The sequence below is a fragment of the Acinetobacter sp. YH12136 genome, assembly GCF_013418545.1.
GTDB classification, from domain to species: domain Bacteria; phylum Pseudomonadota; class Gammaproteobacteria; order Pseudomonadales; family Moraxellaceae; genus Acinetobacter; species Acinetobacter towneri.
Window position 1 is genome coordinate 1 of the sequence record NZ_VPBV01000015.1, and the last position, 57,671, is coordinate 57,671.

Annotated in this window: 51 protein-coding genes, 1 tRNA gene and 2 pseudogenes (1 of these 54 running past the window's edge); 21 read left to right on the forward strand and 33 right to left on the reverse strand. The window is 41.3% G+C overall.

Translation table 11 applies throughout. The features are described 5' to 3' along the window. Positions 1–102: pseudogene (locus FTU71_RS08255) on the forward strand (IS982 family transposase); the annotation flags it as partial. A gap of 25 nt (positions 103–127) precedes the next feature. On the opposite strand, the gene rhlB reads toward FTU71_RS08255, so the two are convergent. Both rhlB and FTU71_RS08265 read right to left on the reverse strand, forming a co-directional pair. Then, positions 128–1,279, reverse strand: coding sequence for an ATP-dependent RNA helicase RhlB (rhlB, locus tag FTU71_RS08260; RefSeq protein ID WP_004971493.1), 1,152 nt, complete (start codon positions 1,277–1,279; stop codon positions 128–130). A 110-nt stretch (positions 1,280–1,389) separates the two neighbouring features. Beyond that, positions 1,390–1,602 carry a cold-shock protein gene (locus tag FTU71_RS08265; RefSeq protein ID WP_004648643.1) on the reverse strand — a complete coding sequence of 71 codons (213 nt, stop codon included), beginning with the start codon at positions 1,600–1,602 and terminating at the stop codon, positions 1,390–1,392. A gap of 477 nt (positions 1,603–2,079) precedes the next feature. On the opposite strand from FTU71_RS08265, the gene FTU71_RS08270 reads away from it, so the two are divergent. From FTU71_RS08270 to FTU71_RS08290, 5 genes are all read left to right on the forward strand, one after another. After that, a complete protein-coding gene (locus tag FTU71_RS08270; protein ID WP_180111801.1) occupies positions 2,080–2,337 on the forward strand; it encodes a sulfurtransferase TusA family protein in 258 nt (85 codons plus the stop codon). A 162-nt stretch (positions 2,338–2,499) separates the two neighbouring features. Beyond that, entirely contained in the window at positions 2,500–3,369 is an 870-nt protein-coding gene (gene rpoH, locus FTU71_RS08275) for an RNA polymerase sigma factor RpoH (protein ID WP_004971496.1), read from the forward strand. A 170-nt stretch (positions 3,370–3,539) separates the two neighbouring features. Beyond that, complete coding sequence (locus tag FTU71_RS08280; RefSeq protein ID WP_131261341.1) at positions 3,540–3,905, forward strand: DUF423 domain-containing protein; 366 nt, start codon at positions 3,540–3,542, stop codon at positions 3,903–3,905. A 42-nt stretch (positions 3,906–3,947) separates the two neighbouring features. Then, entirely contained in the window at positions 3,948–4,145 is a 198-nt protein-coding gene (thiS, locus tag FTU71_RS08285) for a sulfur carrier protein ThiS (protein ID WP_004971499.1), read from the forward strand. Between the two features lie 13 nt (positions 4,146–4,158). Beyond that, complete coding sequence (locus FTU71_RS08290) at positions 4,159–4,941, forward strand: thiazole synthase (RefSeq protein WP_004971502.1); 783 nt, start codon at positions 4,159–4,161, stop codon at positions 4,939–4,941. 99 nt (positions 4,942–5,040) lie between these two features. Here FTU71_RS08290 and FTU71_RS08295 read toward each other — a convergent pair whose 3' ends face one another. After that, positions 5,041–5,652, reverse strand: a complete 612-nt coding sequence (locus tag FTU71_RS08295) for a glutathione binding-like protein (RefSeq protein ID WP_131261343.1) — start codon at positions 5,650–5,652, stop codon at positions 5,041–5,043. A gap of 218 nt (positions 5,653–5,870) precedes the next feature. Between FTU71_RS08295 and FTU71_RS08300 the strand changes: the two genes are divergently transcribed. Both FTU71_RS08300 and trmB read left to right on the forward strand, forming a co-directional pair. After that, positions 5,871–7,322 (forward strand): SulP family inorganic anion transporter, encoded by a 1,452-nt coding sequence (locus FTU71_RS08300; RefSeq protein ID WP_179989757.1) that lies wholly within the window; start codon positions 5,871–5,873, stop codon positions 7,320–7,322. A 185-nt stretch (positions 7,323–7,507) separates the two neighbouring features. Then, complete coding sequence (gene trmB / locus FTU71_RS08305) at positions 7,508–8,224, forward strand: tRNA (guanosine(46)-N7)-methyltransferase TrmB (protein ID WP_004971514.1); 717 nt, start codon at positions 7,508–7,510, stop codon at positions 8,222–8,224. 70 nt (positions 8,225–8,294) lie between these two features. On the opposite strand, the gene FTU71_RS08310 is transcribed toward trmB, so the two are convergent. The 6 genes from FTU71_RS08310 to FTU71_RS08335 form a co-directional block, all read right to left on the reverse strand. Beyond that, complete coding sequence (locus FTU71_RS08310) at positions 8,295–9,071, reverse strand: Rossmann-like and DUF2520 domain-containing protein (RefSeq protein WP_179994073.1); 777 nt, start codon at positions 9,069–9,071, stop codon at positions 8,295–8,297. A 104-nt stretch (positions 9,072–9,175) separates the two neighbouring features. Then, positions 9,176–9,973: a thioesterase family protein gene (locus FTU71_RS08315; protein WP_104851802.1), complete on the reverse strand. Its 798-nt coding sequence runs from the start codon at positions 9,971–9,973 to the stop codon at positions 9,176–9,178. Between the two features lie 82 nt (positions 9,974–10,055). After that, the gene (locus tag FTU71_RS08320; RefSeq protein WP_004971520.1) at positions 10,056–10,742 is read right to left on the reverse strand and encodes a class I SAM-dependent methyltransferase; all 687 of its coding nucleotides are present in this window, start codon (positions 10,740–10,742) and stop codon (positions 10,056–10,058) included. A gap of 60 nt (positions 10,743–10,802) precedes the next feature. Continuing rightward, a complete protein-coding gene (gene bioB, locus FTU71_RS08325) occupies positions 10,803–11,795 on the reverse strand; it encodes a biotin synthase BioB (protein WP_026438316.1) in 993 nt (330 codons plus the stop codon). Positions 11,796–11,966: 171 nt separating this feature from the next. Then, on the reverse strand, positions 11,967–13,655 hold the full coding sequence (locus tag FTU71_RS08330; protein ID WP_180111804.1) for an AMP-binding protein: 1,689 nt from the start codon (positions 13,653–13,655) through the stop codon (positions 11,967–11,969). A 96-nt stretch (positions 13,656–13,751) separates the two neighbouring features. After that, complete coding sequence (locus FTU71_RS08335; RefSeq protein ID WP_092818464.1) at positions 13,752–14,381, reverse strand: TetR/AcrR family transcriptional regulator; 630 nt, start codon at positions 14,379–14,381, stop codon at positions 13,752–13,754. A 148-nt stretch (positions 14,382–14,529) separates the two neighbouring features. Between FTU71_RS08335 and FTU71_RS08340 the strand changes: the two genes are divergently transcribed. The 7 genes from FTU71_RS08340 (at position 14,530) to FTU71_RS08370 (ending at position 22,489) form a co-directional block, all read left to right on the forward strand. Further along, the gene (locus tag FTU71_RS08340) at positions 14,530–15,702 is read left to right on the forward strand and encodes an isovaleryl-CoA dehydrogenase (protein WP_179994072.1); all 1,173 of its coding nucleotides are present in this window, start codon (positions 14,530–14,532) and stop codon (positions 15,700–15,702) included. A gap of 34 nt (positions 15,703–15,736) precedes the next feature. After that, on the forward strand, positions 15,737–17,338 hold the full coding sequence (locus FTU71_RS08345; protein WP_004971531.1) for a carboxyl transferase domain-containing protein: 1,602 nt from the start codon (positions 15,737–15,739) through the stop codon (positions 17,336–17,338). Between the two features lie 11 nt (positions 17,339–17,349). Beyond that, on the forward strand, positions 17,350–18,144 hold the full coding sequence (locus FTU71_RS08350) for an enoyl-CoA hydratase/isomerase family protein (RefSeq protein ID WP_168418976.1): 795 nt from the start codon (positions 17,350–17,352) through the stop codon (positions 18,142–18,144). Positions 18,145–18,162: 18 nt separating this feature from the next. Further along, a complete protein-coding gene (locus FTU71_RS08355) occupies positions 18,163–20,157 on the forward strand; it encodes an acetyl/propionyl/methylcrotonyl-CoA carboxylase subunit alpha (RefSeq protein WP_180006166.1) in 1,995 nt (664 codons plus the stop codon). Then, the gene (locus FTU71_RS08360) at positions 20,154–21,056 is read left to right on the forward strand and encodes a hydroxymethylglutaryl-CoA lyase (protein ID WP_180006165.1); all 903 of its coding nucleotides are present in this window, start codon (positions 20,154–20,156) and stop codon (positions 21,054–21,056) included. Before FTU71_RS08355 ends, FTU71_RS08360 begins: the two co-directional genes overlap by 4 nt. A gap of 85 nt (positions 21,057–21,141) precedes the next feature. Next, a complete protein-coding gene (locus tag FTU71_RS08365; protein WP_180006164.1) occupies positions 21,142–21,846 on the forward strand; it encodes a CoA transferase subunit A in 705 nt (234 codons plus the stop codon). 4 nt (positions 21,847–21,850) lie between these two features. Further along, entirely contained in the window at positions 21,851–22,489 is a 639-nt protein-coding gene (locus tag FTU71_RS08370; protein ID WP_180006163.1) for a CoA transferase subunit B, read from the forward strand. Positions 22,490–22,759: 270 nt separating this feature from the next. Here FTU71_RS08370 and FTU71_RS08375 read toward each other — a convergent pair whose 3' ends face one another. The 6 genes from FTU71_RS08375 to FTU71_RS08400 form a co-directional block, all read right to left on the reverse strand. Then, positions 22,760–24,244: an OmpA family protein gene (locus FTU71_RS08375; RefSeq protein ID WP_180037769.1), complete on the reverse strand. Its 1,485-nt coding sequence runs from the start codon at positions 24,242–24,244 to the stop codon at positions 22,760–22,762. Positions 24,245–24,457: 213 nt separating this feature from the next. Next, a complete protein-coding gene (locus FTU71_RS08380; RefSeq protein WP_228153771.1) occupies positions 24,458–25,360 on the reverse strand; it encodes a lysozyme inhibitor LprI family protein in 903 nt (300 codons plus the stop codon). Between the two features lie 43 nt (positions 25,361–25,403). Then, positions 25,404–26,120 (reverse strand): hypothetical protein, encoded by a 717-nt coding sequence (locus FTU71_RS08385; RefSeq protein ID WP_104851795.1) that lies wholly within the window; start codon positions 26,118–26,120, stop codon positions 25,404–25,406. A gap of 126 nt (positions 26,121–26,246) precedes the next feature. After that, the gene (locus tag FTU71_RS08390) at positions 26,247–27,482 is read right to left on the reverse strand and encodes a dihydroorotase (protein WP_180006066.1); all 1,236 of its coding nucleotides are present in this window, start codon (positions 27,480–27,482) and stop codon (positions 26,247–26,249) included. A gap of 10 nt (positions 27,483–27,492) precedes the next feature. After that, a complete protein-coding gene (locus tag FTU71_RS08395) occupies positions 27,493–28,509 on the reverse strand; it encodes an aspartate carbamoyltransferase catalytic subunit (RefSeq protein ID WP_004971550.1) in 1,017 nt (338 codons plus the stop codon). Between the two features lie 305 nt (positions 28,510–28,814). After that, positions 28,815–29,204, reverse strand: coding sequence for a hypothetical protein (locus tag FTU71_RS08400; protein WP_180111805.1), 390 nt, complete (start codon positions 29,202–29,204; stop codon positions 28,815–28,817). A gap of 327 nt (positions 29,205–29,531) precedes the next feature. On the opposite strand from FTU71_RS08400, the gene rlmKL reads away from it, so the two are divergent. Then, a complete protein-coding gene (gene rlmKL / locus FTU71_RS08405; protein WP_179994066.1) occupies positions 29,532–31,736 on the forward strand; it encodes a bifunctional 23S rRNA (guanine(2069)-N(7))-methyltransferase RlmK/23S rRNA (guanine(2445)-N(2))-methyltransferase RlmL in 2,205 nt (734 codons plus the stop codon). Between the two features lie 73 nt (positions 31,737–31,809). Here the strand turns inward: rlmKL and FTU71_RS08410 are convergent, their stop codons facing one another. From FTU71_RS08410 to FTU71_RS08420, 3 genes are all read right to left on the reverse strand, one after another. After that, on the reverse strand, positions 31,810–33,093 hold the full coding sequence (locus FTU71_RS08410; RefSeq protein WP_179994065.1) for a DUF945 family protein: 1,284 nt from the start codon (positions 33,091–33,093) through the stop codon (positions 31,810–31,812). A 228-nt stretch (positions 33,094–33,321) separates the two neighbouring features. After that, on the reverse strand, positions 33,322–35,901 hold the full coding sequence (gene clpB / locus FTU71_RS08415; protein ID WP_180111807.1) for an ATP-dependent chaperone ClpB: 2,580 nt from the start codon (positions 35,899–35,901) through the stop codon (positions 33,322–33,324). 310 nt (positions 35,902–36,211) lie between these two features. Further along, the gene (locus FTU71_RS08420; RefSeq protein WP_004971563.1) at positions 36,212–36,634 is read right to left on the reverse strand and encodes an OsmC family protein; all 423 of its coding nucleotides are present in this window, start codon (positions 36,632–36,634) and stop codon (positions 36,212–36,214) included. A 148-nt stretch (positions 36,635–36,782) separates the two neighbouring features. On the opposite strand from FTU71_RS08420, the gene crp reads away from it, so the two are divergent. Together crp and FTU71_RS08430 are read left to right on the forward strand one after the other, a co-directional pair. Then, positions 36,783–37,487, forward strand: a complete 705-nt coding sequence (gene crp / locus FTU71_RS08425) for a cAMP-activated global transcriptional regulator CRP (protein ID WP_004971566.1) — start codon at positions 36,783–36,785, stop codon at positions 37,485–37,487. 204 nt (positions 37,488–37,691) lie between these two features. Then, positions 37,692–38,741: an NADP(H)-dependent aldo-keto reductase gene (locus tag FTU71_RS08430; RefSeq protein ID WP_180111809.1), complete on the forward strand. Its 1,050-nt coding sequence runs from the start codon at positions 37,692–37,694 to the stop codon at positions 38,739–38,741. Positions 38,742–38,936: 195 nt separating this feature from the next. On the opposite strand, the gene FTU71_RS08435 is transcribed toward FTU71_RS08430, so the two are convergent. The 6 genes from FTU71_RS08435 to FTU71_RS08460 all read right to left on the reverse strand — a co-directional run bounded on the left by FTU71_RS08435 (position 38,937) and on the right by FTU71_RS08460 (position 44,622). Next, the gene (locus tag FTU71_RS08435) at positions 38,937–39,719 is read right to left on the reverse strand and encodes a M48 family metallopeptidase (protein ID WP_180037763.1); all 783 of its coding nucleotides are present in this window, start codon (positions 39,717–39,719) and stop codon (positions 38,937–38,939) included. A gap of 156 nt (positions 39,720–39,875) precedes the next feature. Continuing rightward, positions 39,876–40,184: a hypothetical protein gene (locus FTU71_RS08440; protein ID WP_168542510.1), complete on the reverse strand. Its 309-nt coding sequence runs from the start codon at positions 40,182–40,184 to the stop codon at positions 39,876–39,878. A gap of 231 nt (positions 40,185–40,415) precedes the next feature. Beyond that, on the reverse strand, positions 40,416–41,735 hold the full coding sequence (locus FTU71_RS08445; protein WP_004971574.1) for an adenylosuccinate synthase: 1,320 nt from the start codon (positions 41,733–41,735) through the stop codon (positions 40,416–40,418). A gap of 69 nt (positions 41,736–41,804) precedes the next feature. Further along, on the reverse strand, positions 41,805–42,971 hold the full coding sequence (locus FTU71_RS08450) for an ATP phosphoribosyltransferase regulatory subunit (protein WP_179994063.1): 1,167 nt from the start codon (positions 42,969–42,971) through the stop codon (positions 41,805–41,807). Between the two features lie 166 nt (positions 42,972–43,137). Beyond that, positions 43,138–43,452: a hypothetical protein gene (locus FTU71_RS08455; protein WP_168526148.1), complete on the reverse strand. Its 315-nt coding sequence runs from the start codon at positions 43,450–43,452 to the stop codon at positions 43,138–43,140. 135 nt (positions 43,453–43,587) lie between these two features. Then, complete coding sequence (locus FTU71_RS08460; protein ID WP_180006064.1) at positions 43,588–44,622, reverse strand: type I glyceraldehyde-3-phosphate dehydrogenase; 1,035 nt, start codon at positions 44,620–44,622, stop codon at positions 43,588–43,590. A gap of 450 nt (positions 44,623–45,072) precedes the next feature. On the opposite strand from FTU71_RS08460, the gene alaS reads away from it, so the two are divergent. The 3 genes from alaS to csrA all read left to right on the forward strand — a co-directional run bounded on the left by alaS (position 45,073) and on the right by csrA (position 49,623). Then, positions 45,073–47,766: an alanine--tRNA ligase gene (alaS, locus tag FTU71_RS08465; RefSeq protein WP_179994061.1), complete on the forward strand. Its 2,694-nt coding sequence runs from the start codon at positions 45,073–45,075 to the stop codon at positions 47,764–47,766. Positions 47,767–47,831: 65 nt separating this feature from the next. Continuing rightward, positions 47,832–49,112, forward strand: coding sequence for an aspartate kinase (locus FTU71_RS08470; protein ID WP_004971586.1), 1,281 nt, complete (start codon positions 47,832–47,834; stop codon positions 49,110–49,112). Between the two features lie 250 nt (positions 49,113–49,362). Then, positions 49,363–49,623 carry a carbon storage regulator CsrA gene (gene csrA / locus FTU71_RS08475; RefSeq protein ID WP_019837628.1) on the forward strand — a complete coding sequence of 87 codons (261 nt, stop codon included), beginning with the start codon at positions 49,363–49,365 and terminating at the stop codon, positions 49,621–49,623. A 155-nt stretch (positions 49,624–49,778) separates the two neighbouring features. On the opposite strand, the gene rnhB is transcribed toward csrA, so the two are convergent. The 9 genes and pseudogenes from rnhB to FTU71_RS08520 form a co-directional block, all read right to left on the reverse strand. Continuing rightward, positions 49,779–50,354 (reverse strand): ribonuclease HII, encoded by a 576-nt coding sequence (rnhB, locus tag FTU71_RS08480; protein ID WP_180111811.1) that lies wholly within the window; start codon positions 50,352–50,354, stop codon positions 49,779–49,781. Between the two features lie 92 nt (positions 50,355–50,446). After that, complete coding sequence (locus tag FTU71_RS08485) at positions 50,447–50,833, reverse strand: hypothetical protein (RefSeq protein WP_180111813.1); 387 nt, start codon at positions 50,831–50,833, stop codon at positions 50,447–50,449. Positions 50,834–51,370: 537 nt separating this feature from the next. After that, on the reverse strand, positions 51,371–52,384 hold the full coding sequence (locus FTU71_RS08490; protein ID WP_180111815.1) for an adenosine deaminase: 1,014 nt from the start codon (positions 52,382–52,384) through the stop codon (positions 51,371–51,373). Between the two features lie 99 nt (positions 52,385–52,483). Further along, positions 52,484–53,806: an NCS2 family permease gene (locus FTU71_RS08495; RefSeq protein ID WP_096901065.1), complete on the reverse strand. Its 1,323-nt coding sequence runs from the start codon at positions 53,804–53,806 to the stop codon at positions 52,484–52,486. Between the two features lie 418 nt (positions 53,807–54,224). Then, positions 54,225–54,404: a hypothetical protein gene (locus tag FTU71_RS08500; RefSeq protein WP_004971601.1), complete on the reverse strand. Its 180-nt coding sequence runs from the start codon at positions 54,402–54,404 to the stop codon at positions 54,225–54,227. A 116-nt stretch (positions 54,405–54,520) separates the two neighbouring features. Then, positions 54,521–55,057: pseudogene (locus tag FTU71_RS08505) on the reverse strand (ABC transporter permease); the annotation flags it as partial. A gap of 225 nt (positions 55,058–55,282) precedes the next feature. Further along, a tRNA-Val gene (locus tag FTU71_RS08510) sits at positions 55,283–55,359 on the reverse strand. Positions 55,360–55,391: 32 nt separating this feature from the next. Then, the gene (locus FTU71_RS08515) at positions 55,392–57,419 is read right to left on the reverse strand and encodes a DUF3488 and transglutaminase-like domain-containing protein (RefSeq protein WP_180072265.1); all 2,028 of its coding nucleotides are present in this window, start codon (positions 57,417–57,419) and stop codon (positions 55,392–55,394) included. A gap of 5 nt (positions 57,420–57,424) precedes the next feature. Beyond that, positions 57,425–57,671: the final stretch of a DUF58 domain-containing protein gene (locus tag FTU71_RS08520; protein WP_167845921.1), read on the reverse strand. The gene runs 662 nt beyond the window's last position; only the last 247 of its 909 coding nucleotides appear in the window; the start codon falls outside the window, past its right edge; it ends in the stop codon at positions 57,425–57,427.

A 57,671-nucleotide genomic window follows, 5' to 3' on the forward strand; every position in this document is an offset into this window, starting at 1 on the left:
CATCGTTCGGTAAATAACTTCATGGTGAATATCATGGCTGCTGTAGTGGCTTATTGTTTGAATCCCAATAAGCCAACTTTCCAAAATATGCTAAAAGGCTAAATGGATTTCATCGAACTCAGGTTAATTAGCAATAACCATCTAAACGTGTTAATGGCAATTTTTGACCAATGGCTTTTTCAATTTCTGGTAAATAGAACGCATCATCTTCCGACAAGAAGCTAATACTCACACCACGTGTACCTGCACGACCTGTACGACCAATACGGTGCACATAATCATCTGACTGTTCAGGCAAAGTGAAATTCACCACATGCGAAACACCATCGACATGAATACCACGCCCTGCAACGTCTGTTGCAATCATGATGTTATGTTTGCCATTTTTAAACTGATCCAGCATTTTTAAGCGTTTGTCTTGGGCAATTTCACCTGACAACATCACCACTTTATAGCCATCACGCTTTAAATGATCATAAAGCTTACGCACCTGATCACGCCGATTGGCAAAAATCATGACTTTTTCAATCGGCTCATCACGTAAAATTTCTTCAAGCAATTTGTATTTATCGGTTTTGGCAACCATATATACCCGTTGCTCAACATCGGCATTGGTTTTCTTTTCAGGTTCAATTTCGACTGTAACAGGTTCAAATAACCACTGTTGAGCCAAGTTCAACACATCATAACTAAAAGTTGCCGAGAACATTAACGTCTGACGCTGTTCCTTACGCGGTGAATAACGCACAATACGTTTTACCGATGGAATAAAGCCCATATCCAGCAAGCGGTCTGCTTCATCAATCACTAAAAACTCAATCTGATCTAGCCAAACTTCTTTTTGTTCTACAAAATCAATCAAGCGCCCTGGTGTCGCAACAATAATATCGACAAAGTTTTTATTGAGTTGTGACTTTTGCTTATCAAAATCTACACCACCCAACAAAGTCACCACATTTAAGTCGGTAAATTTGGTTAAGTCTTTTGCATCACTTTCGATTTGCAAAGCCAATTCACGCGTAGGCGCTAAAACCAATGCACGTGGTTCACCACGATAACGCTGCCCTTGAATTGGGTTATTCAATAAATCGTTGATGACACTAATTAAAAAGGCAGCAGTTTTTCCTGTACCTGTTTGCGCACGACCAATGGCATCATGTCCAGCCAAAGTAAATTTTAAAACCTTTTGCTGAATTGGCGTCATTTCCTTGAAACCCAAAGCATCAATAGCCTGTTTCAATTGCGGATGTAAATTTAAGGTTTCAAAACCAGATGACATAAATATGTGCTCGAACTTATACAGACAAAAAACTGACCTATTATAAACAGAAATACAAATAAAAAACGCCCCAATCAGGATTGGAGCGTTTTTTTAGAATAATCGAGTGATTAGTCTAGTGGCTGTACTTCTTCAGCTTGGAAGCCTTTTTGGCCTTTTACTACGCTGAATTCAACACGTTGGCCGTCACGAAGTGAACGGTGGCCGTCACCTTGGATCGCACGGAAGTGAACGAATACATCGTCGCCGCCATTGCGTTGGATAAAGCCAAAGCCTTTAGTGTCGTTGAACCATTTAACTACGCCTTGTTCACGAGCTGTCATAAGTTAATCCTCATTGATTAAAAAGAAGGACCACCCGGTGTTGCAAACAGCAGAGCAAACAAAGTTTAAAAATATTTTTATTTCTAAGCTTGTAATCATTCTGTATAACTATTAACAAAATCCCGGTTACATCCATTTGTAATAGGGCGACAAACAACGATTGTCTATCTAAAATCCTAAATACGCATCGAGCTTAACACGGCTTTATGACAATTAATAGATTTTTTTTGATTTATCTTGTTCAGTTTGAAACGAGTTGAACAAATAGAAAATTTTTATTTCTGTTAAGTGACTTAGCACAATTTTGATCTATAAATTTTATTGCAAATATCTCACAAAATAAGCCAATTCTCTTGCCCTTATGCGCAGTAAGCCGCGCAATGAATAGCCCCGATGCTTCAGATGAAATTTATTTGGGATTTGTGAGCGAATTTGCTAGTATGATCATTCTGTTTTTTAAGGCGAATTTTTACTTCAATGCTGTGTGATGCTGAACAACCTATCATAGTGATTGATGCCATGGGACAACCTTGTCCTATGCCTTTATTGATGCTAAAACGTGCCCTTAAACAATCAGATTCTGCACGGTTTTTATTGAAGTCATCTGATCCGCATAGCCAGCAAGATGTGGCGCGTTATTGTCAGTTACATCAACATAGCTGTGAAGCAAGTCAGATTTCGGCAACAGAGTTTCATTATGTGATTGATGTTGCCAAGCCAAAATCATCGCAATAAGTGCATCTATTTGATTGTTCATTTGTTTTAATGACTTAATATTCGCCGCTTATTGCTATAAAGATTTACATATCTACACCAATTTTACTTATTTAAGTAGAATATTGGCATTAAGATAAAGACATCGGTTATTTTACCTACCTAATCCTATAAGGAGATCTCATGAGTGACAGCAGCAATCAGTTGATGCCCCTGTCATTATCTGCACCAGGGGTAAACCTCGGGGCTTATATTAGTACTGTTAACCAAATTCCTATTTTAACGGCTGAACAAGAAAAAGAGTTAGCCGAGCGTTATTATTACGATCAAGATTTAGACGCGGCCAAAATGTTGGTCATGTCGCATTTACGTTTTGTGGTGCATATTGCACGAAGTTATGCGGGCTATGGTTTACCGCAGGGCGATTTAATTCAGGAAGGCAACTTGGGCTTAATGAAAGCCGTGAAACGCTTTGACCCGAATATGGGCGTGCGTTTGGTGTCATTTGCCGTGCACTGGATTAAAGCTGAAATTCACGAATATGTGATTCGTAACTGGCGTATTGTTAAAATTGCCACCACCAAGGCGCAGCGTAAATTGTTCTTTAATTTGCGTAGCCTCAAAAAATCTAGCAAAAAACTGACGCTTGAAGAAGCACAATCTATTGCCAATGACTTAAATGTAACTGCAGAACAAGTCTTGGAAATGGAAGGTCGTTTAACCGCTTATGACGCAGCTTTTGAAGCACAGGGCGATGATGACGATGAAGGTTCAACTTATGTTGCACCTGCATTGTATTTGGAAGATAACCGTTACGACCCTGCACGTTTAGTCGAAAACGAAGACTACGAAGAACAAAGCACTTCTGCTCTGCATGAAGCTATGGAGCAGTTGGATGATCGTTCACGTAATATTTTGCAGCGTCGCTGGTTAGATGATGATAAATCGACCCTGCATGAATTGGCAGCAGAATATAATGTTTCAGCAGAACGTATTCGTCAGCTCGAAAAAAATGCCATGGAAAAAATTAAAGTGGCAATGTCATCAAACTAAACTGACATTCTCCAAATTGATGCAGACACATCGAAAAATAAAATTGGGCAAACTGCCCTTTTTTATTGTCTTTAATTGGTACAGCTACATACAGGCAGGCAAATCTCAGATTTTCCCGCCCCTAAAAATGTGCTAAGGTTAAGCGCAAAATTAAATAGGTCAATTTGCGTATGTGGATTGCAATTTCTGCCCTGAATTTAGCTATAGCAGTCATGCTCGGTGCATTTGGTGCACATGGCTTAAAGGCCCGTGCAACTGAAGCGCAATTGCTTTGGTGGCAAACTGCAACAGATTATTTTTTCTATCATGCCCTTGGACTTTTAGCATTGGGCATATTGGCCAAAGTAATTCCACAACTTCCTATTAAAGCCAGTTTTATTCTGATTCAACTGGGTATTTTATTTTTCTGCGGTTCACTGTATATCATGGCATTGGATTTAGCCCGTGGCTTGGGCATGATTACCCCAATTGGTGGAGCACTCATGATTGCAGGCTGGCTAAGCTTAGCGTGGCAAGCCATGAAATATGCCAAATAAAGCTCAATTATATTTTGTAATTTTGAAGATGGATTCTCGGTCATGCAAATTTATCTGAATGGCGAAGCACAACAGACCACTCACACGACCCTGTTACAACTGATTCAGGCATTAGATTTAGAAGGCAAACGTTTTGCTGTGGAGCAAAACGAAAAAATTATTGCCAAAAGCAAACTTGCCGAAACCCCTATTTGCGATCAAGACCGCATTGAAATTATTCATGCCGTTGGTGGCGGCTAAACTCGGAGCACCCATGCAAGATACCTTTAAAATCGGTTCACGTACCTTTAATTCACGTTTATTGGTGGGTACGGGCAAATACAAAGATTTAACCGAAACAGATTTGGCGATTCAAGCCAGTGGCGCAGAAATTGTTACGGTTGCCATTCGTCGTGTAAACATTGGGCAACATCCAGATCAGCCAAACTTACTTTCCGTAATTCCACCAGAAAAATACACCATTTTGCCAAATACAGCAGGCTGTTTTGATGCCAACAGTGCCGTGCGCACCTGCATGTTGGCGCGTGAATTGCTAGATGGTCACAACCTCGTCAAACTAGAAGTTTTGGGCGATGAAAAAACCCTCTACCCAAATATCACCGAAACTTTAAAAGCTGCGCGCACGCTAATTGACGATGGTTTTGAGATCATGGTCTACACTTCCGATGACCCGATTGTGGCGCAAGAATTGGAAAGTATGGGCTGCGTGGCAATTATGCCATTAGGTAGTTTAATTGGTTCAGGCTTAGGTATTCTTAACCCGCATACCATTTCGATTATTAAAGAAAATGCCAAAGTACCTGTATTGGTAGATGCAGGTGTGGGTACTGCCAGTGATGCTGCGATTGCAATGGAATTAGGTTGCGATGGTGTGCTGATGAATACTGCAATTGCAGCAGCACAAAACCCAGTGCTAATGGCATCTGCGATGCGTAAAGCAGTAGAAGCAGGACGTGAAGCTTATTTGGCAGGACGTATGCCACGTAAGCGTATGGCGAATGCCAGCTCACCTGAAACGGGTTATTTCTTTAAATAATCATTAGGGTCTTTTCCAAGTCCGACAACTCAAATAAAAAGACGTTAAGTGTTAACTCAACGTCTTTTTTATTATCTGATTCTGGCAAGTAAAAGCCGATTAAGGAATCAAGCCTTCATCACGCATAGCAATTTGTACCGACTGACGCGCAGCAACTTTATTACGGATTTCAACCACATGGCTATACGGAGTTAAATCATGCTCAATATAGTTTGACCAATTAGTGATAACAAACAAATACGCATCGGCTGGACCAAAGTTATCATCCACCAAATATTCATGGTCTGATGATGCAATCGCTTGATCAATATAAGTCAACAAGCGATCAATTTCTGCATAGGCTTTTTCTTTGGCTTCTGCATCTAAAGGCGCGCCAAAAAATACTGAGTAAGCGTCATGTAATTCAGAGTTTAAATAACCCAACCATTCCAATACTTTAGCACGACCTAAACCAGATGGCGGAATTAAATCCTGTTTAGGGTCTTGCTGCGCTAAAAATGGCAATAGCGCTACGTTTTCCGTCAAAATTAAACCTGGGTTAATTTCTAAAGCAGGTACATAACCTTTAGGGTTAATTTCATAATAATCGGCACCCTTTTCTGTTTTATGGGTTTTTAAATCTACACGCTCAATATCAAAATCGACATTCACTTCATTTAAAATAATATGTGCTGCCAAAGAGCATGCGCCAGGTGAATAATAAAGCTTCATATTTGATCCTTGTTATATAACTATCTCTGTTGTAAATCGCTTGTCACAAACTTGCAAGTGATTGAACCTATAAATTGCAAAAAAGCGTAAATGTCTTAAAAAGCCCTTACGCTTTGACTATCCTGCAAAAGACAGGCTTTTTCAAGTCTGTTTTGCCTGCTTTTTTATCTCTAGATGTTTTAACATACAGCCCTTTAAAGTTTCATGAAATTGAGATTGTGATTAGCCTGAAAAAAGAAGAATGGTTTTCCAATATCCGCACCGATGTTTTGGCAGGTTTAGTGGTGGGTTTGGCATTAATTCCTGAATCAATTGCCTTTTCGGCTATAGCAGGCGTCGATCCGCAAGTCGGCTTATATGCATCGTTCTGTATTGCGGTCACGATTTCTTTTTTTGGTGGGCGTACTGCCATGATTTCTGCCGCGACAGGCGCTATGGCATTACTGATGATTACCCTCGTCAAAGAACATGGTTTGCAATATTTATTGGCTGCAACAGTACTCACAGGGCTGATTCAGGTTGTGGCAGGTTATTTTAAAGTTGCCAAACTGATGCGTTTTGTTTCGCAATCGGTGGTTTATGGCTTTGTAAATGCTTTGGCGATTTTAATTTTTGTGGCGCAACTGCCTGAATTATCGAAAATGGATGGCTTAGGCTATTTATTTGTAGGATTAGGTTTAGCGGTAGTCTATCTGTTTCCATACATTCCTAAAATTGGTAAAAGCATTCCCTCGCCTTTGGTCTGCATTATTGTGCTGAGTGTGGTTGCTTTATTACTTGGTGCAGATATGCGTACCGTAAGCGATTTGGGACAATTTCCCGACACGCTGCCTATTTTTCTAGTGCCTGACATTCCACTGAATTTTGAAACTTTATTTATTATTTTTCCTTATGCCATGACCTTAGCCACAGTCGGTTTACTCGAAACCATGATGACCACTACGATTGTCAATGAAGCCACAGGCACAGAAGCAGATCGGCATCAGGAATGTCGTGGTCAGGGTTATGCCAATATTGTTAGTGGCTTTATGGGCGGTATGGCAGGCTGTGCCATGATTGGGCAATCTATTATCAACGTCAGTTCTGGGGCGCGTACACGGCTATCTACACTTACAGCAGGCGTATTTTTGCTGTGCTTGGTGGTTTTTCTCAAAGATTGGTTGGCATATATTCCTATAGCAGCCTTGGTTGCGATTATGATTATGGTGTCATTCACGACTTTTAACTGGGATTCCATCCGTAATTTTAAAAAGCATCCGAAACAAAGCAATATAGTCATGTTAGCTGTGGTGATTGTGGTGTTAGCTACCCATAACCTTGCTTTGGGTGTTTTTGTTGGCGTACTGCTTTCTGCTTTATTTTTGGTGAATAAACTGGAAAGTGAAGTTAAAGTCAGTTCGTTTTTATTGGGCGAACATACCCGCCAATATGTGATTTCAGGGCAAATTTTCTTTAGCAGTTCAGAAAAGTTTTATCAGTTTTTTGATTTTTCAGAAGATATTAGCAATGTCACCATCGACTTAACGCATGCGCATATTTGGGATATTACCTCTGTAAATATGCTGAATAGCGTGGTGAACAAATTTAAAGCCCAACAAATTAAAGTGCATATTATTGGATTGAATGAGGCCAGTCATACCTTAATTGATCAATACAGTACCCATTCGTAATTATTGTATTAAAATACCGTTGATGATGTTAAATGCTGAATCTTAATGATTCGGCATTTTTTATGCTCAAAAGATGCAGATGTATCGCAATCTTGCACGGCGCTGCGAAAAAGAGCGAAAAAATTTGACTTCAATGGCTCAGGACTTAAAATACCGCATTCGAATTTATTAGATTTGCCAAAATTATGTCGAACGATCAATTAGACCAGCACGTTGTCGAGCTGGACAACCTCAACGAGCATCGTGAAATTGTAACGTTCATGCGCCGTTCTTCACCATTGAATACGTCACAACGTAGCGCCTTGGAACAATACGGCGACTTAATTTTGGAATATCCTGTTGGCGATTTACGTCAACATTTTGAACACCCTGAACGCCCGCTTACAGTAGAAATTGGTTTTGGGATGGGGCGTTCTTTGGTACTTATGGCGCAGGCCAATCCTGAACGTAACTTTGTCGGGATTGAAGTCCATATTCCAGGGATTGCACAGTGCGTTTATGAAGCAGGTACAGCAGGTTTAAGCAACTTACGTGTCTTAGATGCCGATGCAATTCAAGTACTGCGTGAAATGCCAGACAATAGCATTGATACGGTGCAGTTATATTTCCCAGACCCATGGCAGAAAAAACGTCACTTCAAACGCCGTTTTGTTGCTCATGAACGCATGGAATTGGTAGAGCAAAAATTAGTGTTAGGTGGTACGTTCCATGCAGCAACCGACTGGGAACCGTATGCAGAATGGATGCTGGATGTATTGGACAACCGTCCACGTTTAGAAAACTTGGCGGGTAAAGGCAATAGCTACCCTCGTCCTGAATGGCGTCCACAAACTAAGTTTGAACGTCGCGGAATTGAAGCAGGTCATAAGATTAATGATTTTATCTTCAAGAAAATTAACTAATTTCTGCTAGAAAAGAATGCTTCCACTGGGAAGCATTTTTTATGTGAACTCGTTTTATCTCATCAAATGGCTAAGATTGATGCCGCTTTAAAATCTGTTGACTCATCATCGCATAAACTTTGGCAAGTTCATGTTGCTGCCCTACTGCCAATAAGTCCTGATGCATTTTTAAAATATTGTGATCGCCCCGCATGGCAGGCCCTGTTTGCATTTGACGCGGATCATTTTGGGTTGCTTTATGCGCAGTTTCCAAAATAAGAGGATACAGCAGACTGAAATCTACTTTCTGAGCATCGACCACTTGCTTGGCCATGTCATAACAATAATTACTAAAATTACAGGCAAATACCGCAGCCAAATGCAAACTCAAACGCTGTGCTGAAGTATAGGCATAAACCCTTTTGCTTAGGCTATTTGCCAAAGTCATTAAAAGCTGCTGATCTTCAGCAAATGCAGCTTCTATAAATAAAGGCGTTTCTGACCAATCAATTTCACGCTCTAAACTAAAGGTTTGCAAGGGATAAAATACCCCTGAACGTACATGATGCTGTTGCAATACATCTAATTTAGTACTGCCTGAGGTATGCACAATCAACACATGATTTAAATCACGATGAACTTCCTGAATCACCTGTGCAATGCCCTGATCACTCACTGCAATAATCACTAAATCTAGATCTGAATGAAATTGTTCTACTTCTGCAATTGCTTCTGCGCCAACCTGTGCAGCCAACTGCTGTGCCTTGTCCAGACTGCGGCTATAAATTTGCACAATTTGATGCTGTGCGTTTAAAACATGAGCCAAATGATGTGCAACGCGCCCTGCACCAATCAAACTAATTCGCATAATATTTTCAGATAAAATAAGATGAAATAATCTGCACACAGCATGCCAATAAAAAAAGGACGAAGCAATTCGTCCTGATGTTTTTTGTTTGATATCGAATAGATTTAGAATTGACGCAAAGTTAAAATCTGCTCACTACGTCCAAATGGCCCTTGAGTATCATGCAAAACTGCACTCGTTAAGCCAATACCATCTTCACCATATTGTTGTGTTACTTCCAAGCCTAGCCATTCGCCTTGCGGTAAACGGTGTAAATGCATTTGCAAATCTAAATTTGGAAAACCCCAACCCGCATTCGGGTCTAAACGTGGCACTACGCCATTGGCGGTATCCACCATCCCCAATAAACGCACAAAACTAGATGTGCTTTGATTTTCAACCATATCCAATTGGTTTCTTAACCAAACGATGCCCTTACCTGCACGACGATCTAAATGCGCACGGGTTTCAATGCTTTGAATATAGCCGCCCGGCCAACAACGCATGCCATCCCAATCGGGCAAATATTCAGGGTTTTCTATCGGTAAATCTTCCAATCCTGCAATTGCGCGTGTATCTGAGGTTTTCATTTTCCATGCACGCGCCACAATACAGGTTTTTCCTTCAGCACACATTTCCGCTTCAATCAGCTCAATGGTTTTACCCGGTCGAATCATACGGGTGGTGATACTAAATTCACCAAAGGCAATTAAGCCAAAAATATCTAAACCGACCCGACCAATTCGCATATCATCACGCGGCATAAATTGCTCAAGTTCTGCACACAAAATACCCGTTGCAGGTGCCATGTGTTGTTCATGCGGATTCCACGCGCCTTGTGCATGAATGTTGCAACGATAGTGCGCAGTACAGCCACCATCGGCATGTTGTTCACGTTTGAGTAAAGTGTAATATGCTGACATTTTTTCTCTTTCCCTGATCTAACTTTTCTTGTGCGGATACTTTTACTACAAAGATTACTGACTAAATAATGTTATTGATCAACTATTTCTCTGCAAAAAAACCATAATAATTCATAAGTTGACAATATGTTTTACACTGACGAAAACCCACTTGAGTAAGCAATGCTGCCTGCGCATCTGCCATAATTAAATGAAAATCATCGGCCAGTCGTGCAAGCATTTTTTCCGCTTGAGTCGTAGTTAAACCACAATCCAAAGCCAAATTCTGCATCCAGCGCAATTCTATATTTTCAGTCTGCTGCATCAGATCATAGCTTAATAAAATCGCTGTAGGTTTTAATGTTTGGTAAATATCTTGAAAAAATAATGTTTTTTCTGCGACTGGCACAAAATGCGCCACCAAAATCGCCAATGCCGCATCAAACTGCAAATTTTCAACCTGCGCTTGTTGGGCAAATTGGTGGGTATCTGCCTGTATAAAACGTACTCGCTCATGCCCTGCCACAGACTGAATGTTTTTTTCTGCCTGCTGTAACATGCTTAAAGATGGGTCGATGGCCGTAAATTGCCACTGTGGATGTTGCTGCAGTAAATACTGCAACTCATAGCCTGTGCCACACCCCACCACTAAAACTTGTGCTGTTTCGGGCAAATGACTACTTAAAATTGCATTGATGTGTTGATGTACCAATTCATATCCGGGAATGAGTTTCCGAATATGACTGTCATAGCCTGCAACCACAGTTGCACTGTGAAAATCTTTTGCCATATCACATGATTCTTCTTTAATTTACGGACATTAAATATCTGAGTCTTTTTCAAGATCTGCTTAAGCCACAGCCATTGCATCTACCGACAATTCCGAAACGGTTGGCTTGGCACGTTCAGGCACTAAGCCTAATTTTTGGAACAATTGTTTGTCTTTGCCTTCGCCTGCGTTTGGTGTGGTCAAAAGCTTTTCACCTGAGAATAACGAGTTCGCACCTGCCATAAATGCCAACGCCTGATCTGAATCAGATAATGATTCACGCCCTGCAGATAAACGAATATAGCTGTTTGGCATGATAATACGTGCAACCGCAATGGTACGAATCCACTCAATCACATCTAGTTTTTCTACTTCAGCCAACGGTGTACCTTCAATCGGCACTAACATATTGATCGGCACAGATTCAGGGTGTAATGGCAATGTCGCCAATTCATGCAATAAACCAATACGGTCTTGGGTGTCTTCACCTAAACCAACAATACCGCCACTACACACTTTCATACCAGTTTGACGCACAATGTCTAAGGTATTTAAACGATCGTCAAAGCTGCGAGTGCTGATTACATTCGGGTAATATTCACGCGACGTGTCGAGGTTGTGATTGTAATAATCCAAGCCAGCATCTTTTAAGCGTTCTGCCTGAGATTGATTCAGCATGCCTAAAGTCATACAGGTTTCTAAACCCAATGCTTTTACTTCACGTACCATTTCCAACACATAAGGCATATCACGTTCATGTGGGTTACGCCATGCAGCGCCCATACAAAAACGTGAAGAACCTGATGCTAAAGCTTCTTTCGCTTCCTGAATGACTTTATCCACTGCAATACGTTTTTCAGCTTCAAGCTGTGAATCATAATGCGCAGACTGCGAGCAATATTTACAGTCTTCAGGGCATTTGCCTGTTTTAATAGACAATAAGGTACTGACTTGTACGGTATTGGCAGCAAAATGTTGGCGATGCACACGCTGTGCTTCAAAGACTAAATCCAGAAAAGGCTGTTCATATAACTGCTGAATTTCTTCTCGGGTCCAATCATTACGTACGGTCATCATTTTCATCCTTGATCATTACGCTTCGCTCTTATACTTTCGGTATCTTTTCACTATTGAGCAGACGCTATATTTTTGATTTTATTTACCCTTTATCTCCACACAAGAAATAAAGGGTGTGTACTGACAACATAACATGCGAATGCACCGCTTATTGTCTTAATAAAGACCTTAAGCAATTTCCTTTAAATTTAATTCTTCACGCATAAATTCACGTAATTTAAATTTCTGTGCCTTGCCTGAAGCGGTCATTGGAAATTCACTAAAGAAGCGTACATAGCGTGGGACTTTATTGTGCGAAATGTGTTCTGCACAGTATTTACGAATCGCCTCTTCGGTACATTCATGGTGTTCATGCAAAATAATACAGGCACACAGTTCTTCGCCATAACGATGATCTGGCACACCAATCACTTGTACATCACAAACTGCATCGTGGGTATATAAGAAATCTTCAATTTCTTTCGGGAATAAGTTTTCTCCACCACGAATCACCACATCTTTAATGCGACCTTTGATTTTCACAAAGCCTTCATCGTCCATTTCTGCAATGTCGCCCGTGTGCATCCAACGTGCAACATCAATCACTTCTTGGGTTTTGTCATGCTCATCCCAATAGCCCAGCATTACCGAGTAGCCGCGCACACATAATTCACCTAATTGCCCACGGGGTACAACTTTGCCATCTTCATCCACAATTTTAACTTCCAAGTGTGGATGCACACGGCCAACTGTACTGACACGGCGTTCCACCGAATCATCCGTCGAACTTTGTGCGCTCACAGGCGCTGTTTCGGTCATGCCATAACAAATGGTGATTTGTGACATGTGCATGCGGTCTATCACACGTTGCATAATTTCTTGCGGGCATGGACTGCCTGCCATAATGCCTGTACGCAAGCTAGACAAATCAAATTCATCAAACTGCTCATGCTCTAAAATGGCAATAAACATGGTTGGCACACCATAAGCAGCCGTACATTTTTCTTGCTGAATGGCTTTTAAGGTATCGAGTGGATTAAACACTGCGGATGGATAGACCATGGTTGAGCCATGTGTGATACAGGCCAAATTGCCCATCACCATCCCAAAACAGTGGAATAACGGCACTGAAATACATACACGATCTTGCGGACTTAAATGAATCGCCTCTCCCACAAAATAACCATTATTTAAAATGTTGTTGTGGGTCAGCATGGTACCTTTCGGATTGCCTGTCGTGCCTGAGGTAAATTGAATATTGATGGTTTCATCAAACTGCAATTCACTGGCAATTTGATCTAGCTTTTTCAGCATGTGCGTGGTTGGACTTGGTAGTAAATCCTGAAAACGATGAATACCTGTATGGCTCTGCTCATCAATTTTAATCACATGCTTTAAATGTGGTAATCGCTTAGCATTGAGGACTTTGTTGTCTGCCTGACACAGCTCTGGCGCAATTTTGGTGAGAATTTCCTGATAATTGGTGCTTTTAAATTGCGATGCAATAACCAAACCCTTACAGGAAACCTTGTTCAGCACAAATTCCAATTCATTGCTTTTATAAGCGGGGTTCAAGTTGACCAAAATCACCCCTGCCTTGAAGGCTGCGAATTGAGTGATTGTCCATTCCACACAATTCGGAGACCAAATGGCAAGGCGGTCACCTTTCTTAAAACCGAGTTTTAATAAGCTACAGGCAAAGGCATTGACCTGTTGCTGCAGTTGCTTATAGGTCAGACGCACATTTTGATGCACGCTTACCAAAGCATCCTGATCTGCATATTGCTGGCAAGCCTGATCAAACTTTTCACCAATAGTCATACCTAACAAAGGCAGATTACTGGTGCCATAGGCATAACTTAACCGTACTTGTGTCATTGAATCGATCTCCTTGATTCTTTGTAATTCTGTTTTCCAACACTATTAATTGTTCTATGACGACGATTACTTTTTTGCCTATTCTGTGCGTTGTTCTTATTTCCCTCCTTCTTGTTTCCGCACTGCATTCACACAAAAATCGGCAATTTGTTTGACAAAGTAATCTTTATAATTTTGATCAAACATTACATTGCGAGAAGGATTCAAAGGTTCAATCACCACAAAGGTCATGGATCCAACCACACCTAAAGCTGCAGTGTTTAAATCTTCAAAATCAAACTCACCATTGACTTTTCCTTCAGCCAAAATTTCCTTGATGCTTTGTTTGATCAGTTGTTTACTGCGAAAACGCTCATGTTCCATTTCTGGGTCTACAGGCTCGAACATTAACGAATACGCCAATTGGGGGCTGTTCATCGCACGCTTCACAAAAGTTGTAACTGATTTTTGCAATTTTTGTTTTGGCGTTAAATCTGACTTCGCAATGTGGTCCAAAATTTCAACTTCACGACGAATAGCAGCCGATAAAACTTCAATCAGAATCTGACTTTTATTTTCAAAGTAGCGATACACCAAACCTGTAGACACGCCTGCGCGTTCTGCAATGGCTTGTATAGACGCTTCTTTAAAGCCCCCATGAGCAATAAGTTCACGAGCAGAATCTAAAATCGCATTGCGATTTTGTTCCATACGTTCCTGCATCAATGATGATCTTTTATAACTCATATCTTATTCTCAACCAGGTAAAATGAATTGTAAATCATTTTGTGAATTTTAGTTCACTTTTTTAAATTTTCGATGTATGTTAGAACCTAAGCACAACAATAATGCTTGTTTTAGGAACAACAAATATAACCTCAGGATGGATGAATACATGAATTTACAAAGCTTAGACTTCGGTTTGGATGAAACCTTAATCACACTGCGTGATTCAATCTCTGCTTTTTGTGCAAAAGAAATTGCACCCATTGCACAACAGGTCGATCGTGATAACGAATTCCCTGCCCAGCTTTGGAAAAAATTTGGCGATATGGGCTTACTTGGCTTGACCGTGAGTGAAGAATACGGCGGCACCAACTTAGGCTATTTGGCTCACATCATTGCCATGCAAGAAATTTCTCGTGCATCAGCATCCATTGGTTTATCTTACGGTGCTCATTCTAACCTATGTGTGAACCAAATTAAGCGAAATGGGACAGAAGAACAGAAGCAGCGCTATTTACCAAAATTAGTTTCAGGTGATTATGTCGGTGCATTGGCTATGTCTGAACCCAATGCAGGCTCAGATGTCGTCAGCATGAAGCTAAAAGCAGAAGATAAAGGCGATCATTACTTACTTAACGGCTCGAAAATGTGGATCACCAATGGTGGTGATGCCGATGTTTTAGTGGTGTACGCTAAAACTGATTTACAAGCAGGTGCCAAAGGCATGACGGCATTCCTGATTGAGAAAAATATGTCTGGTTTTAGTCATGGCAGCCATTTAGACAAACTGGGTATGCGTGGCTCGAATACCTATCCACTATTCTTTGACAATGTAGAAGTACCCAAAGAAAACGTCTTGGGTGGTGTAGGCAATGGCGTAAAAGTATTAATGAGCGGCTTAGACTATGAACGTGCTGTTTTAAGTGCAGGTCCTTTAGGCATTATGGATGCCTGCATGGACACCGTGATTCCTTATATTCATGAGCGCAAACAGTTTGGTCAGGCACTAGGTGAGTTTCAGCTGATGCAAGGCAAAATTGCCGATATGTATTCAACCTGGCTGGCATGTAAAGCACTCGTTTATGCCGTAGGCGCAGAATGTGACAAAGCTGAACACAGCCGCAGTTTACGTAAAGATGCAGCCAGTGCAATTTTATATGCAGCAGAAAAAGCCACTTGGATGGCAGGTGAAACCATTCAAACTTTGGGTGGCAATGGCTATATCAACGAATTCTCTGCAGGACGTTTATGGCGTGATGCCAAACTCTATGAAATTGGCGCAGGTACTTCAGAGATTCGCCGCATGCTGATTGGCCGTGAACTGTTTAACGAAACTGCCTAAAGAATAAATCACAAAAATAGACAAGGATGTTGGCATGAATCAATTACAGAGCAAAATTAATATTCGCAGCGACGAGTTCAAAAACAATCAGGCTGCTATGCAAGCATTGGTCGATGACCTGAGAGAAAAAGTCCAAAAAATTGCTTTGGGTGGTGGTGAAACGGCACGCCAAAAACATTTAGACCGTGGCAAATTGCTACCCCGTGAACGAATTGACCACTTAATTGATCCTGGCACTGCATTTATTGAAATTGGTCAATTGGCTGCGTATCAGGTCTATCAGGATGATGTACCTGCTGCGGGTGTGGTTGCTGGCGTGGGGCAAGTCAATGGCGTGACCTGCATGATCATTGCCAACGATGCCACCGTAAAAGGTGGAACTTATTATCCGCTGACCGTGAAAAAGCATTTGCGAGCACAGGAAATTGCAGAACAGAATCACCTGACCTGTATTTATTTGGTCGATTCAGGCGGTGCCTATTTACCGCTACAAGATGAAGTCTTTCCAGACCGTGATCATTTCGGACGTATTTTCTATAATCAGGCCCGTATGTCAAGCATGGGTATTGCCCAAATTGCAGTAGTGATGGGAAGCTGTACTGCAGGTGGCGCTTATGTACCTGCAATGTCAGATGAAACCATTATTGTGCGTAATCAGGGGACAATTTTCTTAGGTGGCCCACCGCTGGTAAAAGCTGCAACTGGCGAAGTCGTTTCAAGTGAAGACTTGGGTGGTGGTGATGTGCACACTCGCCTTTCAGGTGTGGCAGACCATTTAGCAGAAAATGATGAACATGCCTTGGCGATTGCCCGTAACATTGTGGCGAACTTAAACAAAAAGCCAAACCCACAACCAGAGCATGTAGAAGCACCGTTATTTGACGCCTCTGAACTGTATGGCATTGTACCAACTGATGCACGTAAACCATTTGATGTCCGTGAAGTGATTGCCCGCATTGTCGATGGTTCACGTTTTGATGAATTTAAAGCACGCTTTGGTACCACGCTGATTACGGGTTTTGCCAAACTCTATGGTATGCCTGTCGGAATTATCGCCAACAATGGCATTTTATTTTCCGAGTCAGCACAAAAAGGCGCACACTTTATTGAACTGTGTACCCAACGCAACATTCCCCTGCTATTTATTCAAAATATCACAGGCTTTATGGTTGGTCGCCAATACGAAAATGAAGGCATTGCCAAAAATGGTGCCAAACTGGTGATGGCGGTGGCGACAGCCAATGTACCTAAACTGACTTTAGTGATTGGCGGTTCTTTTGGTGCAGGTAACTATGGCATGTGTGGTCGTGCCTACTCGCCACGCTTTATGTGGACATGGCCAAATTCTCGTATTTCGGTGATGGGGGGCGAACAGGCATCGAGCGTACTGTCTACCTTAAAACGCGACCAGATTGAAGCCAAAGGTGGTAGCTGGTCTGCCGAAGAAGAAGACCAATTTAAACAGCCAATTCGTGATCAATACGAGCGTCAGGGTCATCCATATTATGCTTCTGCACGTTTATGGGATGATGGTGTGATTGATCCTGCTCAGTCGCGTGAAGTGTTGGCTTTAAGTTTGGCTGCTGCCCTAAATGCACCAATCCAACCGACCAAGTTTGGCGTGTTCCGCATGTAAGAGGTGACAAAATGGATTATCAATTTTTACAACTCGAACAGCAAAACCAAGTGGCTACGGTTTGGATTAATCGTGCGGAACTGCACAATGCCTTCAATACCCAAGTGATTGAAGAATTACACGCCTGCTTTCAGTATCTGAATACGCGTGAGGATGTACGTGTCGTAATTTTAGCTGGACGCGGCAAAAGCTTCTCTGCAGGTGCAGACCTGAACTGGATGAAACAAGCAGGTCAAGCCTCTGAAGCAGAAAACCAAGCCGATGCCCTGAAACTAGCGAAAATGCTGCAAAGTTTAGCTACTTTAAAGCAGCCGACTATTGCCCGTGTACATGGCATTGCCTTTGGTGGTGGTATGGGCTTGGCCTCTGCCTGTGATATTTGTGTTGCCAGCACGGATGCCAAATTTGCTACATCCGAAGTACGTTTAGGACTGGCTCCATCCACGATTAGTCCGTATGTAATTCGTGCCATTGGTGCACGTCAGGCATCCCGCTACTTTTTAACGGCAGAACGTATTTCTGCAGAACAGGCTCAGCAGATTGGTTTGGCACATGAAGTGGCAGCACCAGAACAGCTAGACAGCAAAATTGATGACATTGTACAAGCCCTCTTACTGGGTGGCCCAGACGCACAGCATGCCTCTAAACAACTAATTCAGATGGTCAATCAGCAAGTCTTGACCGAAGACTTATTGCAACAAACTGCACAGCATATTGCGCATATTCGCCAAGGAGATGAGGCGAAAAATGGCTTAAATGCATTTTTGAATAAACAAAGCCCGGCTTGGATCAAGACCACGGCATAATAAAAGAAGGATCGCACGATGTTTGAAAAGATTTTAATTGCCAACCGTGGTGAAATTGCCTGCCGTGTAATTCGTACCGCAAAAAAACTTGGGATTGCGACTGTCGCGGTGTATTCAGATGCCGATGCGCAATCACAACACGTTAAACTGGCAGACGAAGCCATTTATATTGGTGAATCGCCTGCGGCACAAAGTTATTTGCAAGTTGAACGTATTATTCAGGCAGCCAAAAGCACAGGTGCACAAGCGATTCACCCGGGTTATGGTTTCTTGTCTGAAAATGACCAGTTTGCCCTTGCCTGTAAAGACAACAATATTGTCTTTATTGGCCCGCCTGTTGAAGCCATTCTAGCAATGGGGCTTAAGGCCACTTCTAAAGCTTTAATGGAAAAAGCAGGCGTGCCACTAACGCCGGGCTACCACGGCACCAATCAGGATGCAGCTTTCTTAAAGCAACAAGCCGACAGCATTGGCTATCCGGTATTGATTAAAGCCAGCGCAGGCGGTGGTGGTAAAGGTATGCGTCTGGTTGAACGCAGTGAAGACTTTCTGAGCTCACTTGCCTCATGTAAGAGTGAAGCACGCTCTAGTTTTGGCAATGAAGATGTACTAATTGAACGCTATGTGATTCAGCCACGCCATATTGAAGTTCAGGTTTTTGGCGATACTCACGGCAACTATGTGCACTTATTCGAGCGTGATTGCTCGGTGCAACGTCGTCATCAAAAAGTGCTTGAAGAAGCACCTGCGCCTAAAATGCCAGAAGACAAACTCGAAACCATGCGCCAAGCTGCGATTGATGCTGCACGTGCCGTGAATTATGTGGGTGCAGGTACAGTCGAGTTTATTGTCGAGCAAGATGGTACGGCGTATTTCATGGAAATGAATACCCGCCTACAGGTAGAACACCCAGTCACTGAAATGATTACAGGACAGGACTTGGTAGAGTGGCAATTGCGAGTGGCCTTTGGTGAACCCTTACCAAAACAGCAGCATGAATTGCAAATTCACGGTCATGCCCTCGAAGCACGTGTCTATGCCGAAGAACCAGAAAAAGGCTTTATCCCCGCCATTGGTCAAATCAGCTACTTGCATTATCCAGCGCAAAATGATGCTGTACGCGTAGACAGCGGCATTGTAGAAGGCGATGAAATCAGCACCTACTACGACCCAATGATTGCCAAACTGATTGTCTGGGGCAAAAACCGTGAAGCAGCATTGACGCAAATGCACCATGCTTTGGGTCAGTTCCATGTCGATGGTTTGGGCAACAACATTGCCTTTTTAGATCGCTTAGTACTGTGTGATTCTTTTAAAAATGCCAATTTAGATACTGGCCTGATTCAACGTGAAGAAGCATTTTTACTCAATGCAAAACCTGATGTGGCTACCGAAACGATTGTTGCTGCTGCGTTAATTGAAGTATTGTCTCGTATTCAAAGCAACAAAGCGGCAAACAATACAATTTGGCAAAAAGACCACTTCTGGCGCTTAAACCTGCAAAACGCCTACACAGTGCAATTACAGTGCAATGACCAAACACTCAAAATTCAATTAAAAATACAATCATCAGGTTTTAAAGTACACTTCAATGGGCAAACGCTGAACGTTCAGGGTGAACTTTTAGATGCGCATCGTCTACAACTTTGTGTGAATGGTCAGCAACAAAAATTGGCTTTCAATCAAAATGCCCAAGGCATCACCCTCTTCCAAAACGGTCAGCGTCATGTGTTTGGTTATGTACAAGCTAATTTTAAAGGTGATGATCAACAAGACAATGACAACAACTTGACCGCACCAATGCCGGGTGTGATTACCCAAGTCTTGGTTGCGGCCAATGCTCGTGTGAAAAAAGATGATGTGTTAATGACCCTTGAAGCCATGAAAATTGAATATTCAATTCGTGCGCCTTTTGATGGCATTGTAGCAAGCTCATATTTCCAAGCGGGTGATCAGGTCAAAGCCGGTGATGAACTGGTTGAATTTGAAGCCTTGACGGAGGAAGTTGCATGACTGAATTTGTCAAAATTGTAGAAGTCGGGCCACGTGATGGTCTGCAAAATGAGAAAACACCACTCACTTTGACAGACCGCAAAAACCTGATTCTGGATTTAATGCAAACGGGTTTAAAAAACATTGAAGTTGGCTCATGTGTTTCAGCCAAATGGGTTCCGCAAATGGCAGATAGCGATGTGCTGTTTGCCGAGTTACCCAAAGACCCGAACATTCAATTCAGTTTACTCACGCCCAATTTAAAAGGTTTTGAGTCGGCTTTGGCAGTCGGTTGCAAAGAAGTTGCGGTGTTTACCGCAGCTTCTGAAAGCTTTACCCAAAAAAACATTAACTGTTCAATTGCTGAAAGTCTGGAAAAGTTTAGTGATGTGATGCACCTCGCCAAAGCACATGATATTCAAGTACGTGGTTATGTGTCATGTATGGTGGACTGCCCTTATGAAGGTGCAATTGAGCCGAAACAGGTCGCTAAAGTCACACAGCAATTATTGGACATGGGCTGTTATGAAGTGTCTTTGGGCGAAACCATAGGCACAGCAACCCCAGACCGTGTGCAAAAAGTTTGGGATGCTTGCTTGGCACAAGTCGATAGCAAAGTTCTGGCAGGTCATTTCCATAATACCTATGGTATGGCGATTGCCAATATTTATCAGTCACTCTTACAAGGTATTCGGGTATTTGATTCATCCATTGCTGGGCTGGGTGGTTGCCCATACGCCAAAGGTGCTTCGGGCAATGTCTCGACTGAGGATTTGTATTATCTACTCTCCAACATGGGCTTTGAAACGGGTATTCAGGTGGATGCTTTAATGCAGGCTAGCCGTAATATCAGCGATGTATTGCAGCGCAACAATCCCTCCAACTATGCCAATGCTTATTGGCAAAAGGCCTGTGCTTAAAGCCCAAATCTGTATGAACAATGCTTTATAAGCAACAAATGCAACGGCAAGTGAATGCCGTATAGAAAATAAATAGAGGTGACAAATGTCCAATAAAGTATATGACAGCGCACAAGCTGCATTAAATGGTGTGGTGCAGGATGGACAGACCTTAGCGGTTGGCGGTTTTGGTTTATGTGGCATTCCAGAAGCCCTGATTGCCGCGCTCAAAGCTACAGGCGCAAAACAACTAACTTGCATTTCTAATAATGCAGGGGTCGATGGTTTTGGTTTAGGTCTATTACTTGAAACCAAACAAATCAAAAAAATGATTTCGTCTTATGTCGGTGAAAATAAAGAATTTGAACACCAATTTTTAAATGGCGAATTGGAAGTCGAACTCACCCCACAAGGTACACTGGCTGAAAAATTACGTGCAGGCGGTGCAGGTATTCCTGCATTTTTCACTCCTACAGGTGTTGGTACGGTCATTGCAGAAGGCAAAGAAGTCCGTGAATTTAATGGCAAAGACTATATTTTAGAAGAATCCTTAACGGCAGATGTCGCTTTAGTTAAAGCCTATAAAGCAGATAAGGCTGGCAATTTGATTTTCCGTAAAACTGCCCAAAACTTTAATCCAGTCTGTGCCATGGCGGGCAAAATCACCATTGCAGAGGTTGAGGAAATTGTAGAGATTGGCGATTTAGAACCCGATGAAATTCACCTCCCGGGGATTTATGTGAATCGCATTGTCCTGAATGCAACTCCAGAAAAACGTATTGAACAAATGACTTTAAAGGCGGAGGCTTAATCACATGGCTTGGACGCGTAATCAAATGGCGCAACGCGCCGCACAAGAATTAGAAGATGGTTTTTATGTCAATTTAGGTATTGGTTTGCCAACACTGGTAGCCAACTATATTCCTGACCATATTAATGTCTGGTTGCAGTCTGAAAATGGCTTGCTGGGTATTGGTGAATTTCCGACTGAGGCTACGGTAGATGCCGACCTGATCAATGCTGGAAAACAGACAGTCACCGCGCGTAAAGGTGCCGCCTTTTTCTCTAGTGCAGACTCATTTGCCATGATTCGTGGCGGGCACGTCAATATCGCCATTTTGGGTGCAATGGAAGTTTCAGAAACTGGCGATCTGGCCAACTGGATGATTCCAGGCAAGAAAGTTAAAGGTATGGGCGGTGCAATGGATTTGGTTGCAGGCGTGCAAAAAGTCGTGGTACTGATGGAACACTGTGCCAAAGATGGCACCCCTAAAATTGTATCGCAGTGCAGTTTACCGCTTACGGGTAAAGCGGTGGTGCATCGTATCATTACCGATTTAGGCGTGCTTGATATTACTCCACAAGGCGTAAAGTTGATTGAACTTGCACCCGATGTCAGTTTTGATGAAATTCAAAAAGTCACAGGTGTTGCCTTACAAAAAGTCGCAGCTTGATGAATTTATCTCGAGTGAATAACCCTCTCCTTTGCAAGTTTTGATGCACTGCTTTAAAACTTAATACAAGGGAGAGAGTTTATTTTGACTCCTATACTTTTCCACTCAACAAAACCAATAAATCACTGATTTATAAAACGATTCCACTAAACCAAAAATCATTTAAAAAATCACTTTCAATTTCGATATTTGCACAATACTTCGGGATTGATCCACAATAAAAAAGCCTTCACTTTGCAAAGTGAAGGCTTACAAGAAAATAGACCTATTTTAAGATTGAGGCGCCTTTTGCTCTACCACGCCAGCATCTTCCACACTACGCACCGTGCCTGTATCTACATTCAAGACTTCAAACTCAATACGGCGGTTTTTAAATTGACCTTCTGGCGTTGCATTTGCCGCAATCGGCTGCTCTGAACCAAAACCAATGGCTTGCAATTGACCCGGATTTACACCACGTGATACTAAATAATCGACCACTGCTTGCGCACGTTGTTGTGACAAAGTTTTGTTGGCATTGGCATCACCTACGGCATCGGTATGCCCTTTCACGGTTAATTGCACTTGTGGCGCGCGCTGCATCAATACCGCAGCCTGATCTAAAATAGACTTATTGGCTGCTGGAATTTCAGTCGATGCAGAATCAAAATTAATGATTTGCATATTGAGTGCCGTCGCAACATCTAACGCGCGGATATTGTCAGGATTAATTGCAGCCAAAGCCTGCTCGGCATTACTAATACTGCTGGTTACAGCCTGATTGACATCGGTTACTATGTTTTCTGCAGGTTGCTGAGTCACTACAGTCATGTTTTTAGCCAATGGACGAATTTGACTGGCTAAACGCTCTGCATCGGCAGGGTTCGCTGCTTGAATAGACAGTTGATTACCCACCCAGATTAAATTGACATTCGGTACAGCTTTGAGCATTTTCAACACGCTTGGAATTACATCCTGATCAATAAATTCTGAATGATAGTTGGCATAATTTTCTGCACCACAACCTGTTGGATGATTAAAAATTTGCTTCACTTCATTTTGCAAAATTTCCATATAGCTTGGATTATTCAACAAAATTTGACAGGTCACCAAATTACCATCACTACCCGTACTGACTTGCAGCATTGCAACCTGATTTGCTGCCACTTGGGTCTGTGTGGTTGCAGGCGCTTGGTTGCGGTCACTACATGTGCGGAACAAAAATGCCAATAAACCAATTAAAATAATTAAAGCTAAAATTGGCAATAACCACGAACGGCGCTCTTCTACTGGCTCAGTTACAATAACTTCAGGTGCTTGATGTACGGTTTGTCCTGCAGCATTATTTACCCCCAATGCAGCCAATAAAGCTGTTGCCCACTGCGGCAAAGCTGCCTGAATTGAATCTAAATTATTTTGCAATAAATGTTGAATCGCAACTGGGTCTGATGACCCTGCCTGATTTTCAAGAAAGTTTAGACTAGGTGCAATAGAACGATTCAGTGTATTTTCAATTTCGGCTTGTGGTGCTGTGCCACTCACCATATCCATAAACTGCTGTTTTAAAGACAAGTTTGAACCAAAGACATCGCCCACACGAGGGTTAAGCTGTCGATGCAAATTATCAATTAATTCAGGACGTGAATTTAAAATAGACAATAAAATTGGATAAAAACCACTCAATGCCTGATTTTTTTCAAGTAAATGCTGAGTTTCCCCTTCCAATACAATGGATGACACGCTTTGTTTGAGCAAGTCTATCAAATCTGTTTGCATATATATGTCCTCTTTTTTTGTCTTTGTTTTCATGTTGTTTTTTAATATATATGCTTAAAATTTAAACAAATGTAATAAATTGTGGTGTTTTGATTTTGTTGTGAAATTTAAATCAACGGAATGTAGAGTTTTCTATTGTTCGGTTTTCTATTTTTGATTTTTAAGAATTCAATAAAAAAGCCAGCCGAAGCTGACTTTTATTTAAACTTGAAATCAAGGTTCTAAATAATAAATTTTTTGGCGTAATTCATTGGTACGTTCGTTGGTCATACTTGTTTCACAGTTTAAACGAAAAACTTCTGGATTTTCTGTATTTGAACTTTCCAATTTGCACTCTAAATCACGCTTCTTTAACCAAATTTTTTGTTCAGCAAGCAGCTGATCACGTACGTCTTTGGTGGTAGCATTCCATACTAAATTCAAATTCGCATTAGCTTTATCTAAATTTGATTGAGCTTCTGACAATAAAACTGATTGATACTCTTCAGCGACAGCTGACTCTTCAGCTATCCTTTTTATTTCTTCTTGTTTAGCAACCTCTGCCGCATTTTGTCGTGCAGTTTTGACTAAAGAATCAACAGCAATATCTCTGACAAAATATGCAAGAGCATCTGGATTTTCTAAAGTCACATAAACTTTTTTACCGTCATCTGTTGGTTGCACTAAGTATTCAATTTCTTTTTTCAATTGATTTGATTCAAAGGATAAATCAGACAAAATCGCAGACTGAGCAATATTATTTTCATCATAAATAGCTCTGGCTGCATCTGCATCTTTAATCATTTGATCTGGGATTTTAACCACAAATTCCGTTACACAATACTGCTTATTACTATTCGGATCAGAGTTATTTGTACGAACGTCATTCACATTAAATGTAATTTGCTGAAGGGTGCTTCTTAATTTACCCATATCAATTGTGATATTTTCACTATCAACTAGCTCTTTAACACGTAATGCTGCAACATCACCTACTGTTTTACTAAAACTTTCAACAACCAACTGTTTGGCAGTTTCATTATCACATTTAACTGAGCTACCTGTAATTGATTGTACTTTATCACAGCCAGATATAAAGAACATACTACCGATTAGTGCTAATAATTTAAATTTCATAATTACCCTATTATCAATTTATCTTTATTACAGAAACAGATTATTAATATTCTTCATAACTTTCTGCGAGCACTTCATCCGCTGCTGCATTAGCGGCTTCTGCAGCTTCTAAAGCAGCTTCGTTTGCTAAATAATCAGTATTATTTCTTCGCATATTAGCTTTGGTAGTTTCCAAATTTTGGACCTGATTCTTTTCAATTTGTGGTTTTAAGAAAGCATAAGTCAAAGTATCTGAAACTAAAGTTTGCATGTCAGATGAATTTTTTATTTGTGCTAAAACCTTGTCACCTTTATCAGTTGGTTGTAAAACATATTCTAAAGTTAAATTAATTTTATTATTTTCATAATTCACACCTAAATTATTTGCTTGTGCTTCAACACTTAGAGCATCAACTTTAGATCTTGCTTCATCAGATTTTTTTATTAAATCCGATGGAACTGTAACTGTTAAATCAATTGAGCATGAAGTTTTAGGACTATTCGGATCAATAAAATCCGTTCTGCTATCTGCCAAACTAAATTGGATATTTTTTGCAGATAATTTAAGTTTTGCAGGATCTAAATCTTTAATCGAACCATCTTTGATTAACAATTTCAGTTCGCGTTCTAAAGATTTTTCCAAATTATCATTTAACACCTGTGTTACCAATGATGTAGCAGACTCATCATCACATTGAACATGATTTGAAAATAGTTTATCACAACCTGTTAATGCCAAACTGGATGTAAAAGCAATAAGTATTTTATTGTTAAGTTTCATTAATAACCCCTCTTTTGTTTAAATAATTATAAACTAAATTAACAATTAATAACAATTGAGTCACAAAAAAGCCAGCCGAAGCTGACTTTTATTTAAAGTTGAAAATCAAATATCAATCAAAGCATATTAAGCAGTAAAGACGCGTACTGATTTGCCTTTGACCACTTGATTGATTAAAGGCGTATTTTTGCCCTGTGACACAATCGTTTCTTTGTTCAGTGTCCATTCTACTTCTGGGTCAACCAAGACCCAACCCGCTTCCTGTTCCCAACGACTTTGCATTTTTGCTACACGTGCAGGTGCAAGGGTCACTTTTTCTACCCATTCCAATGGACTGAGTAGACCTTCCTGAATCAGTTGAATCCCAAAGGGAATATAAGTATCAAACGCAGTAAAACCTGACAAAGTATCCGCAAATGGTGCCATTTTTGCAGAACTGTTTAAAGGCTCGTGATGAGTACAAATCGCATCAATCACACCATCTTTTACACCTTGACGCAGTAATGCTTTGTCTTGCTCTGAGCGCAGTGGCGGACGTACATGCGCTAACGAGTTAAAACCATCAATAATTTGATCGGTTAAATGCAGTTGATGCATCGCAACATCACAAGTGACAGGTAAACCTTTGGCTTTAGCTTGTTGAATCAATTCAACTGATGCACCACAAGACAATAAGCCAAAATGCGCACGTACACCTGTGGCTTCAATCATCAGCAAATATTTGGCAATCGCTACGGTTTCTGCCAAAGTTGGAATCATAGGCAAGCCCTGACGCGATGCAATAAAACCTTCATGCACACAGCCATCTTTAGCAATTTGCGGTTCTTCGGCATAGAACACCACGGTCATGTCCAAACCTGCAGCATATTCCAGTGTGCGAATCACGACATCATCATCTTCAAAAGGTGCATTGGCATTGGACACTGCACTACAGCCGCCTTTTTTCAGTCCCGCCATATTGGCAGGCTGCTTGCCGTTTAAACCTTGAGTTTGTGCACCAATCACTTCTAAATAAATGCCACCATCCAACATGGCTTTTTCGACCAAACCATGAATGAGTGCACCGTTGTCTTGCACGATTGGTTTAGAATCGGGTGGCGTAAATAAGTGCAGAATTCCGTTTTCACGTGCGGCCTTGCCTTCAGATTTGAGCGTGCCATGTTGTTGCTGACCAGGTTCACGTAAACGTGCGCATAAATCGACCATAGTTGGCATGAGCCATTGACCTTGGGCATCTATGCTTTCGCTAATATCTGCACTTTCTGCAACCAACTTGCCATTTTCAAGATATACCGTTTGTACGCGGTCAATTTGCTGGATTGGGTCAAGCACACGTACATTTTCAATTTTTACAATCGCCATGACTTTTTCCTTATACCGCAATCGCGTCAATCAAACCTTGTTCTTGCAATTGACCTTGCATCGCCAAGGCCAATACCGCCATACGTACCGCAATACCGTTGGTTACTTGATTTAAAATCACCGATTGAGGCCCATCGGCAATGCTTGAATCAATTTCGACACCACGGTTCATTGGACCAGGATGCATCACAATACAGTTTGGTTTTGCAAGCGCCAAACGCTCTTTGTTTAAACCGTACATTTTGTAGAATTCGGCTTGTGAGGCAAGTGCTGGCGAATCAATACGTTCATTTTGAATACGCAGGGTAATAATCACGTCGCAATCTTTAATGCCTTCTTCCATTTTGTTAAATAAACGCACGCCTGCGCCATATTCATCAAAACCGTAGGGCAACAAGGTGTTCGGTGCAATCACGCGAATGTCTTTACAGCCCAGTGTTTGCAAGGCAGCCACATCGGAACGCGCCACGCGTGAATGTTTGATATCACCAATAATCGCAACACTTAATTCTTCATAAGGTCGTTGGGTTTCACGGCGAATGGTCAGCATATCCAACATCGCTTGCGTTGGATGTGCATGACGGCCATCACCCGCATTAATAATGGCAACCTTTGGGCAAACCGTTTTAGCAATAAAATGTGCTGCACCTGAAGATGAATGACGCACCACAAAAATGTCAGCAGCCATCGCCTCTAAGTTCCACAAAGTGTCACGCAAAGTTTCACCTTTAGAGGTACTTGAACGGGCAATATCAATATTGAGTACATTGGCAGAAAGACGCTTGGCTGCGGCTTCAAATGTGGTGCGGGTACGAGTAGAGTTTTCGAAGAACAAATTCATCACCGTGCGCCCTTCGAGCAAATTATTGGTGATCAGTTGGTTTTGTTCATTGAAAAAGGACTGTGCTGTGTCCAGAATTTGGGTGAGGGTTTCTTTGGAAAGACCTTCGATGGTTAAAAAGTGTTTTAAATGCCCATCTTTATTCAATTGAATCTGGCTCGGAGTATGCAATGCCGCCAAATGCATGAGAGATTCCTTATACGTTAAGTTAACGCATTATACAGAAATTGATTTGGCAAAGCAGTGTAACTTGGCATGATTTAGTCAAAAGAAACTTATGATTTTAAAAATTAAGTCATGCAGACTCATCTACACTTTCTTTCATGCTTAATACTCTACAAAGCGATGTGAAAGGATGGCATTTATATTTAACTGCTCTGCTAGCCAATCATCTTGATATGAGCTTGATGAACATCTGGTGGGTCAATCTTCGCCTACAACTGCCTACGCAACCTTCAGGCTATGTAGGCATAGTCTGTACAATTCACCGTTTAACGCAATGCCCCTATATAATGATGGGACACCTGCGCCCGATAAATTTCTTCAGCTGTAGCTTCAGTCAAGTCATCTGTATTTTCTATATTTTCTACTGCATCTAATTGCTGCGCTTCAGTCTGTGGCGACGTTATTTCTGCATCAGCATCCATTAAGTTAGCCAATATACTGTTTAAGCGCAGCGCATAACGGCACAATTCCTCATCGTGTGTAGCGAGCGCCAATTGCAGCACAGCACGTGCATAGTCTGAATTTTCAACCAGATACATGACATCAATCACACGTCCACTGACCCGTCTTAATCGCGTATAAATTAAAGTGGCAACTGAAAAAATCTCGTTATTTGCTGTTAAAGCCTGTGCCGTGTTTAAAGTAGCCGTGGTCATTTAAATATTCCCCTTATCGCTTCATTGTTGTTTTGCAGTGTTTGATGCTCATCTGCAAAATGTTCACCATCACAACAATGTATGAGCAAAATACATACCAATCATGTGAATATTCAGGTTTTTATTTTTCCGCAATACAATCACTCAAAATTTTTTAGAGATGTCATTACATCCTCATTGCCTTTTTAGAAAAAAACAGTAAAAAATGCCCTGAAGCTCTTCAAACCTAGACCTTTAAAATTCTGCACGATTCACGCTAAATCACTAAGTTTTCTAGCACAAAATACGGTAAAATAGCCGATTGCTGAATTGCTTTTGGAAATTTTCATGAATTCGAAACCCCGTCTTTCTACATATTGGGTCACCTGTGCAGATGGACTTGAAACCTTATTGCAAGAAGAAATGCAAGGTTTAGGTATTCAAAATATCGAACGTTTACCGGGTCGTTTAATTTTCAAAGGCACACTCGAAAATGCCTATCGTGTCTGCATGTGGTCACGTTTAGCCTCACGTGTCCTTACACCAATTCACACACACGAAATTGAATTTAGTCACGACGCGCGCGATGTAGCCGAAGAGCTTTATGAAGGTGCGCTGAGCTTTGACTGGTCACTGATTTTTGCGCCACAAAGTACTTTTGCAGTGCGTTTGCATATAGAGCGTGACATTAAAGTGAACAGCCAATTTGCGACCTTGCGCGTTAAAGATGGTGTGGTCGATTCATTTATGGATGCAGTGGGCAAACGTCCAAGCATTGACATCAAACAGCCTGAAATTACCTTATACGTGTTGGCAGGTAAAAAAGAACATACATACTGCCTAGATTTATCTGGCGATTCACTGCATAAACGCGGCTATCGTCGTTTTATGACCGATGCCCCAATTAAAGAAAACCTTGCCGCAGCGATTCTGCAAAAAGGTCAATTACAACAAATTCAACCCGACATTATTTTAGACCCAATGTGTGGTTCGGGTACGTTTATTATTGAAGCATTGATGATGCTGACTGACCGTGCACCGGGTTTGGTACGTCGTTTCGGTTTTAACGGTTGGCAAGGTCACGACCATGAATTATGGATGAGTATTAAAGCAGAAGCGGCTGAACGCCATCAAACTGCATTACAACAACCATTGCCAAAATTTTATGCTTTCGATGCCGACTGGGAAGCAGTCAAAGCCACCAAGCAAAATATTATTGCAGCAGGTTTTGAAAGTCTGCTCGATCAGATTCAAATTGAAGAACGTACTTTGGCTGACTGGCCCGACTTTCAAGCCGAAGGTAAAAAGGCCTTTATTGTAACCAACCCACCTTATGGTGAGCGTTTGGGCGATAAAGCCTCGAACCGTGCCTTATATTTGGGTCTGTCTGCCCTCTTGCAAAAGCATTTCCCAAATCAAAAAGCAGCCGTCATTGCAGCCCAAGTTGAACAAGCCGATGTGTTGGCTTTCAATGACCCGCAAATTTTACGTTTGATGAACGGTAAACTGCCAATTTATGTCCGTTTTGGTACGATCAAACCTGCAACAGTCGCGCGTCCATTCTTAGCAGATTGGCAACCGCAACAGTTTGAACCCATTGAAGGCGCAGAAGATTTCACCAACCGTTTGCAAAAAAACATGCAGAGCCTGAAAAAATGGGCGGTGAAAGAAAATGTGCATTGCCTGCGTTTATACGATGCAGACTTACCTGACTTTAATGTCGCAGTCGATTTATACGGCGACCGTTTGCACGTGCAGGAATATGCGCCGCCGAAAAAAATTGATCCTGAAAAAGCCAAAAAGCGTTTTAACCTTGCCTTACAAGCCATTCGCGCTGTCACAGGTTTAGGGCGCGATGCGGTATTTATTAAAACCCGTGCCCGTCAGGAAGGTAAAAACCAGTACACCAAACAAAGTACCGCCTCGAAGCGTTTTATTGTGCAAGAAGGTCAGGCTAAAATTTTGGTTAACCTCACCGACTACCTAGATACAGGCTTGTTCCTTGACCATCGTCAAATGCGTTTACGTATTGCCAAAGAAGCACGTGGCAAGCACTTCCTGAATTTATACAGTTATACCTCAACTGCAAGTTTACATGCCGCGCTTGGCGGTGCAGCAAGTACCACCAGCGTCGATTTATCCAATACTTATTTGAATTGGTCTAAAGAAAACTTTGTATTGAATGGTTTAACGGTAGACCATGCCGATGAACAACATCAATTCTTTGCCAGTGATTGTTTTGAATGGCTCAAAGAAGGTCATGAACAATATGATCTGATCTTTATTGACCCACCAACTTTCTCAAACTCTAAAAAGTTCTACGGAACATTTGACGTACAACGCGACCACGTTTCTTTAATTAAGCGTGCCATGAACCGCTTAACCACAGGCGGAACGCTGTACTTCTCCAACAACTACCGTGGTTTTGAAATGGATGAAGAAATTGAAGCCATGTTGGATGTGCAAGAAATTAGCCATGAAACTATTGGGCTAGATTTCAAACGCAATACCAAAATCCACCGTGCTTGGAAAATTCAGCACCCGCCTGTTTAAATAAACGATATGGCAATACAACAAAGCCTGTTCATTTGAACAGGCTTTGTTGTATCGTAGATCAGTATCTAGATTATTGACCAGTTAAAAACTTCTTTTCACCATATTGATAATGCATCGACAGTTTAAATTCATCACCATCACGTTGAATTTGCTGATTGCTTTGCATCGCACTGAGCATCTGTTCTAATTCTTGATCAGACATGCTTTTACCCGCAGCATTCATATAATTATTCATAATAGTTTTGACTACTTGTTTGTTAAAACTCACATCGGTTTGCACTTCTAGCAAACTTGGGAACATTTTTGCCAAGCCTTCTATAGTGGTCTGATGCCCTGGCATCACTTTACCAACCAAATCTGCTCGAATACTGCCCGTACCTAACTTCAACTGATTATTCTTGGATTCAAACTGAAAACCCTCATTAATCACAGCCAATAAGGCTTGTTGAACTTCTTTCCCAAAGTTTTCTGCTTCTAAGCAGGAATTACTTTGTTTTTGAATAATATCAAAGAAGGTCTGCATTTTTGTGCGTTGCAAATCTTTAACATCCCAATTGAACTGCAAATCTTGCATTGCGGGCACATTGTCTAAACCTAATTCAGCAATTTTGAATTTTGATTGAATATCAACCGTACGCTCATGCAGTTGAGTATCCATACGCCAACTGAAGTCTTTCATTTTACCTGAACCCACTGCTTTTGAGTCCTGACGCTGCATTTCTGCGATACTGAATTGGAAATAGCCAGGCTCTAAAGACTGCCCATACAAAGACTGATTGGTTTTAAGCTGCATACCTTTTACTTGAAGATGTCCAAATTGATCTCGTACCGTCAATTGAGGCACATCAAAAATCATATTTACAATTTTCTGCTGCCCTTGACTTTGTTTCGCCTGAAACTCAATCTGTATAGGAGAAAATTTAGCTTCAAGTCCTGCATCTTTTTTCTCTATAGCAGGTATGCTCAATTTCGTGGTCGATACACCCAACCAATTCACTTGCGTTGTCACATTTAGAGGCTGCTGAAAGAACTCGGAAAATTGTCCCTGCCCTTGTTCCAGATTCATTTTAGAATCAATTTGGTAACCTTTCCATGTCCGCTGAATTTGATCTTGTCCGTGAAACACCAGTTTTTCTTTAGCATTACATGGGTCTGCAATAATGGTCATTTTCCATTTGGCAGTACCTGTTAGAGTCCCCATGTCGTAGTCCGTATATTGGACGCTCACATTGGGTACAGGATTTAAATTTTGTTGATAATGCTCACGCAGGCTCTTATCTGCATATAAATTTCCTGCAGTGACAGCTCCTGCCAACACTGCAACCCCCATTCCACCCCATACTATTTTTGACATAGATTCTGCTCAGAATTTATCTATTCTTATTGAACAATAAATTATAATTAATCTTCTTTAAAAAAGATAATTGTTTTGCAAATAAATCACTTAAATATAATATTCATCACAAAATATTAAAAATAGCTGTCATTTTTTACCAAAAATTTTACTTATGTGACCTAAATTGTCAGTCATAAAAAACCCAGCCGAAGCTGGGTTTCTTAAAAGTTGCTTACACATAGCCAATTAGCTGAGTTTCATTTTTTCAAACAGCAAATGACCATTTTCAGCTTTAATTAAAATCGTATCACCTGCAACAAAGTCACCTGCGAGGATTTTTTGCGCCAACGTGTTTTCCACATGTTGCTGAATTGCACGTTTCAATGGACGCGCACCGTAGACTGGGTCAAAACCTGCTTCAATCAATTGATCAAATGCAGTATCGTCTATCGACAAGCTCAAGTCACGTTCGCTTAAACGCGCACGTAAACGATCCAATTGAATATCGGCAATGCCACGAATTTGTGCTTTTTCCAGTGAATGGAACACCACCAACTCATCAATACGGTTAATAAACTCAGGGCGGAAATGTTGTGAAACTGCGGCCATGACCACGGTACGCACTTCTTCACGTGTTGGATTGTCACCCAATTCACGTACTTCGTGTGAACCCAAGTTAGAAGTCATCACAATTACAGTGTTCTTAAAGTCCACCACGCGACCTTGCGAGTCGGTTAGGCGTCCATCATCCAACACCTGCAACAAGATGTTAAATACGTCTGGATGGGCTTTTTCCACCTCATCAAACAGCACCACACTGTACGGTTTACGACGTACTGCTTCGGTTAATACACCACCTTCTTCATAACCGACATAGCCTGGAGGCGCACCGACCAAACGGCTGACCGAGTGTTTTTCCATAAATTCAGACATATCAATCCGAATCATGGCGTCATCGCTGTCAAACAAGAAGTTCGCTAACGCTTTGGTCAATTCTGTTTTACCTACCCCTGTTGGGCCAAGGAACAGGAACGAACCACTTGGACGGTTAGGATCAGACAAACCTGCGCGTGAACGACGTACCGCATTCGACACCGCCACCACAGCTTCATCTTGCCCCACCACACGGTTATGCAAGAAATCTTCCATGTGTAGCAATTTTTCACGTTCACCCTGCAGCATTTTCGATACAGGAATGCCCGTTGCAGCACTCACGACTTCAGCAATTTCATTGTCCGTAACTTTGTTACGCAATAATTTTGGTTCTTCTTTCTCTTCAACCAACTCATCTTGTGCCAGTTGTTTTTCCAACTCAGGAATCACACCGTATTGTAAACGTGACATTTCCGCCAAGTCATTTTCACGCTGCGCTTTTTGCAATGCCATACGTGCCTGATCAAGCTGAGTCTGAATTTGCTTAGTGCCTTCAACCAAGGTTTTTTCCGCTTTCCAAACTTCTTCCAAATCATTGTATTCATTTTGAACTTCAATAATTTGTTTTTCCAGATGTGCAACTTCAGCACGGCTGCCTGCATCTTCATCTTTCTTCACGGCTTCAAGTTGCAGTTTTAATTGAATTAAACGGCGCTCTAATTTATCTAAGGCTTCAGGCTTAGAATCTAGCTCCATTTTAATCCGTGACGCTGCCTCATCCACCAAATCAATTGCCTTGTCGGGAAGTTGACGGTCAGTGATATAACGGTGCGACATTTTAGCGGCGGCAATAATCGCCGAATCTAAAATTTTAACCCCGTGGTGCACTTCGTAGCGTTCTTTCAGACCTCGTAAAATTGCAATGGTGTCTTCTACACTTGGCTCATCGACCAATACTTTTTGGAAACGACGTTCCAAAGCAGCATCTTTTTCAATATATTGACGATACTCATCTAAAGTCGTTGCACCTACACAGCGCAACTCACCGCGTGCCAATGCAGGTTTCAACATGTTGCCTGCATCCATTGCACCATCACCTTTACCCGCACCCACAAGCGTGTGTAATTCATCAATAAATAAGATGACTTCGCCTTCTTGTTTGGCCAAGTCTTTCAGTACCGCTTTCAGGCGTTCTTCAAACTCACCACGATATTTCGCACCTGCCAATAACGAGCCTAAATCTAAAGATAAAACACGTTTGCCTTTTAAGCTTTCAGGCACTTCACCATTCACAATACGCTGTGCCAAACCTTCAACAATTGCCGTTTTACCCACACCAGGTTCACCAATGAGTACTGGGTTGTTTTTGGTACGGCGTGACAACACCTGAACGGTACGGCGAATTTCATCATCACGACCAATTACAGGGTCTAGCTTGCCCGCCAACGCACGTTCGGTTAAATCGATGGTATATTTATTGAGTGAGTCACGTTGATCTTCGTGATTATTGCTCATGACTTTTTCATCCCCTCTAATTTTGTCAATCACGCTACGCAAACTGCCTGAGGTCACGCCTACACTGTTCAGTAGTGTTTTGGTCGCGCCCACTTCGGCCAAACCAAGCATTACCCAATCAGTCGATAAAAACTCATCACCTGCTTTTTGGGCAAAACTGTCAGCCAAATTCAGGGCTTTAACTGCATCTGGACTTAAGTTGATATCGCCTGTTGGATTGGCCAAAGTCGGTGCATCGGCAATCGCTTGCTGTAATTTGCTTTGCAAATCACGTAGGTTGGCGCCTGCTTGTTGTAATAAACTGACATTGGAGGCTTCTTCGAGCAAAGTCGCCAATAAGTGAATGCCTTCAATGGCAGTATGATCTTTCCCTATCGCAAGAGATTGGGCATCGGATAATGCTTGCTGTAGTCGGTTGGTAAACTTTTCAAAACGCATTCTTGTTATTCCTCACAACAAATTGTGTACTTGATGGATATATGGGAACGCAGGCGTAAATTTCAATTAATTTTTTATATATTTTTCAAAATCTTAATTAAAATTAACAGTTAGATTTCAATTATAATATTGGACTGATTGAAGTAAATTTCAAGTTTATTCTGGTAATTTTTTATGGAGAGTTAAATCATTGACATACACTTGTAAATCAATAAATTAAAGGCTTTTGATTATTATTCATGCAAATAGAAATATTTAGTTACAATGATTGGCAAATATACCAACCATTGTATGACCTATCAGTCAACGCTTAATCTTGTTCAATAATTTCAAAATCATGGCTAATTTCAACACCACCATCAGATAGCATTTTACTGGCAGAACAGTACTTTTCTGCTGAAAGTTCAACCGCCTTCGCAACCTGCTTTTCCTTGACAGCCTTGCCTTTGACCACAAAATGCAAATGAATTTTGGTGAACACGGCAGGGATGCTATCGGCACGTTCTGCTTTTAACTGACATTCAACATGCGTCACTTCTTGGCGTGATTTCTTTAAAATAGTCACAATATCGAATGAAGCACAACCACCAAGTCCCATTAAGATTAACTCCATAGGACGTGGACCACGGTTTTCACCGCCATATTCTGCAGATCCATCCATCACTACAGAATGACCACTTTCTGATTTGGCTTCAAAAGCAACGTTCTCTAACCACTGAACACTTGTTTGCATTGCAACTACCTAAAAAAAACTATAGATTGACACGGGTATTTGTACACTAACATAACTTGAGTTGATAAGGAATTTCATCTCTACTGTGTGACAAGTTCAGACTAGGTCTTGTGCGATCTATTATTTATCCATTTTCGGAACCGTTAGCATGACTTCAAACTTTTCACAGCTGAGCACTGATGCATTGTCCCCTGGACAACTGCCTGACTCAGTCAAAGCATTATTAAAACGTGCATACATCAACCGTTATCCAAAACGGACAACTATTGTTGATGCAGGGACTGAATCTAAATCGTTATATTTGATTTTAAAAGGTTCAGTATCAATTATTCTTCGCGAAGATGATGATCGCGAAATTGTTGTGGCATATTTGAATCCAGGCGACTTTTTTGGGGAAATGGGTCTGTTTGAATCGAATCCACAACGTACTGCAGAAGTTCGTACTCGTGATGTCTGTGAAATTGCAGAAATTACTTATGAAAACTTCCACGAACTCAGCAAACAATATCCTGACTTAAGCTATGCCGTTTTTGCACAGCTGGTACGTCGTTTAAAAAATACTACACGTAAGGTAACTGACCTTGCCTTTATAGATGTGTCTGGTCGTATTGCACGTTGCTTGATTGATCTTTCTGCGCAACCAGAAGCCATGATTTTGCCAAACGGTCGTCAAATTCGTATTACACGCCAAGAAATTGGTCGTATTGTCGGCTGTTCACGTGAAATGGTCGGGCGTGTTCTAAAAACACTTGAAGAACAAGGCATGATTGAAACTGATGGTAAAGCCATTCTGATTTTTGATGCTTCTTTGGAGCAAAATGAATCCACTGATGGCAACTTTGATGACGAGTAAACCATCTATATGCTCATTAAAAAAGCAAATCTTCGGATTTGCTTTTTTATTACCAGCTGTTAACTTTTTACCATTTTCAATTATCAAAATACCATTATTGCTGTCACTACAATGAAGTAGCAATTTTCGCAGCCACAAGTGGCGCAAAATGGTTTCAGCTCTTGTAACATCAATATATACATATAATCTTGAGCGAGAGACAATATGCAATTTAAACCATTGGCAAAAACAGGCATTCTAGTTCCAGAAATCTGTTTAGGCACCATGACATTTGGTGAACAAAATACCCAGCAAGAAGCCTTTCAACAACTCGATTATGCGCTAGAACGAGACTTATATTTTTGGGATACCGCAGAAATGTATCCCGTACCACCAAAAGTAGAAACTCAAGGTGCAACCGAAACCATCATTGGCAATTGGTTACAGCAACGTGGCGGACGTGACAAATTATTTTTAGCCTCTAAAATTGCAGGCCCTTCGCAAGGCGGCAGTCATATTCGAGATGGCAAAACCCGCTTTAACGCACAGGATATTCATTCTGCGCTAGATGGTAATTTAAAACGTCTGCAAACCGACTATATCGACTTATACCAACTGCACTGGCCGCAGCGTCCAACCAACTTTTTTGGCAAACTCGGTTATGGCAACCAAGAAGCACAAAATACGCAAGAAATAACCGATCTTGCTGAAACCTTAACCGCATTGCAACAAGAAATTCAAAAAGGACGGATTCGCTATATTGGGCTGTCGAATGAAACCCCGTGGGGCACCATGAAGTTTTTACACTTGGCAGAACAGTTAGGATTAAGCAAATTTGTTAGCGTACAAAATCCGTATAACCTGCTGAATCGTACTTATGAAATTGGCATGTCTGAAATTGCCCATTATGAAGGTGTAGGACTACTTGCCTACTCTCCTTTGGCTTTTGGCTATTTAACTGGTAAATTCCGCAACGGCGCACGTCCTGCCAGTGCACGCGTCACTTTATATTCACGTTTTAGCCGCTACAGCAACCCTGAAAGTGAATGGGCCACAGAGCAATATGCCCTACTTGCAGAGCAGCATGGCTTGGGCTTAACGCAAATGGCATTAGCCTTTATTAAGCAACAATTTTTTGTGACCAGTACTATTATTGGAGCAACTACTATGGCACAACTTAAAGAAAATATTGATGCATTTGATGTCAATTTATCTGAAGAAGTGCTACAGGGCATTGAAGCTATTCATCGTCAGCAACCGAATCCAGCACCCTAATTTCATTTTAAGCACTGCTTTAAAATAAAATTAGAAATTGAAATAAATAAGTGAGCTGGCGTTTAAATTGAAAACATAAGTTCAGCTATAACGCACCATTTTTATGTTGTTTAAAGTCAAAAATTTTAAAAAAAGGATGCGCATTTCCATGCACATCCTTTCTTTTATTCATCTGTCTTACTGACCGATATTATCTTAGCGACGGTTTTGGTTATAAATTGCCTGAGCTGCAGGTAAGTTTTTGCGCATTGCTTCAATACGCTGACTGTTCGATGGGTGTGTTGACAAGAACGATGCACCACCGCCACCTTCAAGTTTGTTCATTTTTTCCCAAAGGGTAATAGCAGCTTGTGGGTTATAACCTGCACGCGCCATCAGCATTAAACCACCCTGATCGGCACGACCTTCCAAATTACGTGAATAAGGCAAGCCTATGCCAATTTGAGTACCTAATTGTGCTGCAGCAGCACCCAACTGACCTACGTTGTTACCCGCTGCACTTAAACCAACATTCAGCGCCAAGTTTGTTAAAGCTTGCGCACCAATTTTACTTTTCGCGTGCTCTTCTAGTGCGTGCACCATTTCATGACCCATAATTGCGGCAATTTCAGCATCGGTCAAATTCAGTTTATTCACAATACCTGTATAGAACACAACCTTACCACCAGGTGCAACAAAAGCGTTTACCTGATCAGACTTAAGCACCGCCAATTGCCATTGGAAAGGCTGCCCTGTTTGGTTCATTTGATTAGCATGTGGAATTAAACGCTGAAAAACAGTGTTAATACGCTTATACGTAGTCGAGCTAGTATCTAACTGATTCTTTGTACGTGCATCTTGCACCATCGCATTATAGCTTTTAGTTGCCGTCGCATTTAAGGTTGCAGTATCTGCACCAGCCATGTCTGCAACAGTAGTACACCCAGAAATTGTGATTGCGCCTGCGGCACATAAACTCAACATCAGTTTTTTGTTCATTATAATAATCTCCGCCTTACGAGCTATCTTCATATCAATCAATTATATGAAATCAATTCAAGGCTTTAAATCTATAATCGCTTCATAATCATATTATTTATGTAAACGACAGCTAAGCTCTGTACAGATTATATGTCTGCATAAGTGTTGCAAGAATTAATACAAGAACTGATAACAGAGCCAAAACACCAAACAAAAAATATTTAAGCCCAAGTAGATTTTAGACACCACTTCTACTTTTTCTTCCATTTCTGGATTTTTACGTTTGTAAAGCAAATAGGCATTTTGAATCAAAATCAGCGGAACTAAAATACAGGCAAAAATGACACTCAAACCAATGAAGGCTTGGTACATAATATTCGGATCATGCTTTTGCGATAAAATCAGCATCATGGCAATGGTCGGTGCACCGCCCATTGCAAATAACAGCGAATAAAAAATCGTACTGGTAATATTTTTATGCATCCTGCATAACCTTAATTAAATTTAATTTTCTAAAAGGCATTGTAACAAGCCACCCAGCGCTACACAGTGCTTGTCACATGCAACTTTAGTCTTGAAAAAATAGCATATTCTGCATCATCTTCAATATTGAGATGAATGGCTTGCTCAAGCTTGATAATAAAAAGCCCTATCATCTAGACAGGGCTAAGTACATCAAAAGATTACTTATGTTTTATGCCGCAGCACAGATACTTAAGCATCAAATGGATGACGTAATACGATAGTTTCTGCGCGGTCTGGACCTGTAGAAATAATGTCGATTGGACATTCAATTAACTGCTCAAGACGTTTGATGTAGTTCACTGCATTTTCAGGCAATTGTTCTACACTGGTCGCGCCCACAGTTGATTCAGACCAACCTGGCATTGTTTCATAAATTGGCTTTAAGTTTTCGTATGCAAGCGCATCAGAAGAACCTACGCAACCTGAATCGGTATTTTCATAACCTACGCAGATTTTGATTTCTTCTAAACCGTCCAATACGTCTAACTTGGTCAAGCAGATACCAGAAAGTGAGTTTACATCGACTGAACGACGTAAAATTTCGGCATCAAACCAACCACAACGACGCTGACGACCTGTAGAAGCACCAAACTCGTGACCCACGGTACCTAAGTGTTTACCAATCGCATCACCTACGTCATTTGCTGCGTCATACACCAACTCAGTTGGGAATGGGCCTGCACCAACACGTGTGGTATAAGCTTTGGTAATCCCTAAAACGTAGTCTAAATGTAATGGACCTAAGCCTGAACCTGAGCTTACACCGCCCGCAGTTGTATTCGATGAAGTCACATACGGGTATGTACCGTGGTCAACATCAAGCAATGAGCCTTGCGCACCTTCAAACATAATGTTGTCACCGTTTTTACGGTAATTATGAATTTCAGTCGTTACATCAACCACTAATGGTGCAATCACTTCACGCCATTGGTCACATAGCGCTAAAACTTCATCTAACTGAACTGCTTCAACACCGTAGTATTGTGTCAATTGGAAGTTGTGATAGTCCAATAATTCAGTCAATTGAGCGCGTAATGCTTCACCGCCACGAACCAAGTCAGCAACACGAATCGCACGACGTGCAACCTTGTCTTCATAAGCTGGGCCAATACCACGACCTGTTGTACCAATTTTGGCATTACCACGTTTTTTCTCACGTGCTTGGTCAAGTGCAATGTGGTTCGGCAAAATAAGCGGACAGTTTGGTGAAATACGTAAACGCTCTTTCACTGGCACGCCTTCTTGCTCCAAAATACCCATTTCTTTAATGAGTGCTTCAGGAGAAAGTACAACACCATTACCAATTAAGCACAGTACGTTTTCACGTAAAATACCTGATGGAATGAGGTGTAATACAGTTTTCTTACCACCAACCACGAGAGTATGGCCTGCGTTGTGTCCGCCTTGATAACGAACGACTGCCGCCGCCTGATCTGTGAGCAGGTCGACGATCTTACCTTTACCTTCGTCGCCCCATTGGGTACCAAGTACCACAACATTCTTGCCCATAATAGCCTCATTACATCATGCTGTTAAAATTGAAAACCAAGACCTGTAACATGAAACATGCCTTGGCGATTAAATTTTTTCGACTGTCCACTCACCATTTGCAAGAACCAATTGGTGCGTTGCGTATGGAACCGAGTTTAAATCATCATTGCCCAACAATTGAATTACACTAAAGCCTTGCGCACGTGTGTTTTGAATAGCAGCAATTAAATCAGGTTGTGAGCCTTTAGGCGCAACAACAACAGACGATGATTCAAAACGACCTGCACTTAATACAAACAAGTCACAAGAGAAACCTGTTGCAGGGCGCGCACGTCCGAAATGCTGACCAATGCCATCATAACGACCACCTTGAGCCAATGGCGCAGCACGATTTGGTGCATATACCGCGTACATTAAGCCAGTGTGATAGTGATAAGAACGCAGCTCAACCACATCAATACCAATATGCAGATTTGGCCAACGTGCCTGAATTTCAGCTTGTGTTGCTTTCACGGCTTCAAACGCTTGCTTAAATTCGCTATTTGCCAACACTTCAGCACTTAAATGAGCCTGCAAAGCAGTTAAATCACTGGCATAGCGACCTAAAGCATAAAAATCTGAACCGAAATTTAAATCTTGGGTAAATTCTGCCAACTCTGGCAAGGCTTTACGCTGATATAAATCTGACAATTGACGTTCAGTGGCTTTGCTTAATTCTGCTTGTTTAACCAAGCTACGGAACAAGCCGACATGACCCAAGTCTAAATGCACACCTTCTGCCAGACCTGCTTCTTTTAGCAAGCTGAGCATCAGATCAACCATTTCTACATCGGCATCAATGCTGTCTGAACCAAATAATTCTGCACCCAATTGCAACGGCGCACGTGTGGTATTAAAACCTTGTGGTTTAGTATGTAAAACTGTACCTGCATAGCAGTAACGTGCAACGCCATCCACAGGATGTACATGCGCATCAATACGTGCCACTTGTGGCGTCATATCGGCACGCACACCCAGTAAACGACCTGAAAGTTGGTCGATGACTTTAAATGTGGCAAGGTCTAAATCTTGATTCGATTCTGAAAGAGAAGATAGAGATTCGATGTATTCAATGAATGGCGTGTACACCAACTGATAACCTCGAGATGCGAGGAAATCCAGTGACTTACGACGCAAGTTTTCAATCACTTGCGCTTGTTCTGGTAATACATCAGCTACACCATCAGGTAATAACCATGTCTCTGAAATGGGCATGTTGTAAACCTAAATTCTTGTTTGCGCGGAACGAATCCGCATAAAAAAATCGGGAGCACACCCGATTTTTCCTAGTTTAGCATGATACTTTTGCTCATGCACCTGACTTTTTCTGAAATATGCGGTAAAAAAAGCTTGATTCAACACGATATTAAAATGCAATTCTTTAAAAGTCCTGATTCGCTTTAACTGCTTTGGCTAACAAATTGACCAACTCTGCATTCTGCATTTCTAACTGCGTGGTTTTTTGTACAGTTTTATCCAAAGCATCTTGCTGAACTTGCATTTTTTTGGCCAAGTCCTGCATAATTTCTAGTGTCTTTTTCAGGTTTTCTTCCAAATGTAACACTTTCTGTTCCAATTGCTGTTGGTGTTGCACATCGGAGTTGCTGTCTGCCTGATTTCTGAATTGCAACCAAATCAAAAAAATCACGGCTAGCGCCAACAAAAGAATAAATCCCCACAATAAAATAATCATCATCCCACTACTCTATTTTCAATCTTATAGGCTAAATTTGTTATATTCATCAATGAATTAACTTCGGATTTTCATCTAAACACCCATCACTATTACATGCTTTAGCGGCTTTGTATAGCAAACCGTACAAGCTAAAAATCACGCCGCTCGCTGACTAAAAGATTCACACAAGTCGAGTAAACGGTTGGCATAGCCCCATTCATTATCATACCACGCAAAAACTTTGGCCTGATGCCCTACCACCATAGTCTGGCTTAAATCGACAATTAATGAATAAGGCGAATGATTAAAATCACTCGACACTAAGGGCTCATCGGTCACTTGCATAATTTCTGCATAATCATGTGTAGCCGAAGTAACCAGCACCTGATTTAATTTGTGCACCGTAATGGGTGACTGAGAAATAAAAGTCAGGTCAATTGCAGCGACGTTAATAGTCGGCACACGAATAGAATAACCATCAATTCGATCTGCCATTTTAGGCATCACCTGTTTTAATGCACCCAAAGCAGATGAAGTGGTTGGAATAATATTTTGCCCTGATGCTCGGGCACGACGTAAATCACGATGTGCCTGATCCAGCACAGTTTGATCTGCTGTGACTGCGTGAATTTCGGTCATTAAAGCCGTGTCAATACCAAAAGCATCATCAATAATTTTAACCAATGGCACTAAAGCCTGCGTGGTACACGACACACTGGAAATAATTTGATCAGTGGGTTTGACTTCATGATGATTCACACCATAAACAATCGCAGCATCTACAGTATCGAATGGTGCAGCACCAATAATTACACGTTTGGCGCCCGCAGTAATATGCTGCGTTGCCGCCTCGCGGGAACGGAACAACCCTGTACATTCCAATACCACATCAACATTTAAGGCTTGCCACGGTAATTGCGCAGGTTGAGCCTGATTCAACACCTGAACTTTTAATTGCGCCAAACCTGCAGAAATATTCAAAAAAATCTGTTCATTTTCAAGGCTAATTTCCACCTGCCCTTTAAAACGACCATGGGTACTGTCGTATTTAAATAAATGAACCAAGGTTTCTACATCGGCAATGTCATTTATGGCGACGATTTCAAAATGAAAGTCTTTGGGATTTTCAAACCAAGCCCGCAGCACATTGCGCCCGATTCTACCAAAGCCATTGATTGCCACTCGTTGCATGACTGATCCTTTCATAATGAAATCAAAATTTAAGCACAGACTATGTTAATAGATTTTGAGGCTTTACTGAAAAAAATCAGATCAATTCTGGGATTTTTCACTTAATTTGCTGATTAATTCGGCAAACTCAAAATACCCATCTAACAATTTCAGCTTGTGGTTGATTAGTTTGACACTCTCGCCTACGCACAAACATTCAACAACAGCTCATCATGCCCCACTTTCGTCAGCAATTTTCCATCATCCTCTATTCAAAAGATTTATTCTGCGCACAGCAACAGAGATTGATTCAGAATTGTCATCAATTCACGCTAAAATGATTGGTGATAGTGGCTTTTTCCGTTATAATTTGGCGTTTTTAAAATTTTAAGCCTGCATGACAGCAAAGAATTATTTTTTGTCAGACTGTCTTGCGTTTAGCCAAATCGGAATTTATGGAGTGACTTGGTTGTGAGTACTCGTTTTATGACATCAGCTGAAATTCGTGAAGCATTTTTGCGTTACTTTGAATCGCAAGGGCATACACGTGTCGCATCGAGTTCTCTAGTACCCGCCAATGACCCAACCCTGTTATTTACCAATGCAGGTATGAACCAGTTTAAAGACTGTTTTCTTGGGCTGGAAAAACGTGATTATGTACGTGCTGTATCGTCACAAAAATGTGTGCGTGCAGGCGGTAAACATAACGATTTAGACAATGTGGGTTATACCGCACGTCACCATACTTTCTTTGAAATGTTGGGTAACTTCTCGTTTGGTGATTATTTCAAACGTGATGCAATTAAATTTGCTTGGGAATTTTTAACCAGCGAACAATGGTTAGCTCTACCAAAAGACCGTTTATATGCCACGGTTTACCACACCGATGATGAAGCATTTGACATCTGGAACAAAGAAATTGGTTTAGATGCTTCTCGTATTATCCGTATTGGCGATAACAAAGGTGGCCAATATGCTTCAGACAACTTCTGGGCAATGGGTGATACAGGTCCTTGCGGCCCTTGTTCTGAAATTTTCTATGATCATGGCGATCATATTTGGGGCGGTTTACCAGGCACACTAGAAGAAGATGGCGACCGTTTCATTGAAATCTGGAACAACGTATTCATGCAGTTTAACCGTACTGCAGATGGCGTATTGCACCCACTTCCAGCACCGTCTGTAGATACAGGCATGGGCTTGGAGCGTATTTCTGCAGTATTGCAACACGTCAACTCTAACTACGAAATTGATCTGTTCCAGCACTTACTCAAAAATGCAGCACAGATTATTGGTTTAGACACGACTGCTCTTGAAGTAACTGCACAGCAAACTGGCAAGCCTGTAGACTACCCTGCTTCACTCAAAGTAGTTGCTGACCACGCTCGTTCTTGCTGCTTCCTAATTGCCGATGGCGTGAATCCATCGAATGAAGGTCGTGGTTATGTATTGCGTCGTATTATTCGTCGTGCAGTACGTCACGGCAACAAGCTTGGCGCAACAGGTTCATTCTTCCACAAAATGCTTCAGCCTTTAATTGAAGTAATGGGTCAAGCTTATCCTGAACTTGCAGCAAATCAAGCGCGTATTGAAGCGCAACTTCTAAAAGAAGAAGAACAATTTGCCAAAACGCTTGAGCAAGGTTTGAAATTGCTTGAGGGTGAATTGGCACAGCTTAAAGGCTCGGTCATTCCTGGTGAAGTGGTATTTAAACTATATGACACTTACGGCTTCCCAACAGATTTAACGGCAGATATTGCACGTGAACGCGACTTGACCATTGACGAAGCAGGCTTTGAAGTTGAAATGGCAGCGCAACGTCAACGTGCACGCGATGCAGGTAAATTTGCAGTTGACTACAACTCAATTGTAAAAGTTGAAGGTGAAACTCAATTTGATGGCTATGACGCAACGACTGGTCAGGGTCAAATTGTGGCTATTTATAAAGATGGCGAACAAGTCGATGAAGTAGTTGAAGGCGATGAAGCTTTAATCGTACTCAATCAAACCCCGTTCTATGCAGAAAGCGGTGGTCAGATTGGTGATACAGGTCTATTCAAAAACGAAACAGGTATTTTTGAAGTTCAAGACACCAAAAAATCTGGCGGTGCTTTTGTTCATCAAGGTATTGTTACCATGGGCAGTTTAAAAGCTGCGCAAGCGGTGGAAGCGATTGTAAAAGCAGACATCCGCGAAGCTACTGCACGCAACCACTCTGCAACACACTTATTGCACGCTGCCCTACGTCAAGTTTTAGGTGCACACGTACAGCAAAAAGGTTCGTTGGTTGCTTCTGATATTTTACGTTTTGACTTTGCCAATGACCAACCTGTGTCATTTGAACAATTGCAAGAAATTGAGCGCTTGGTCAATGCAGAAGTCATTGCCAATACCTCAGTTTCTACTGAATTACTGGATATTGAAGCAGCCAAAGCCAAAGGCGCAATGATGCTATTTGGTGAAAAGTATGGTGATGAAGTTCGCGTACTTTCTATGGGTTCAATCATTGAAGATAAAAACTTCTCCATTGAACTTTGTGGCGGTATTCACGTGAAACGTACAGGTGATATTGGTCTGTTCAAAATCATCTCTGAAGGTGGTGTTGCAGCTGGTGTACGTCGTATTGAAGCAATTACAGGCAGCAAAGCCGTTGAAGCCGTTCAAAAAACTGAACGCGATATCAACAGCATCAATGCTTTGTTGAAAGCACAAAAAGACCAAACTTTAGAAAAAGTGAATACATTGGTCGATACAGCATCTAGCCTTCAAAAGCAGATTGAACAGCTCAATCAAAAATTAGCGCACTTCCAAGCAGCTGAACTTTTAAGTCAAGTACAAGAACTTGCTGGACGTACCACGCTCATTACCACTGTACAAAATATGGATGCAAAATCACTGCGTAATTTGCACGACGGTGTAAAATCCAAACTCGACCAAGCAGTGATTGTACTTGCAGGTGTAGAAGGCGATAAAGTCAGCTTAATCGCTTCTGTTGCACCAGACTTTACTGCTACGATTAAAGCAGGAGACATCATCAAACACTTGGCTACAGAACTAGGTGGTAAAGGTGGTGGTAAACCTGATTTGGCACAAGGTGGCGCGCCACTTAACGAGAACTTTGCAACGGTGATGGCAGGTTTAACTGCTTGGCTTGCGGCAAAATAATCTCACTTTTTGTGTAACTGACCCTGAGCAGGTAAATTCGGGGTCATGGCTTATATGGAACAACTATGGCACTAATCGTTCAAAAATATGGCGGTACCTCAATGGGTACTCCCGAGCGCATTTTAAATGTTGCTCGTCGTGTGAAGCGCTGGCATGATCATGGCCACAAAGTAGTGGTTGTCGTTTCTGCCATGAGTGGCGAAACCAATCGCCTACTCGCTCTCGCGAAAGCCATTACCGAAACCCCTGATCCGCGTGAATTAGACCAAATGGTGTCTACAGGCGAACAGGTGACGATTTCGATGTTAGCGATGGCGCTGAATTCTATTGGCGTTGCAGCAAAATCACTAACTGGTCGCCAAGTTGGTATTCAAACTGACAGCGCATTTACCAAAGCACGTATTGAAGCGATTAATACTGACGTGTTAACTGAAAACCTAGACGCAGGCCGTGTGATTGTGGTTGCTGGTTTCCAAGGTTTTGATGCTGAAGGTAACACCACTACTTTAGGTCGTGGTGGTTCTGATACTTCTGGCGTTGCGCTTGCTGCTGCATTGAAAGCCGATGAATGCCAAATTTATACTGACGTAGATGGCGTTTACACCACAGACCCACGCGTTGCACCAAAAGCCAAAAAAGTAGATCGTATTTCTTTTGAAGAAATGCTAGAAATGGCTTCTTTAGGTTCTAAAGTATTGCAAATTCGTGCGGTTGAATTTGCAGGTAAATACCAAGTACCTTTACGTGTATTATCAAGTTTTGATAATGACAATGATGGCGCATTCGACGAAGATTTTAAACAAAATGTCGGCACACTCATTACTACTGAATTGGAAGACAACATGGAACAACCTATCATCTCAGGTATCGCGTTTAACCGTGACGAAGCAAAATTAACTATTTTAGGTGTGCCTGATGAGCCAGGTATTGCATCTAAAATCTTGTCACCTATTGGCGCTGCCAATGTTGAAGTTGACATGATCATCCAAAACGTAGAAGAAGATGGTACTACCGACTTTACTTTTACTGTAAACCGTGGCGAACTTGCCAAAGCAAAATCAATTCTTGAAGCAACTGCCAAAGAAATTGGTGCACGTGAAGTCGCTACACGTGGTGACATCGTGAAAGTATCTATCGTTGGTGTAGGTATGCGTTCACATGCAGGTGTTGCAAGCAAAATGTTTACTGCCCTTGCAGATGAAGGCATTAACATTCTCATGATTTCTACTTCTGAAATTAAAATTTCAGTCATTATTGAAGAAAACTATTTAGAGCTTGCAGTACGTACTTTACACACTGTATTTGGTCTAGATCGTGAAAGCGGTGAGTCTAGCGCACGCGCTTAATACGCCCCTGTCAGAAAATGTAATTGTCTGACAAATTTTGCGAAAAAGTACAAAAAATTAGAGCCACTATAGTTTTTTTTATAGTGGCTCTGTTATATTGAGCAATATGCTTTCATAAATTTTGACAGCGCTGTATCTTATAAAATAAATAATGATACGTGCCGTAAAAATTTACTGGTTTTTATTTGGTTGTGACTTTTAAATTGCTTTAAAAATCAATGCAGGTTTAGCATTTTGCAAGGAGATAAACATGCTGATTCTCACCCGACGTGTCGGAGAAACATTAATGATTGGGGACCAAGTCAGCGTGACTGTGCTGGGTGTCAAAGGTAACCAGGTTCGTATTGGGGTAAATGCGCCAAAAGAAGTATCGGTACATCGTGAAGAAATCTATCAACGTATTCAACACGAGCGTGCCATGCATGAGCATTTGCAACACTTAGATCAAGATTATCAACCTTCATTTGAAGAAGATAACTACTCGCATAATGACTTTGACGTTAAACGATGAAGTTTATTGAATATAAAGCGGCTCATTTGCCGCTTTAATTTTTTTGCTGAATGCTTTTTTTAAAACTTGTCCAATCTCTAAGTCGCTCGCTGATTCTAATTATATACAGGATCTTTTATCTACAACTCAGCAATAGATTTACTTTTAAGTTAATATTATTTTTCCATCAATTCCAAAGCCTTACGCACAGGTGCAAAACTTCGTCGATGTGCCGCAATTACGCCATGCTGCGCAATTGCTTCAAAATGGGCTTTGGTTGGGTACCCTTTGTGTTGAGCAAAACCAAATTGCGGAAATGCTTGGTCAAGCAACACCATTTCACGATCACGCGCCACTTTGGCTAAAATACTGGCTGCCGAAATCTCTGCATGTAATGCATCGCCCCCAATAACTGCATCACACGACATTGCTAAACCTTGCGGAATTTTATTGCCATCGACCAAGACATGCTCAGGTTGAATAGACAAGGCGTCTACCGCACGACGCATTGCCAATAACGACGCTTGCAAAATATTCAGTTCATCAATTTCGGCTGCAGAGGCTTCTGCAATTGCCCAAGCCAAAGCTTTTTCCTGAATTTCAACAAACAACTTTTCACGCTTTTTTTCTGTCAGTTTTTTAGAGTCATTTAAACCTTCAATCAGGTTATTCGGATCTAAAATAACTGCCGCAGCGACAACAGAACCCACTAAAGGCCCACGCCCTGCCTCATCTACACCTGCAATTTTCATCATTATTTCCAGAAAAAATAGGCTGAAATATTCAACCTAACTCACGATGCGCGTCATCACGCCGCCTTTTTAATTATTCAGATTCACAAAACTTATTTTACTGCTTCTGCCACACATGCATTAATGGTTCGAGATACTGCATTGCTCACAATGGTTGCACGTGCAGCAGGGTCAATTGCTGCAGTGGCTAAATCTACTGCTGTCACGTTTTGTGGTGCTTTTTCGCTAACACAGCCACAAATTTCAGCTTGAACATTTTGCTTTTGCGTTGTTGTCATCATACGTGTCGCAGTGTGCCATGCAGGAATGTTATTCAGTTCAGTGACACATTTCGCGTTGATGGCAACTTTAATCGCCGCCATACCCAATTGTTGAGTTGCTGTCGGTGCAGTTGTCGTTCCTGTAGTAGTACCTGTAGTTGTGGTACATGCAGATAAAGCTAAAGCGATAGGTGCAAATACAGCGATTAGTTTTTTCATGGATATTTCCTGTATTTAATATTCAAGTCGTTTAGATGAAACAATGTCGCTATTGTGCCTAAACTTGTTTGGCGAAGGAATAGCTTTTTGCAATTTCTACATTCGTGTGCGTAGGCTTAAGGTCATAGTGGGGTTAAGCCCCAAATTGAAACTTAAAACCAATTCAAAGGGGTCAATTTTGAATGCCGTTGACAACATATAGAAAAATAATTTAATCATGCAGAGCAAGCTAAGCTAATAAATGCAGGTTTATCAAGTAATGGGAGCGATCATGTTCTGGCTTAGCATCAATTGAACGTTACATTTATATATAAGATTTGCATTCTATCCATGTTGCAAAGCGACTGAAGCAATTGAAACGTTCACTGCTTTACAAGCCTGAACAATTAGCTATTTAAATTCAGCACGGTATGGCCTTCGTTTTTCGCATGAGAAATAATAGCTGTCTGGTTATTTGTAGACATATATTTAAATCCTCACTTGGGTATTTAAGTGAGGATTTAATTTAGGCTTAGAGGACAAGTGCATAAGGTGTGTTCAGTGGATACTTGCCTGCAATGTCTGAATTTGATCAATCCATTTTTGTTTTTCTTCAACCGAAATAAATGATGCTTCAAAAGAGTTAATCGCCAATTGTTTTAATTCAGCATTGCTTAAATCTAAAGCTTGGCTAATTGCAACAAAGTTATCATTCATATAGCCACCAAAATAAGCTGGGTCATCTGAATTGACGGTCACTTTAACACCCTGCTGCAACAGACGACGAATATTGTGCTGTGCCATATCATCCACCACACACAACTTTAAATTACTCAATGGGCAGACCGTGAGCGGCATTTTTTCTGCAATTAAACGCTGCATTAACACAGGGTCTTCTTCAGAACGCACACCATGATCAATACGGTTTACTTTCAGTAAATCTAATGCTTCCCAGACATATTCAGCAGGCCCTTCTTCGCCCGCATGAGCAACGACCAAAAAGCCTGCTTCACGCGCTTTGGCAAAGACACGCTCAAACTTTGAAGGTGGATGCCCGACTTCGCTTGAATCCAAACCCACTGCAATAATTTTGTCTTTATAAGGTAAAGCCTCTTGTAGAGTAACAAATGCAGCATCTTCACTTAAATGACGCAAGAAACACATAATTAAATGTGAACTGATACCTAATTTTGTTTGTGCATCTTCGGAAGCTCGTTGTAAACCATTAATCACGGTTGCAAATGCCACACCACGCTCGGTATGGGTTTGCGGATCAAAAAACATTTCGGTATGTACCACACGGTCTTCAGCACATTTTTCAAAATACGCCCAAGCCAAATCGTAAAAATCTTGCTCATGCACCAACACTTGTGCGCCTGCATAATAAATATCTAAAAAAGACTGCAAGTTATGAAAATTATAGGCTTGTTTGACTTCTTCTACAGACTGATAAGGGATGTCAATTTGGTTGCGCTGCGCAATAGCAAACATCAATTCTGGTTCAAAAGTACCTTCAATATGCACATGCAATTCTGCTTTAGGTAATGCACAGATTAGCTCAAGTTGATTCATGTTCTGTCCTTTTTGCTATTTTATGGGAGAATTTTAAAAAATTGATCAAAATAAAAAAGGGTGCAAACTGAGTTTACACCCCTTTTCAGTTTAAGAATATTAACCGCCAAACATGGCAAATTTTAATGCCCAAAGTGCAGCAATAATCCACACCATATAAGGTACAGACTTGGCTTTGCCAGTGAGTAGTTTAATCAGCGCATAGCTAATAAAGCCCATAGCGATGCCATCGGCAATAGAATAAGTAAATGGCATGAACACGACTGTTAAGAATGCAGGCACGGCTTCGGTGATGTCATCCCAATCAATATGCACAATGCCTTGAATCATCAACACACCCACAAATAACAAGGCAGGTGCAGTCGCAAAACCTGGTACCGATTGCGCAAGTGGTGCCAAGAACAAACAGGCAATAAACAACAAGCCAACAATCACTGCGGTTAAGCCTGTACGACCACCCGCTGCAACACCTGCAGATGATTCAATATACGGCGTTGTTGAAGATGTACCCAATGCCGCACCTGCAACAATTGCAGAAGAATCGGCAAAAAGTGCTTTTTTCAAACGGGGTAATTTACCATCTTGCAACAAGCCTGCACGGTGTGAAACACCCACTAAAGTACCTGTAGAGTCGAATAAATCGACTAAGAAAAATACGAAAATTACGCCAATTAAACTTGCTGTAAATAGACCTTCAAAGTCCATTTGCATAAAAGTAGGTGCAATAGATGGAATTTCACCAACCACACCTTTAAATTCGCTTAAACCTAAAGCTGTTGAAATAGCAGTCAGCACCAAAATACTGATGATAATTGCACCACGTACTTTAAAGTGATGCATTACTACAACCATTAAAAAGCCAAGTAGCGCTAACAGTACTGATGGTTGTTTTAAGTCACCCAAGCCCACCAAAGTCGCAGGATTATCAACAATAACACCTGCATTTTTTAGGGCGATTAAAGCTAGGAATAAACCAATACCACCGCCAATGGCTAGTTTTAATGACATGGGAATGGCATTAACAATGGCTTCACGGATTTTAAACATGCTAATGGCAATGAAAATAATCCCTGATACAAAAACTGCAGCCAAAGCCGTTTGCCAAGGCACACCCATGCCTAAACAAACCGAGTAAGTGAAATAGGCGTTTAGCCCCATGCCTGGTGCGAGTGCGATTGGGTAATTGGCAACAATTCCCATCACCAAGCAGCCAATAGCTGCGGCTAAACAGGTGGCGACAAAGACAGCTCCATGATCCATTCCTGTTTCAGATAAAATCATCGGATTGACAATAATGATGTAACACATGGTTAAGAATGTGGTTACACCCGCCAAAATCTCGGTACGGAATGTGGTCTTGTTTTCGCTTAATTTGAATAAGCGCTCAAGCATTCCCGCTGAGGATGGATTAGGAGTCGTCATGACCTAGCCCCTGTAAATAAACTGAATTTGCAGCATGACGCAATTTTAAGTCAGCACTTAAAAGCCTGTGTCAGTTGCGGCAATGGATTTGCCCAATGAGCATGTAAAATTACATGAAAAAGATAAACTTAATTCACAATCAAGCATTTGATTTTATCAAAATCAAAAATTCGGAATGCTAAATAAAAAAGCCGCATAAATTTTATGCAGCTTTGTTCATCTTTTTTTTACTTCAGTCACTCTCAAAAGTAATGCCTTTGAGTTGTGATGAAGCAGTTTCAATTGGCAAATTATACCATAGGGATTTTTTAAAAATTCTAGTTTTTTGAATTAAAGATAAAATTTTACGATAAAGTGAAGCACACAAAAGTGTGATGAATAAAGCAATTACCACACATTATGTTAGAAATTTCTACGCTTATTCTGTGACTTGCAAAATCTGTGGTGTAGCCGCTTCTGTTTTTTCTAGCGATAAATTTGCAGATTCAGTCAAAACTCGGTTCAGTTCTGCCTGCTTTCGCGTTTCCTCTTCCAAGTAAACGAGATAACCTAATAAAACGACCAACACCACCAAAACTGGCACAAGAATGTGTTTCATGTCATTTACTTTTATTGAACAATTTTCATACATATTAGCAAAAATTATGCGCGGTGTAACTCTTAATACGCCCCAGTCAAAATTTGTGCTTCAGCGATCAAACTCAATCTATTACATTAAGCCATTGTATGAATGGTATTTTTAAAACGTTTCCAAGATACATAGAAAAATGTTGTTGCAATTGCAATTAACCATAGAAAGGAAGGCCAGACCACATCCAATCCTGCATTTCGGTATAAAATTGCTTGCGCCAATGTTACAAAATGCATTGTCGTTGCAATCAACATGATATTTTGAATAATTTCTGGCATGCTTTCTCGTGGTGTACTTGCCCCAGACAACATTTGCAAGGGAATCAGAATAAGCATCATCAGCAAACCGAATTGCGGCATCGATTTAGACACGGTTGCCATATATATACCCATTGAGGTTGTTGCAAATAAGGTCAGCAAGGCTCCAAAGAAAAATAACAGCAAACTTCCTTCTATGGGTACCTGTAATGCCCCCTGCACCACTACTTTTAAGCCTAAAAAAGCTGCTAAAAGCACCACAAGGCTCATCGATAAAACCTTTGCCAGCATAATTTCAAAAACCGTGACTAGCATAACCGTTAAATGCTTAATGGTGCCATGTTCTCGCTCACGAATCAGTGCACAAATGAAATGTGGAAAGAGGCTTCAAAGCTCTAGTGCAAAATAAAAACCAATTAGTGCAAAATAAGCCGAAAACTTACATGTGTACACCACTGTGTACATATTTTTAAACTATAAGCGAATTTATGTATCTTTAAGAAAAGCAATAAAAAAGCCCTAAATCGTTATAATTCAGAGCTTTATTACTTATATGAAGTTATGTAACAACATATAATTTTAATGTATTGGTAGGCATATCCAGACTCGAACTGGAGACCTCTACGATGTCAACGTAGCGCTCTAACCAACTGAGCTATACGCCTAAAGTGCTTCGCATCATATTCAGTTTTGATTTTTAAGACAAGTCCTTTCTGTGTTTTTTCAACACATCCGAGCAAGTTTTAAGCAAATCAAAAAACACCTGCTCTGAAACACGGTCATGTTCAGGCGCATAAGAATATTGTTGATAGCACACGCCTAAACGCTTAAATGCCTCTTGTTCATTTGCATCTACCTGCGCTGCTAAACGCTGCATCCACACACTCACTGTTTCTGCATCCTGTTTTTGCAACTGAGCGGGCAATCTTTTAGAAAATTTGTCTAAGGCACGATTTATGCGAGAACCTTGCTGACGTTTTTTCCAAAAAATCCAGCCAAAATACCCTGCTAAGATCATGAGAATACTTGAAACCAACACCGCTGCCAAAGCATAGTTTGAGTGCAGCCCTAAGCGTCCAAACCAGTGACGCTGTGACTCGGCATCATAACCCACGACCTTGCTTTGCCATTGATAACTTGCATAATCACTCCACACCCGTAAAGAACGAATAAAATTAGAATGTTGGTATTGCCACATTTGTGTGTCAGCACCCAAAACGGCCCGATCATCTGCCATTAGGTTTTGCATACCATCATCTATACGTTGAGGTGCAATGATGGCTGTCGGGTCTATGCGTACCCATTGTTGATTGAGCAACACTTCTGTCCAAGCATGTGCATCTTGCTGTCGTACTTCCCAGCTTTGTCCATCGGGTGCAAGTTCCCCACCCTGATAGCCCACGACTACACGCGCTGGAATCCCGACATAACGCATCAATAAGGCAAAACTTGAGGCATAATGTTCACAAAAACCTTGCTTACTCTGAAACAAGAATTCATCGACTCGGTTTTGTCCGAGCATTCCAGGTTTTAAGGTATAACTAAAGCCATTATTGCGATACCACTGCAATACATTCTGCACGTAGCGTTCAGGTTGTTGCTGACTTTGAGCAAACATCTGCAGGGCAAATTGCTGAGCTTTTGGGTCAGATTGCGTCTGTACCTGAACATTTAAACGCTGGCTAAAGCGTCGATAACGCTCGTTCTGTGCATCATCCCCTTGAATACGTGCAGATTCCCCAACCCACTGCAAAGCAATCGGTTGAATCCGACCATTTTGACGCTGTGGCACCATACTCCAATCACGGCGTAACACATAGCCGTGTTGATTCGGTACAGATTTTTCCAGCGCCATAATCCACTGTACACGTGGATCTGCTGCAATATATTGATACTGAAAATCGACTTGCTCTGGCTGTAATTGTGCTGCCTGAACGGGTTGTTGATTGCTGAAATTGCTTGTCCATGTGCGACCATCATATTGATCCAGTACCATCGCCCGCCAATATAGTTTTGAACGTGGCGGCAGTTGCTGCATATTCCCCACAATACGAAATGCCAAAGCAGAAGATTGTGATAATTCGGCAATATCGCCTGGTGACATCGTGTCACTAATACCTGTCACGCCTTTGGCATCAGGAATAGGTACATGCCACAATGGCGGTAAACGTGGAAAGAATAAAAACAATAATAAAAAGAATGGCAAAGCGTATGCGATAAACTTGGCGACATTTTTAAGGTCATGCTTTGCATCTTGGCTGCTCGAATGACGCGACGCATAATCTGAAAATGCACTTTTTTGAATCCGATATAACCCAATTAAACAACTGTTTAAACATAGAATGACCAACACGGTCATCCACATGCTTTGGCTGTATAAAAATGAACTGGCGCTCACAAAAAGCGCAAAATTAAATAAAATAATCAGGTCGCGCTGAGTATGACTTTCTAAAGCTTTGGCAAACAAAAAGGTGCTTAATAAGGCAACCCCTGCCTCTACACCAATCAGGCTTTTATAACTCAAATAAATGCTGGCTAAGGCACAACAGGTCAATCCATAAGTCCAAACTTTAGAAATACGCGCTGTCTTGTTTTTATAGTGAAGATACAACAGCAACAACATGAGTCCGAAAATGACACTCAATGCCACAGGGCTAAACAGCATGTGAGCAGCCAAAATTAAGATCAGGCTAAGCAGAATAGATTGCTGAATCGAATTGTGCATGATCATCAAGCCTGTGCCAAAAGAATTTTTGCCTGTTTCAACTGCCGCTCACCTACGCCTTTTTCAAGGGTCGCATGTGGCAAAAACATCGCATAATTCAACTGTTGTTGTTCACATTGCTCGGCCAAACCCATCATCAAACTTAATTTTTCTTCGTGGGTCGGTGCAGGCATGTGTTCATAGTGAATGTCGATACTCTGTTGATCCTGATATTGTTCAAAAACTTTGACATATAAGCCTTGCCCTCGTGCC

Bases quoted from the DNA above. Each gene is read 5' to 3' on its own strand.
- crp (WP_004971566.1), top strand. From the start codon at position 36,783: ATGACTTCAAACTTTTCACAGCTGAGCACTGATGCATTGTCCCCTGGA.
- FTU71_RS08330 (WP_180111804.1), bottom strand. From the start codon at position 13,655: ATGACACAAGTACGGTTAAGTTATGCCTATGGCACCAGTAATCTGCCT.
- bioB (WP_026438316.1), bottom strand. From the start codon at position 11,795: ATGACCGTACGTAATGATTGGACCCGAGAAGAAATTCAGCAGTTATAT.
- FTU71_RS08375 (WP_180037769.1), bottom strand. From the start codon at position 24,244: ATGCAAACAGATTTGATAGACTTGCTCAAACAAAGCGTGTCATCCATT.
- FTU71_RS08490 (WP_180111815.1), bottom strand. From the start codon at position 52,384: ATGAATCAACTTGAGCTAATCTGTGCATTACCTAAAGCAGAATTGCAT.
- FTU71_RS08385 (WP_104851795.1), bottom strand. From the start codon at position 26,120: ATGAAACTTAACAATAAAATACTTATTGCTTTTACATCCAGTTTGGCA.
- FTU71_RS08290 (WP_004971502.1), top strand. From the start codon at position 4,159: ATGCAAGATACCTTTAAAATCGGTTCACGTACCTTTAATTCACGTTTA.
- FTU71_RS08270 (WP_180111801.1), top strand. From the start codon at position 2,080: ATGCTGTGTGATGCTGAACAACCTATCATAGTGATTGATGCCATGGGA.
- FTU71_RS08350 (WP_168418976.1), top strand. From the start codon at position 17,350: ATGGATTATCAATTTTTACAACTCGAACAGCAAAACCAAGTGGCTACG.
- FTU71_RS08455 (WP_168526148.1), bottom strand. From the start codon at position 43,452: ATGATGATTATTTTATTGTGGGGATTTATTCTTTTGTTGGCGCTAGCC.
- FTU71_RS08440 (WP_168542510.1), bottom strand. From the start codon at position 40,184: ATGCATAAAAATATTACCAGTACGATTTTTTATTCGCTGTTATTTGCA.
- rlmKL (WP_179994066.1), top strand. From the start codon at position 29,532: ATGAATTCGAAACCCCGTCTTTCTACATATTGGGTCACCTGTGCAGAT.
- FTU71_RS08315 (WP_104851802.1), bottom strand. From the start codon at position 9,973: ATGTCAGCATATTACACTTTACTCAAACGTGAACAACATGCCGATGGT.
- FTU71_RS08430 (WP_180111809.1), top strand. From the start codon at position 37,692: ATGCAATTTAAACCATTGGCAAAAACAGGCATTCTAGTTCCAGAAATC.
- csrA (WP_019837628.1), top strand. From the start codon at position 49,363: ATGCTGATTCTCACCCGACGTGTCGGAGAAACATTAATGATTGGGGAC.
- FTU71_RS08345 (WP_004971531.1), top strand. From the start codon at position 15,737: ATGAATCAATTACAGAGCAAAATTAATATTCGCAGCGACGAGTTCAAA.
- FTU71_RS08355 (WP_180006166.1), top strand. From the start codon at position 18,163: ATGTTTGAAAAGATTTTAATTGCCAACCGTGGTGAAATTGCCTGCCGT.
- rhlB (WP_004971493.1), bottom strand. From the start codon at position 1,279: ATGTCATCTGGTTTTGAAACCTTAAATTTACATCCGCAATTGAAACAG.
- FTU71_RS08295 (WP_131261343.1), bottom strand. From the start codon at position 5,652: ATGAAGCTTTATTATTCACCTGGCGCATGCTCTTTGGCAGCACATATT.
- FTU71_RS08445 (WP_004971574.1), bottom strand. From the start codon at position 41,735: ATGGGCAAGAATGTTGTGGTACTTGGTACCCAATGGGGCGACGAAGGT.
- FTU71_RS08320 (WP_004971520.1), bottom strand. From the start codon at position 10,742: ATGGCAAAAGATTTTCACAGTGCAACTGTGGTTGCAGGCTATGACAGT.
- rpoH (WP_004971496.1), top strand. From the start codon at position 2,500: ATGAGTGACAGCAGCAATCAGTTGATGCCCCTGTCATTATCTGCACCA.
- FTU71_RS08310 (WP_179994073.1), bottom strand. From the start codon at position 9,071: ATGCGAATTAGTTTGATTGGTGCAGGGCGCGTTGCACATCATTTGGCT.
- FTU71_RS08370 (WP_180006163.1), top strand. From the start codon at position 21,851: ATGGCTTGGACGCGTAATCAAATGGCGCAACGCGCCGCACAAGAATTA.
- FTU71_RS08495 (WP_096901065.1), bottom strand. From the start codon at position 53,806: ATGACGACTCCTAATCCATCCTCAGCGGGAATGCTTGAGCGCTTATTC.
- FTU71_RS08420 (WP_004971563.1), bottom strand. From the start codon at position 36,634: ATGCAAACAAGTGTTCAGTGGTTAGAGAACGTTGCTTTTGAAGCCAAA.
- FTU71_RS08460 (WP_180006064.1), bottom strand. From the start codon at position 44,622: ATGCAACGAGTGGCAATCAATGGCTTTGGTAGAATCGGGCGCAATGTG.
- FTU71_RS08395 (WP_004971550.1), bottom strand. From the start codon at position 28,509: ATGCATTTGGCGGCATTGCATACTCCGAGCCAGATTCAATTGAATAAA.
- FTU71_RS08410 (WP_179994065.1), bottom strand. From the start codon at position 33,093: ATGTCAAAAATAGTATGGGGTGGAATGGGGGTTGCAGTGTTGGCAGGA.
- FTU71_RS08380 (WP_228153771.1), bottom strand. From the start codon at position 25,360: ATGAAATTTAAATTATTAGCACTAATCGGTAGTATGTTCTTTATATCT.
- thiS (WP_004971499.1), top strand. From the start codon at position 3,948: ATGCAAATTTATCTGAATGGCGAAGCACAACAGACCACTCACACGACC.
- FTU71_RS08500 (WP_004971601.1), bottom strand. From the start codon at position 54,404: ATGAAACACATTCTTGTGCCAGTTTTGGTGGTGTTGGTCGTTTTATTA.
- FTU71_RS08450 (WP_179994063.1), bottom strand. From the start codon at position 42,971: ATGCCCATTTCAGAGACATGGTTATTACCTGATGGTGTAGCTGATGTA.
- FTU71_RS08515 (WP_180072265.1), bottom strand. From the start codon at position 57,419: ATGCACAATTCGATTCAGCAATCTATTCTGCTTAGCCTGATCTTAATT.
- FTU71_RS08365 (WP_180006164.1), top strand. From the start codon at position 21,142: ATGTCCAATAAAGTATATGACAGCGCACAAGCTGCATTAAATGGTGTG.
- FTU71_RS08485 (WP_180111813.1), bottom strand. From the start codon at position 50,833: ATGAAAAAACTAATCGCTGTATTTGCACCTATCGCTTTAGCTTTATCT.
- FTU71_RS08470 (WP_004971586.1), top strand. From the start codon at position 47,832: ATGGCACTAATCGTTCAAAAATATGGCGGTACCTCAATGGGTACTCCC.
- trmB (WP_004971514.1), top strand. From the start codon at position 7,508: ATGTCGAACGATCAATTAGACCAGCACGTTGTCGAGCTGGACAACCTC.
- clpB (WP_180111807.1), bottom strand. From the start codon at position 35,901: ATGCGTTTTGAAAAGTTTACCAACCGACTACAGCAAGCATTATCCGAT.
- FTU71_RS08335 (WP_092818464.1), bottom strand. From the start codon at position 14,381: ATGAGTTATAAAAGATCATCATTGATGCAGGAACGTATGGAACAAAAT.
- FTU71_RS08265 (WP_004648643.1), bottom strand. From the start codon at position 1,602: ATGACAGCTCGTGAACAAGGCGTAGTTAAATGGTTCAACGACACTAAA.
- FTU71_RS08280 (WP_131261341.1), top strand. From the start codon at position 3,540: ATGTGGATTGCAATTTCTGCCCTGAATTTAGCTATAGCAGTCATGCTC.
- FTU71_RS08390 (WP_180006066.1), bottom strand. From the start codon at position 27,482: ATGGCGATTGTAAAAATTGAAAATGTACGTGTGCTTGACCCAATCCAG.
- FTU71_RS08400 (WP_180111805.1), bottom strand. From the start codon at position 29,204: ATGACCACGGCTACTTTAAACACGGCACAGGCTTTAACAGCAAATAAC.
- FTU71_RS08360 (WP_180006165.1), top strand. From the start codon at position 20,154: ATGACTGAATTTGTCAAAATTGTAGAAGTCGGGCCACGTGATGGTCTG.
- FTU71_RS08435 (WP_180037763.1), bottom strand. From the start codon at position 39,719: ATGAACAAAAAACTGATGTTGAGTTTATGTGCCGCAGGCGCAATCACA.
- FTU71_RS08340 (WP_179994072.1), top strand. From the start codon at position 14,530: ATGAATTTACAAAGCTTAGACTTCGGTTTGGATGAAACCTTAATCACA.
- rnhB (WP_180111811.1), bottom strand. From the start codon at position 50,354: ATGAAAATTGCAGGTGTAGATGAGGCAGGGCGTGGGCCTTTAGTGGGT.